The organism is Nocardia sp. NPDC049149, assembly GCF_043197455.1.
Classification (GTDB): Bacteria; Actinomycetota; Actinomycetes; order Mycobacteriales; family Mycobacteriaceae; genus Nocardia.
In genome coordinates, this window is record NZ_JBICTD010000021.1 from 1 (window position 1) to 55,612 (window position 55,612).

Sequence of the window (55,612 nt, forward strand, 5' to 3'; positions counted from 1 at the left end):
CTGGGACCACCACTGTCCGAAGACGTCGAAGCCGTCCTGCGCGAAGCAGTCAGCAATGTCGTCCGCCACGCCTCGGCGACCACGGTCTCCATCAATCTCACGGTCCGCGACGACGTCACCATCGAGATCACCGACGACGGCACCGGCGTCCCCACCGACCTCTCGCGCATGAGCGGGCTGGCGAACCTCTCCGCGCGCGCAGAGCAGTCCGGCGGCAGTTTCGAGATCGAGGGCGGCGCCAAACACGGCACGGTGCTGCGCTGGTCGGCGCCCCTGCCCGAGCAGCCGCCCCGCAAACCCTGACGAACGGCGGCGAGGCACGCAGAGCTGATCAGTTCGGCTCGCTCGCCCGAGCCCGGTTCAGCAAGTGCTCGAAGCGAACGGCAGCCAGCGCGCCAGCGAGTTCGCCGCTGCCGCTTCACCGCTCGCCTTGTGCTCGGCCAATCGGCGATGCACGGCGGCCAATTGCTCGACGGGGTCCGGTGATTCGATCGGCAGCAACGGAAGCGAGCTTTCTCGCTTCGATGGCATCATCCTCCCGCCGCGGCGGCCTGCATCCGGACCCACCGCGACGAACTGCGCAAGTCGGATGTGTGGATGTTCAGCGTCCGCCTCGGCCCGGCGATGGTCGCTCAGTCACTCGGCCTCCCCAAAGCCGACGTCGCAACCGTCCACCCCTGACCGACGACGAACCCCTGATCGATGGCTCCGCGCGACCGCGGGCCCAACGCCGCGGTATGCCGGGGCTTTCGGCCGTAGTGACCGGCAGCCGCACCGGGAGACGCTGGCTATCACGACGATAGCGAGATCAGGGCCGAAATGGGCTACTACGTAGCCGGATTCGGTGAGCTGCGACTCGCCGACGCAGACAAGGCAGGAGGCGAGGGGGTTTCAGGCGGAGCGACTGGCGCCACCGGGATCGGACGTGTCGAGCACATCCGCGAGCGCACGCCGCGGCGTGACCGGCAGCGGTGCCGAGCTGGTCGGCGCCCAGCCGAGCCGGACGACCACCTGCGGATACGCGGTGCTGTCGAGCACTCCTCGGCGCACCATCGCGCGCGTCGCGGGGATCTCGAGCGGCTCGGTGAGGGGGCAGGTGGCCAGACCGACGTTGGTGGCGGTCAGCAGGACCGCGCTCAATGCCTCGCCTGCCTGCAGGCGGGAATGCCGATCATCGGCGGTGGTGCCGACGACGAGCAACTCGGCGCTGTCGGGTTCGTTGGCGTTGTCGGCCAGCTGCGGTGCGGCGAATACCCGGGCGGGCAGCTCGTCGTCGGGCCGTGGCGTCGGAGCGTTCTGCGCGGGCACACCCTCTTCGCTGCTGTGCTTGCCGGTCCAGTTGGCCAGTTCGAAGCGGTATTCGGGGTCCTCGGCGTGCCGGATGACGGCTAGCCGGGTCGCTTCGACCAGCAGTTCGCGGGGCGCATCGGTGGCCTTTCGCACGATCGCGCCGAGGGCGTTCGCACGTTCGGTCGCCAGACTGACATAGCCGGGCGGGATCGGCCACGAGCTGAAATGCCTCCGATCGGACTGTCGGCGCGAAATCGCCGCACTCAACGCGACATCCAGGTCCGTCGGCCGGTGCCGCACCGGCTCGATGGCGGCCAGGTGTCTCGGGTCCGCCGGATTCGGCAGCCGGTGCACAACGGCCGACCAGCCGAGCGCCGCGAGTGCGATCCGCAGATGATGCAGCGCCGCACCGCAACTCAGCAGCAGGTCGCGCTCGTCGGGATCGGTGGCGGGCAATGCCCGCGTCGGATCCAGGTACAGGTGAATCGATCGATCGCCGATCCGCCAGCGCCACGGCTGAATGTTGTGGATCGACGGCGCCCGCACCGCGAGCGCCAATGCTGTCTTGACGATGTTGTAGTCGGGCATTCCGCGCTGCATAACGTCCCTCCGAATGTTTCACTCCACGGTGCCAGCGGCGCCACACCTTCGTTAGGGCATGACGTCCCTTGTCTGAAGGACTTCGGATGATTCCCGCCCGCTGCCGCCGAGCGGCTGAGCTCGAACCGGAAGGCCGCGAGGATCAAGGACCTTCGGCCATTCGGCCTCACCGTTGGTGACCAACGCCAGCAGTCACGCCCGTGCCGAATTCCTACCCTGAGAGCCGACGGAAACACCGAAATCCTAAGGGGCCCGGATCATGACCGCTCACCACACCGGCGACCTACACCAGCTCGCCAACGCTGACATCGTGGTCGGCGCTGATGGCTCCGCAGGCGCCGACCTGGCCGTCCGCTGGGCCGCCGAGACCGCCGCACAGCGCGGTCGCAGGCTGCTCATCGTGTTCGGCCTCGACCTCGCCGCCACGCGCTCGGTGCTCGGCACCTATGACGTGATGGTGCCCTCGGTGACCGAGAAGATGCGTGAACACGGTGCGGATGTCCTCGACAAGGCGCATCTGCTCGCACTTCGGTTCGCTCCCGATCTGACCGTCAAAACTCTACTCTCCGAAAGTAATCCGGCTCAACTGCTGATCAGCCTCTCGGAGAAAGCGCACATGGTGGCGCTCGGTGCGACCTCGGGAGTCGGCGCGCTCGCGCACCTCGGTTCGACGCTGATGGCGGTCACCAGTCACGGCCACGGTTCCATCGTGATCGTGCGCGGGACCGGCGCCGAGCAGGCTGGCGAACAGCGTCCGGTCGTGCTCGGCGCCGACGCAAGCCAGGTCGGCGAAGCCGCGATCGCGGCGGCCTTCGCCGAGGCGGCCGAGCGGAACGCGCCGCTGATCACCGTGCACGCATGGAGCGATCTGTCGTTCGGCGCGTACGCGGGCACGAATTATCCCGACCTCCCGATCACCGCTTTGGAGCAGGCCGAGCATGCCTTGCTGGCCGAACGGCTCGCGGGCTGGCAGACGAAGTACCCGAATGTCGACCTCACCCGCAAGGTGTATTTCGACGGACCACGCACGCAGTTGCAGGAATGGTCCAAGTCCGCCCAGCTGGTCGTCGTCGGCAGTCGCGGTCGCGGCGGATTCAGCGGACTGCTGCTGGGTTCCACCAGCAATTGGCTTGTGCAGCATGCGCATTGCCCCGTCATGGTGGTGCACCCGGAATAGTCGACCGTGTCAGAAATGCGGCACCACGGATGGCCAAAAGTCCTTTGACAAGAGTCGGTTCGGCACTGTGCCGGACGATAGCTCGTCAGTAGCGTCGAACTCCGCACGGTCCAGGATCTGGACCGACATGGATGACCCACCATCAAGGTCACCCCGCAGCGCGCGTCAAATCCGGATCGGAGGAGCCGACGATGTCGTATCGAGTCGCGGTCGTCGAATCGACCACCCAGACCATGCTCGAACTGCGCCGAACCGTGCGCACCGACCGCGCGGGGGACGATGTCAACGCGGGAATGCGGGCGCTCTACGGTCTAGCCGAGCGCACCGGCCTCGCACCCGTCGGACCACCATCGACAACGTATCTCGGTGAGTTCGGTCCAGGTATGTCCACGACAGTCGACTTCGGCCTGCCGGTCGCCGGCGGGCCACTCGACGACGGCACCGACCAAGTCAGGGTGCGACACCTCGAGCCGGCATGGTTCGCGCACACCACCCACCGCGGCGACTACACACGGATCGGTGACGCCTACCGTGCACTCGAAGAGTGGATTCGTGCGTCGAAGTTTCGGCCCGTAGGACCGCTGACCGAGGTGTACCTGATCGCGCCGGAGGAAGCGGTGCATCCGCGTGACCTGGTGACCGAGGTCCGGATACCGGTTGTCGCTGCGACCGAACTCTCGATCAGAGTGCCCGCGCTGTTCGCCAACACCGTGTCCGAGCTGCGGAAGGTGTTGGCAAAACACGGATTCAGAGTCATGACCGAGATCGATATGCGCCAATCGCTGCAGACAAGCCTCGGGGTGCGCATGGGCGAATATCTGATTCTCGGTGCCTGCCACCCGGCCCTCTCGCACCGAGCACTCACCATCGACCCCCGGATGGGCCTGCTCCTCCCCTGCAATGTGGTTGTGCGCAGAGACGGCGACACCACCCTCGTCGAAGCGGTCGACCCAGAACTGCTGCTCGCCAGCTTCCTCCTGCCCAACACCCACCGACCCGAGCTGCATTCGATCGCCCGCGAAGCCCGCGCCGACCTGACAGCGGCCCTGGAAATCGTCGAAAAGCGTTTGTGCGACACGGAATAACCAGACGGAAGGCTCGTTGTGTCGGACCCCTGAATGAGTCTGCGCGGCGGCTGGATTCACCAACTATGGCAATGCCATGGTGATACCGCTGTGGCAGAGTTGATTTCGGCTGTTGTGGGTATCTGTGCGGTTCTGCTCCTGGCAGCACTGCCGTTGCCGATGTGCTGGCGTCGGTGATCGAACTGTGGTGTGGGAGGGTGTTTCAGGGTGAGCCTGGAGCTCGGTCAGGTGTGTAACTACGTGAGCGGCGCTATCAGCAGAAAGCTCGACGCGTATGCCAGGGGGCTGGCTCAGCCCATGCATGACATGATCAGCCATACGCGCAATGTCGGGCCGCATCTGACGGATCGCGACCAACAGTTCGCCCTGCCGATGCGGGAGCCGCTGACCGGAGGCGCTGCCGGAGCCTGGACACCCTTCTCTCGGATCGCCGAACGCACCTGGATATGGGGTCCCGAAGATGTGGTCAAGCGGTGGCCGGGCGCGCTCGCGGTTCGGCCCAAAAATGGTGTGGCCGAGGGTCATCTGATCGTCGTGTCCGATGGGCCACGGGGCGCGTCGGTGGCGCAGCGGGTGGCGTACGCCGCCGAGCTGGCCAAAGACATGGAATCCTGCAACGTGATCGTCACCCGTCGGGGGCTCGGTGCGGATTTCGGGCCGGTCAGCGTCGTGCCACGGAAGTTCGGCGACAAGCAGATACTGGCGTGGACCAAACAACACGAGGGACAACCGTTCAAGCCGCTGAAGATCTTCCCTTGCGGCTTCTGCAAGGTGATCGCGGGCAGCCCCCTGACGACACTGCTGAGAAAATGGTCCGACGGCATCGCGCTCGAGCCGCTGGACCCGGTGCGTCCCGGCGGGCACCGGCTGGTCATCCCGAACGGGTATGTGCCGGGCGCCGACGGCGAGGACATCCATGTCCAAGACGTCTCGGTCGATCCGGCGACGTCCGGCGCGATGATGGCGCACGTGGTCGAACTCACCCGCGACACGCCCAACGTCGACATCATCACCTCACGCGGCGAACCCGCGACCCAAACCGCAGGGCACCTGCACATCCACGCCGTGACGCGTGACGAGAACGACGGCCTGGAAATGATGCTGGACAGGGCGCCGCTGCACGTGCTGGAGTGGCTGATGGACCACCTGGCCCTGAGGTGACCGCCCGCCGACCCTGTTGCTAGCGAAGCTTACGGAAGAACTCCCGGATATCCCCGACCAAGAGTTCGGGCTCCTCCAACGCGGCGAAATGACCGCCCCGATCGGTGACATCCACCCAGTGGGTGATCGTGTTCTCCTGTTCGGCGTAGCGCCGCACCCCGACATCGTGGGCGAACACGATCGCACCGGTCGGCACGCCGGAATCGGCCGGTTTCGCACCCCAGCCCGACGCCTGGGCGTACCCGACATACGCAGCGCTGCCCGCGGTTCCGGTGAACCAGTAGATCGATGCGTTGGTGAGCAGTACGTCTCGGTCCAGCACGGCATCGGGCAGCGCCGTACGCGGATGGGTCCATTCGCGGAACTTGTCCATGATCCACGCGAGTTGACCGACCGGGGAGTCGTTGAGCCCGTAGGCGATCGTCTGCGGGCGGGTCGCCTGAATCACGATGTAGCCGTGTTCCACCTGCATGAACGTTTGGACACGGGCCACCCGGTCCCGCTCGAGTTCGCTGAGTTCGGCGAGCTCCTCTTGGCTCAGCGGCAGCGGTGGCAGCACCGCGGGACCGCCGTTGACGTGCACTCCGGCGACCTGATCGGGCGCAGCCCTGCCTACCGCGGGACTCACCGTGGCCCCGATATCGCCGCCCTGCGCGCCGAAGCGGGTGTAGCCGAGCCGTCGCATCAACTCGACCCATGCGCGGGCGATGCGCGGTCCGTCCCAGCCCGGTTCGCTGGTCGGGCCGGAGAATCCGAAGCCGGGCAGTGCCGGGATGACGACGTCGAACGCGTCGGCAGGGTCGCCGCCGTGCGCGGCGGGATCGGTCAGCGGGCCGATCACCTCGAGGAATTCGACGGTCGAACCGGGCCAGCCGTGCGTCAGGATCAGTGGGAACGCGCCAGGCTCTGGGGAGCGGACATGCAGAAAGTAGATGTTCTGGCCGTCGATCTCGGTGGTGAACTGCGGGAACTGGTTGATCCGTTCCTCGGCCGCCCGCCAGTCGTAGCCGTCGCGCCAGTATTCGGCCAGTTCCTGCAACCAGGCCGTCGGCACGCCGGTGTCCCAGTCGTCACCGGGTAGTGGCTCCGGCCAGCGCGTGCGCGTCAGTCGCTCATGCAGATCGTCGAGCTGCGTCTGCGGGATATCGATGCGAAACGGGACTATTTCCTCGGACATCGACGCAGCATCGCACTCGAGTCGGTGCGGTCCTTCCCGCCAGCGGGAAGGACCGCGGGCCCAGTACCGTCGAGCCCTCATCTCGGCTCATGCGGCCGGTGGAAGCCGCGGCAGCGAAGCAAACCGTTGTACCGCACGAACATCCGCGGCAGCCTGACGAACTCCAGCGCGATGCGGGTGTACGGCTCTGCGAGTACCGCCGCCCAATCTCCCATGCTCGGCGACCGCATGTCGCCGCAAACCGATCAGCGAAGCTCGGCCAGTACTGCGGCGAGTTCGCCTACTGCCCAAGTCAATTCGTTCTCCTCGATGACCAAGGGCGGTGACAGGCGGATGGTCGAGCCGTGGGTGTCCTTGGCGAGGACACCGCGTTCGGCCAGGCGTTCGCAGATCTCGCGTCCCGTAGCGAGTGTGGGATCGACGTCGACGCCGGCCCACAGGCCTACGACGCGAACCTGATCGACGCCGTGCCCGCGCAGCGGTGCGAGGTGTTCGGCCAGCACAGTTCCCAGCCGTTCGGCACGTCGCTGGTAATGGCCGTCCGCGAGCAGCTCGACCACGGCAAGGCCGACCGCGCAGGCCAGTGGGTTGCCGCCGAACGTCGAGCCGTGCTGGCCGGGTCGCAATACGCCGAGCACCTCGCGGCTGCCTACCACGGCAGACACTGGGACGATGCCACCACCGAGGGCCTTGCCGAGGACGACGAGGTCCGGGGTGACATCGACGCGGTCGACCGCGAGCGTAGTTCCGGTGCGACCGAGGCCGGACTGGACTTCGTCGGCGATGAACAGGGTGTTGCGCTCAGTGCACAGCGCACGCACTCGCGGCAGGTAGTCGTCGGGCGGAATGATCACCCCGGCCTCGCCCTGGATCGGTTCCAGCAGGACGGCCGCGGTGTTGTCCGACATGGCGCGCTCGATGGCGTCGGCGTCGGCGTAGGGGACGAGGATGAAACCCGGTGCGTACGGCCCGAATCCGTCGTGCGCGCCCGGATCGTCGGAGAAGCCGACGATGGTGGTGGTGCGGCCGTGGAAGTTGCCTGCCGCCACAATGATTTCCGCTCGGTCGCGCGGAACGCCTTTGACCTCGTATGCCCATTTGCGAGCGACCTTGATCGCGGTCTCGACCGCCTCCGCACCGGTGTTCATCGGGATCATCATCTCGGCACCGACCAGCTCGGTGAGACGCTCGGCGAAGAGCTCGAGGAGGTTGTGGTCGAAAGCTCGACTGACGAGCGTCATGCGCTGCAGCTGGTCCTGGGCCGCCGCCACCAGAGCCGGGTGGCCGTGGCCGAAGTTCATGGCCGAGTAGGCGCTGAGCATGTCGAGATGGCGGCGACCGTCCGTGTCGGTGATCCACACACCGTCGGCGTGTTCAGCGATGATGGGCAGCGGGTTGTAGTTGCGCGCGACTCGTCCGGCGGGGATGGCCGTCGTCATCGGTGGACCTCCAAGGTGCAGCACTTTGATGTTCTTCGCGATGTGGTTTGACGTGCCGTAACGACAGTATGTTGCGTAAGGAAAACATCAAAGAGCAATTCATTGCACAGACGGCGCAAAAAACATCGAATCATTAACCATCCCCCAATGTCCTGCCCCCAGCACGGCCTGACGGACCCCAGCACGGCCTGACGGAACAGCGCTTGATGGCACGTGCCAGGGCAAGGGCGTCTGGGGCGGAGGTCATCTCAGGCAGACTCCCGCGTATGAGTCATGAGGACCTAGACGTGGCATCCCTGCTCGACAACCTGTGCGTCGATCTGGGTTTCTGTCTGCCATTGGATGAAAAGAGCAGGTTGTGCACGTCGCCGCCTAAGGACGTCGACTCGTTCACCGATGCTGTCTTCGTTGCCGAGGGCATGGATCCGAGTGGGGACAAACGTCTTCGCGAGTTGGTCCGCCAGAAGGTGATGCACGCGTTCCATCATCCGCGTCCTGATGCCGGTGATTGTGTTCCGCGGCAGTCGTTTTGACCTGTCGCCGGCGCGGTCCCGGTGATCCGAGTCACATGCGCATTCGGCGGCCGCGGCTCTGCGAGATCGATTGTATTGTTTCCACTCGGAATCAGGGGGCGAGGAGCGCGTTGCCATCACGCTTGTTCGAGGCGTTCTCGCCGTATGCGTGCGAGGTGTGCCGATGACCCAAACCCTGCGCCAGGTACCCGGTTTCGGCAGGTTGATGCTCGGGCGCACGCTGTCGTTCCTGGCGACCGCACTGGTGCCGATGGCGCTCACCCTCGCGGTGATCGATGCCACCGGCCAGGCCGGCGACCTGGGCATCGTCCTCGCCGCGGAGTTGCTGCCACAGTTGGTGTTGCTGCCGATCGGCGGAGTGCTGGCTGACCGATTCCCGCCGCAGAAGGTGGCGTTCGCCGCGGACCTGACGCGCGGGCTCGCGCAGCTCGGGATCGGCCTCGAATTGCTCAGCGGCGTAGTGCGAATCACCGATCTGGCGGTTCTCTCGGCGATCACCGGCATCGGCGTCGCCTTCGGCACCCCGACCATGTCACCGCTGATCTTCGCGACGGTCCCGCAGGCACATCGGTTGCGGGCCAACAGCTATCTCGGCGTGGTGCGCGGCGTGACCTTGGTCGCCGGACCGGGCGTCGCCGGCGTGCTCGCGGTAACGGTCGGCCCCGGTTGGACATTCATCGTCACCGCCGCGGTATTCACGGTGGCGGCCTGCACCCTAGGCGGGCTCCGGGTGGCGCCGCGTGCGGTGGTCGAGCATCCGGTCTCGTTCCTCCGGCAGCTGGCCGAAGGCTGGTTCGAGGTACGCAGCCGCCCGTGGTTCTGGTCCAACCTGATCGGGCACGGCGTCTCGAATCTCGCTGCGGGCATACTCATGACGCTCGGCCCGCTCATCGCGGTGCGATCGCTCGGCGGCGAGATGTCCTGGGTACTGATCTATCAGGCAGGCATGGCCGGGGTGGTCCTCGGCGCGCTGATCGCACCCCGGCTGCGAGTGCAGCGCCCGCTCGTCCTGACATCGGTATGCGCCACCCTGTTCGCCCTGCCGATGATCAGCTTCGCGACGCTGGCACCGGTGTGGGTCGACGCCATCACCTATGGTGCCGCGATGCTCGGCGTCGGGCTCCTGAACACGGTGTGGCAGACCACAATACAACGCGAGTTCCCGCCCGAGGCGCTAGCTCGCGCCGATTCCTACGACGTCCTACTGTCACTCGCCGCCCGCCCGCTCGGCACGGCCTTCGCCGCACCCATCGCCACCATGACCGGCAACACCGCCCCACTCCTGACCATGGCGGTCCTAGTCGTGGTCGTAAACCTCGCGATCCTCGCCCTCCCCGATGTCCGGTCGATAACCACCGAGAAAGCAACCACACGCCAGTAGCCTGCCCGGACTAGCCGAGGCAAAGACGGACGAGTCTGTCGGGCCGAGAACCAAAGTCAGTTCGCCGGCCAGGAAGAATCAAGACGGAGTCGACTGACGCTGACGGTAGGCGCGCTGCTGACAGGCCCTCGAGCAGTAGTCCCGTCGCCGTCCCCGCGCTGCCTCGTCCAACGGCTTCCCGCACATTACGCACTTCGCCCCTTCACTTTCGTCACGCATTACATCACGATTCCGACTTTCGATGAGCACTTGGACACCGTCGAGCGTGCGTTGCAGCCCGAACTCGAACGGGTCGAGTGGCTCGTCCATCCCGCCGCTCTCCCACAGCCTGCTCAAGGCCGGATAGGCGTCCAATCGCTCGAACAGAGACTCACGTTCGCTCCACCAGCGCTCATGGGAGATCCCGGTGCGCCGCTGAACCTCCGCGGTCTCCCCCACCTGCCGCGCGACCGACTCGACGAACCCACCCACGAGATTCACGACCGCGAACACCTGAGCGGGCGCCAGGCCGCCGCGTGCCGCGACGTCGAGCGCGTGGTCATACCCGGCCATGATGTTCGGCCCGGGCAGGCGGCGGCTGCCCGCGCTGTCGACCAGCCAAGGATGCCGCTGGTAGATCCCCCACGCCCGGCGCGCCCAGCGTTCGAGGCCAGCGCGCCAGCCCAGCCCGTCCGCGGGCGCCAGCGGCGCCTCCCCGTAGACGGCGTCCCGCATCAGTTCCACCAGTTCCGCCCGGCCGGGAACGTAGCGGTAGAGCGACATCGTCGTGGTGCCGAACCGTTCCGCGACCTTGCGCATGGACAGTGCGCCGAGCCCCTCGGCGTCCGCGACCTCGATCGCCGCCGCGACGATCCGGCCGAGGCTCAACCCTGGCCGGTCCGGTTCGCGCGCGCCCCACAGCAGCTCGATCGCACGTTCCGGATCCGGCTGTGTGTCGTCTTCAGCCACCCGCTACTCCCTTGACGCTTCTCACTCGATCGTGTTTAACTAATAAACCTCAGTATATCCTATAAACCCTCTCGTAGGAGCGCCTCGCCATGCCCGAAAACAGGTTGTACGTGTCCCCCGACGGCCAGGACGGCTGGCCAGGCACCCTCGACCGGCCGTTCGCCACCCCGCACGCGGCCCAGCGAGCCGTCCGCGCGCTCACCGCCGAGATGACCAGCGACATCGTCGTCGCCTTCCGAGCCGGTGTCTACCACCTCGAAGAACCGCTCACCTTCGACGACACGCAGGCCGACTCCGGAACAAACGGCTTCCGAGTGGTCTACCAGGCCAACGGCTACGGAACAGCCGACCAGGAGAAGGTCGTACTCAGCGGCGGCCGCGAGGTCACCGGCTGGTCCGCGGGCGCCGACGGCGTATGGACCGCCCCGATCGGCGACCTGGAACCACGACGGCTCTCCGTCGACGACCGCCCGGCTGCCCGGGCGGCCCGCACCACCGGACTTCCGGGAATCGTGACGAAAACAGCAACCGGTTACGTCACGGACAGCGCGGAGCCTCAGTCGTGGCCGGACCCCTCAGGACTGGAGTTCGTCTACCCAGGCGTCTATCCGTGGTCCGAAGCCCGCCTGGCGGTCGCCGCCATCTCCGGAGACGCCTCCTCGACCACCATCACCATGGCCCAACCCGCCTTCGACAACGCCAAATCCCTCTACGACTCGAAGTGGTACGGCGCAGGGGATGACGGGGCCTGGGACGGCCTCGCCGCACCGTCGGTGCTCGAGAACAACGTGGCCTTCCTCGGCGAGCCGGGCACCTTCGCCGTCGACCGCTCCGACCCGGGCGGACACGTCCTGCACTACCACCCGCGCCCCGGCGAGGAGATCGGCAAGACCACCGTGATCGTGCCCGTTCTCGAAACACTTGTCAGCGCGAAGAACGTGCAGGACATCGCGCTGCGCGGTCTCACCTTCGCCGAGACAAACTGGTCTGGTCCCAACCGCACCGGCGGTTACCTGCACTATCACGGCAACAGCCGCCACGAGCACGGCGAATTCCAGAAGATCGACATGGGTGCCGATGTGGGCTATGTCCACGTTCCGGCGACACCGACCCAGTTGCCTGCCAACGTCATCCTCGACTCGGTCAGCCGAATAGTGCTGGAGGGCAACCACTTCACTCGCCTCGGCGCCGGTGGGCTGGCTATCGACGGCGGTAGCGACGTCGAGGTCAGGGGGAACGTCTTCGACGAGATCTCGGGCAGCGGGATCGCCGTCCATGGCTCCACTCGCGTCACTGTCGAGGACAATCTCATCCACCACATCGGCACCGAGTACCGCGGTTCGCCCGCCGTCCTGGTCTTCATCTCCGCAGAAACCACCGTGGCGCACAACGAGATCCACGATGTGCCGCACAACGGCATCGTGATCACCGGCGGCGACCGGGCCAACGGCACCCAGGTGATCGGGAACCTCGTCGAACGGAGCATGAGCGTGTTGATGGACGGCGGCGGGATCTACCTGTCCGCACCGCAGGGCTCGTCGTTCGCCAGCGGGGCGGTGGTCAGGGGCAACGTGATCCGAGATGTCCTGACGTCGTACAACTTCGGGCTCTACGCCGACTATGGCGCCGCGTGGATCACCGTCATCGGGAACATCGTGTGCCGGGCCGACACGCCGATCGTGCTGCAGGTGGGTCCGCCGCTGGAGCACGTCGCCTTCCTCGGCAACTTCTGGGACGTCCTGCCCGCAGGCTACGACGACCCGCCCAAGACAGTGACCGTAGCCGGGAACACCGTGCTGCCCAAGGAAACTTTCGACGAAGCGATCAAGGCCGACCCGGCGGCGGCCGACATCCTCGCGCGGGCGGGACGCCGCGTCTGAAACGATGATCGGGACCCTGCCGGGCGTACAACTCGTACGCCCGGCAGACTCTTGGTGATTCACGCGTAGAGATAAAGTCCAGTGGGTGAGTTTCAGGATCGCGGCGTATGGCGTTTGCTTGGAGCTGGGCCGGGTGCTGCTTGCTCGGCATGTGGCCGAAACCGGCGAAACGACGTGGACTTTGCCGGGTGGCGGGGTCGAGCACACCGAAGATCCCTTCGATGCGGTGACTCGTGAGCTGCGCGAGGAGACCGGCTACGAAGGGATCGTCGAACGGCTCCTCGGCGTGGACTCGAGAGTGATTCCCGCAGCGGTTGCCCGGGCAGGCGTCGAGCATCAGAACGTTGGCATCTTTTATCGTGTCCGCGTCATCGGCGGCCGGCTCAGAGGCGAATTGAACGGCGCCACTGTCGAACCGACCTGGACGCTGCTCGCCGAGGTGCCTACTTTGCGCCGATCATCGCTTGTCGATACCGGTCTCGCTCTGGCACAGACCCTCCCGGCGACTGGTCACGTCAGCTCGACTCCGGTCGGCGGACTGATCCAGCACTGAAGGTGGTACGAGATGCGTTCGGCTGATACGGAGTTGGCGTTCTGCAAGTCCTTCGCACAGCCCCTACCGGAGGTCGGGCGGTGTTCCACCAAGGAGGAAGCCGAGTTCAGTGTTCGAACTGCGCGCGTTTGTAGTCGCCGTACGGCTCGTCGCGTTCGCGCACGGCTTCACGGAAACCGACAGTGGCGGAACGCAATTGGAACGCGTATCCCTCGCGGGTGTGGCGGGAGATGCCGTCGAAGACGGTGCTGATCATGCCCGAGTTGGCCACGCCTTGGGACAGCAGCGCCGAGTTGAGTGCCAGCTTCGCCATCATCAACTGGTTGACCGGCATTCTGGCGATCCGGTTCACCAGCTCTTCGGTGCGTGCGTCGAGTTCCTCGGCGGGGCATGACTCCACCGCCAGGCCCCATTCCTCGGCTTGTTTGCCGCTGAGGCTGTCACCGGTGAACAGCAGGCGTTTGGCGCGGGCGTCGCCGAGGCGGTGTGCCCACATTCCTGCCGCGGGGATGCCCCAGGTCCGGGTCGGCGGATAGCCGATCTTGGTGTCGTCGGCGCAGATGATCTGGTCGGCGTACAACGCGATGTCGGTGCCGCCGGCGATCGCAAATCCGTGCAGTTTCGCGACGGTGGGTTTGTTGGCGTGCAGCAGGCTGGCGAAACCACGGTTGCAGCGGCTCATCATCGCGTAGTCGATCATCGGATCCCAAGTGCCCCAAGGATTGTGGTTCGCGGCGTTGACCACAGGGTCGAGCACGGTGCCGGTGACGTCGTCGGGGTTGCCCTCGGTGGCGAACGCGCGCTCGGCGAACATGTCCAGGTCGTAGCCGCCACAGAACCCTTTGCCTCGCCCGCTGACCAGGATCACATGCACCCGCGGGTCCAGATCTGCGCGCTCGACGGCATGGGCGAGATCCAGCGGGGTCGCGGGGGTGATCGAATTGCCCTTCTCCGGCCTGTTGAACGTGATCCGGGCGATCCGGCCGTCTCGTTCGTAGGTCAGTGTCGAGTACTGACGCTCACCGCTGGGCTCAGGACGTTCGTGCCACGGCGAATCGGGCACCTCGGTCCAGTTCTCATACCAGGCCGCCGGGCGAGTACCGGAATGAGATTGCTTGTCAGACAATGGCTTTCCCTTCGAACAAGTGAGCAGCGAGGCCGGTCGTCGAGGCCTTCGCCGCTCGGAGCATCGAGTGGAGCTTGACTCGAGGACCCATTGACAGTCAATAGTGACTGTGAAATTCTCGACCCGACGCCGGACCGACGAAACGGAGAGCCCCCGCGGTGACCACACGCGCTGAGCAGAAGCAGGCGACCCGCGCACGAATCTTGGACGTCGCAACGAACCTGCTGGTAGAGCGCGGATACTCGGCCCTGACAACGGTCGCCGTCCAGCGCGCGGCCGACCTGAGCCGGGGCGCGCTGCTGCACCACTTCCCGACCATGCGTGAGCTGACCGAAGCACTCGTCGCCAACCTCGTCGAGTTGAACGAGGCCACGACACAGGCGACAGCCGAGCGGATCGGCGACACCACCGACCCGATCCACCGCGCCCTGACCGCGCTGTACGAGAGCATGACCCGCCCGCCCGCTCAGGCCGAGTTCGAACTATGGGCAGCCGCACGCACCGACCCCGAACTCGCCGCCGTCCTCCGGGTCGCCGAACGTCGAGCAGGCCGCGACCTGCACCGCGTCATCGACACCCTCTTCGGTCCGACCCTGGTCGCGCACGCGCGATATCCAGCAGCCCGGGAACTCGCCGTCGCCGCGCTGCGCGGCGTGGCGGTGTCTCGATCGCTACGTTCCTCCGAACGCGCCGACCGAGCGACGGTCGAGTATTTGGCAGACGCCATTCGAACGATGCTGTCCACCGACCCCGGCGACTGAGTGCCACAGGGGCTCACCGCGCGGCGCACCGAGTGCGCACAGCTACTAGGCCGCTATCATTACTTGCTCGCATCATCGATCGGCTCAGTACGGATTTGGCACTCATCGGGTGACACCAGGAGGCCGTTCATGGACAACCGAGAGATGGTGGGCTCTTGGTGGCACGATCGTGACCACTACCCCATGCTGATGAAAGCCCTGGTCGACCATTCCGCGGTCGGCTGGATGAAAGCTGTCGCCGGGGCAGCGGGGGCAGTCCTGAGCATTGTCCTGATCTTCGCCGCACTGTCGTCGGGCGGTCCGAGCAATACGGTGGACCGCACCCTGGTGATCGTCAGCGCTGCCGCGGCGGCGCTGTGGGCACTGCGCTGGTGGGCACTGCCGCTACCGACGGCCACGCAGTCGTTAGCGCTGTTCACCGTCGCGGACGCGGCCATCACCGCGGTGTGCGTGAAGGGCGACTATTTCCTCGGCAGGTCGGCCGGGATCATTCTCCTGCTCGCCATCGGCCTCTATTTCATGATCTTCCACACCGCCAGAGCCCTTGTCGCACACGCACTCTGGAGCGTGGCCACCGTTCTGGTGCTGTGGGTTCCCTTGCTGGCGGGAGACACCGCCATCGCTGCCTTCGCGACGATCGCGGCAGCAGTGTCGATCAATATCGGCGCTCTGCCTGCGCTCCACTTCGGTCTATGGCTGGTGTGGGAGGACAAACTGTCGGATGCCCTCACCGGCCTGCTGAGCAGGCGCGGACTGGAGTTTCGGGCACCCCACGTGATCGAACAGGACAGTCCGTCAACGCTCTGTGCGATCGTGATCGACCTCGATCGCTTCAAGAGCATCAACGACAAATTCGGCCATCACATCGGCGACACTGTGCTGGCGCATACGGCAGGGCTCCTTCGCACCATCGCCCCACCCAGCGCGCTGGTGGCCCGCACCGGCGGTGAAGAGTTCGCCATCCTCACCCGAGTGCCGATGACGGCCGCGTGCGCCACCGCCGCCAGACTCCGCGACGCCATCGCCGGACCAACCGGCCCAGCCCCCGTCACCGCCAGCATCGGCCTCGCCGTCCTCGACACCGACAACGCCGGCCACGATCCGGCCGACGAGTCGGTCACCGAGCTTCTCCACCGCGCCGACACCGCGATGTACCGGGCTAAACAACAGGGCGGCAATGCTGTCGTGCTGGACGATCACACCGCAACGCCGACAGCCGAGATCGCCCCGCCACCGAACCCCAACCACCATCTCCTCTAACGCAATTGCCACACCCGAGCCTCGGCCGAACACACCGACGCTTCCGCATCACCGACTCACCTGTGCGTCGTAACATATTGGCACCCAACAATTTAAGCACTTCGACAACTGTATCAATCGCTGTAGCATCACGAATCTCGTTGACCCGCACGGCCTATCGCCATTCCTCTGGAAAATACATCGGGTACGAGGCAATACCGGGTGCCCTACCCCGCGGTCCGGTATCGTCTTAGAGCTATGAGCCCCGACAAGATCGAGTGGGAATCGGGAGTCGCCGACGCCCTTCGTCGGAGCCTCGATCACCTGCTGGGGTTGCAGTCGCCACAAGGCTGGTGGTGCCAGCCGCTGGCGACCTGCGCCATCAACGAAGCCGGGGACCTGTTCCTACGGGAGTTTCTGGGCATCCGAGACGAGACCAAGGCCGTCGAATTGGCGCGCTGGCTGCGCTCGCAGCAGCGCTCCGACGGCACCTGGGCGAAATACCACGCCGGGCCCGGCGACCTGTCCACGACCTTGACAGTTTATGTCGCGCTCCGAATCTGCGGTGACAACGCGGACGAACCACATCTCCTCCGGACAGCCAATTGGATTCGGGAAAACGGCGGCGTGGCCCAAGCCAGTGTTATCACCCGATTCTGGCTAGCGATGTTGGGCCTGTGGTCCTGGGATGACATTCCGGTCCTGCCGCCCGAACTGACCTTGCTGCCGACGTGGGCACCGCTGAACATTTATTCCTGGGCCAATTGGACGCGCCATATTGTCGTACCGCTCGCGGTGATCGCCCATTTCCGACCGGTGCGCTCGGTGGGATTCACCCTCACCGACCTGGCAGGCGATGTCTCGACGCGGCCACGCCCCACCGACTTGCTGAGCCGCGCGTTCTACGGCGCGGACTACCTGTTGCAGGCCTATCAGCGGCTGCCGGTGAAACCCTTGCGCCAGACGGCATTACGACGTGCCGAACAGTGGATCATCGAGCGGCAGGACTCCGATGGGAGCTGGGCGGGCGTACAGCAACTGAACCTGTACTCGATTGCCGCGCTGTCTGCGCTCGGCCTGCCGGTGGATCATCCGGTGCTGGCCGCCGGGCTGCGCAACCTCGACACCTTCGTGGTGCACGAAGAAACCCCGGACGGCCCCGCGCAATGGATCCAGATGATGCAGGGGCCGGTGTGGGACACGGCGCTGTCGTTGCTCGCGCTCACCGACGCGGGCGTGGACACTGATCACCCCGCCCTCAAACGGGCCGCTGACTGGTTGTTGACCCAGGAGGTCAGGACCGTAGGCGATTGGGCCAAGCGCCGTCCCGGACTGAGTCCCGGTGGCTGGTCTTTCGAGTTCGTCAATATCTACTACCCCGACCTGGATGACACGTCCATGGTGGTCAGGGCGCTGACCCGGCTCCATGGTTCCGATTCGGCGGTGCAACGCGGTGTGGCGTGGGGCGCGGGCATGCAGTCGCGCGACGGCGGCTGGGCCGCTTTCGACGCCGACAACACCGAGACGCTGGTCAAGCGGCTGCCGTTCAACGAGTTCGCCGACGTCACCGATCCGCCCTCGGCCGACGTGACCGCGCACATGGTCGAGATGCTGGCCGAGCACGGCGAACGGTACGCCGACCAGGTCGAACACGGGGTGCGCTGGCTGCTGGATCATCAGGAGGCCGACGGATCGTGGTTCGGCCGGTGGGGTGTCAACTATGTGTACGGCACGGGCGCCGTGGTGCCCGCGTTGATCGGCGCGGGCCTGCCCGCGAAGCACCACGCCATCCGGCGAGCCGTGCGCTGGCTGGAGGAGCACCAGAACTCCGACGGCGGCTGGGGCGAGGACCCGCTGTCCTATGTCGACCCGAAGTGGATCGGTTCCGGGACCTCCACCGCATCACAGACGGCGTGGGCGCTGCTCGCCCTGATAGCCGCATCAGGCCGATCCCCGGCTGTGGACCGTGGCATCGACTGGCTGATCCAGACGCAACGCCCCGACGGAGGGTGGGACGAACCTCAGTTCACCGGAACCGGACTCCCCGATGGCGTCTACATCCACTACAGCTCCTACAGCATCGTCTTCCCGCTGAGCGCACTCGGCCGGTATCAGGCACTGAGCGCCGCAACCGAAGCCGGCGACTCCGCAGAACGAGAGAGGTAGTGAGCCGTGGTCTCACAACAGGACGGCACCGATGCGGTCGGTCCGCCGCCCTGGGTACCGATGATCGACGAGCTATGGCAGGAATACACCGATCAACTGATCATCGAATTGCGGCTGTGCTCAGCGGGTTTGGATGACCGGCTGAGCGAGGTGTGCAGCTATGCGCTGCTCCCTCCCGGGAAACTCCTTCGGCCGCTGCTCTGCATGGAGTCCGCAACGGCCCTTGGCGCCGACCCCAGAATCGTGATTCGCGCCGCGGCAGGCCTCGAGCTGGCGCACGTGGGCAGTCTCGTCCAGGACGACGTGATCGACAGCGACTTGATGCGCCGCGGGCGCGCTTCGGTGTTCGACAAGTACGGAGTCAACGCGGCCATCGTTTCCGGCGACGCCATGATCAGCTCGCTGTTCGACGCGTTGACCTACAGCAGCCAGCTCGGCGTTCCCGAGAAGTACGCGGTTCGTGCGATTCAGCATGCCTCCCAAGCGATCTGCGCCATGTGCCTCGGACAGCTCCTGGAAGATCGACTGAGTGGCCGTAGCGAGTGTGATCTCGACAGCTACCTGGAGATGATCCGCAACAAGACCGCCGCGGCGTTCCGGGGATCCTGTGAGATCGGCGCGATTTTGGCCGGGGGAACCGCGGACGAGGTGGCCGTGCTCGGCGATTACGGTGAGCAACTCGGGATAGCGTTCCAAATCAGGGACGATCTCTTGCCTTTCACGGAATCCGAGCACGAGGTGGGCAAGCCGATCACCAGCGATCTGGAGAACAGCAGACCCACCTTGCCGATCATCTTGGCGAGCCGCGCCTTGGAGATCCCGAGATCCGTTGTCGTCGATCGCTATCGGAACGAATCATTCGAATCCGTGGTGATCCTCCTCGAGAATGCGGGTGCGCTGGAGCGTTCTTGGGAAATGGCGCGCGAATACGTGTCGTCTGCGGTGCAACGGCTGTTTTCGATCCCTGATTCGCCTAGCCGGGGCAGGCTCATGAAAGTCGCGCACTACGCCATGGAGCGAACGCTGTAGCCCTGTCGTTCCAGCCGAACAGTGAGGTATCGATGGACGCCGAGATCGAAACTGGTGACACACTCACCCGTACCGAGGCCCCACGCTCGGTACGGCTGAAGGCATTCGTCCGGCTCGGCCGTCCTCGGTTCCTCCTGCAGAGCGCGGCGGCGCTCGGCTTGGGCATGCTCGCGGCGGACCACGACGGTCATCCACTGAGTCTGGGGTGGTACGCCGTCGGTATCGCACTCGCGTGGACCAGCCATCTCATGGTGCACTACTGCAACGAGTACTTCGATCTGCCTGCGGATCGCGCCAATTCCTCGCATACCGAGTGGACCGGCGGAAGTCGTGTTCTCGTTGAGGGATTGGTGAAGCCGGAAACCAGCCTGAGCTCAGCTTTCGTCCTGGTGTTCGCGGCGTTCTTCATCATTTCCGCGGTTCCCGATGTCGTTGTCCGCGAGTTCGTTGTGCTGCTGTTGGCGCTGGCCTGGTTCTACACCGCCCCACCATTCCGGCTCAACTACCACGGACTCGGCGAGCTGACATCCGGCATCTGCCTCTACGGGCTGGTTCCCATCCTCAGCTACTACTTCTACGCGGGATCCGTCTCCGCCCTCGTGCTCAGCATCGTGATACCCATTTTGTGCGTCCAGGTGCTTCGCCAGTTCATCATGAACTTGTCCGATATCGAAGGCGACCGTAAGACCAACAAGCGGACGGCAGCAGTTGTGTTGGGGCCCAACAGGATTGTGCGGCTCTACACGGGCGGGCAGGTGCTGTGTTACCTCGGCCTGGCGGTGCTCGGGATCGTCGGCACCCTCCCCCTGCCGGTCACCGTGGCGATGCTGCTCACCGCGGCACTACCGGTGTGGGTGAGCTGGAAGCTGCTCACCGGCGGCATGGAAAAGCCAAGCGTCGCAAACCGAATCACCTTCCTTGCCTCGATACAGCTACCGAGCATGGTGTGCGCGGCCATGACCGGATTGGTGATCCACACACTGCTCGACGAGCAACAACCGGTCTGGAACAACGGGCTGACCGTCTATGCCATCACCATGGCGATCTACCTGATCTGGGTATCCGGGCTGATTTTCGGCGCAAGCCCGGCTGCCGGAGCAACAAAGGATGAGCAGGCATCATGACGACACTCGGACTCGGATAGCAGGCAGACGAATGGGCTCGAGCACCGCCACGGACACGACAGATGCTGGGGCATACGACGATTCGGCCGACCCGTTCCCCGTTATCGGCATCGACCATGTGCGATTCCATGTCGGCAATGCCAGGCAGGCCGCCTACTACTATTCGGCGGCGTTCGGCATGACCCTGGTTGCCTACCGGGGGCCGGAAACCGGCTGCCCGGACATCGCCGAATACGTTCTGGCCTCCGGTGAGACCCGATTTGTCCTTACCGGCGAGGTGCGGGCAGGAACGGCGGTTGGCGAATCGGTGGCGCGGCACGGTGACGGCGTCGCCGACCTGGCGATCCAGGTGCCCGACGTGGATAAGGCGATCAATTACGCGCGGACTCGCGGCGCCACCGTGTTGCGCCCGCCGGAGGAACTCCACGATGGACACGGCACCGTCCGCGTCGCGACGCTCGCGACCTACGGCGATACGCAGCACACGTTGGTGGATCGTTCCCGCTACGACGGCTCGTTTCTGCCCGGGTTCGTCGAGGCGACACCGCTCTTTCCCGCCAAACCCGCGCATCATCCGGATCGGTACTTCCAGTCGATCGACCACTGCGTCGGCAACGTCGAGCGGATGGACGAATGGGTGGACTTCTACCGCCGCGTCATGGGATTCACCAACATGGCCGAATTCATCGGCGACGACATCGCCACCGAATACTCGGCGCTGATGTCCAAAGTCGTGGCCAGCGGCAACCGCCGCGTCAAGTTCCCGATCAACGAACCCGCCTCGGGCACAAGGAAATCCCAGATCGAGGAATACCTCGAATACTACGGTGGACCCGGTGTGCAGCACATTGCCCTTGCTACCGACGACATCGTGGCGAGTGTGCGGGCGATGCGCGAGATGGGCGTGGAATTCCTGGCTACCCCGGATTCGTACTATGACACCCTCGCCGAACGAGTCGGTGCGATCCGGGCGCCGCTTCAGCAACTGCGCGACCTGCAGATCCTGGCGGACCGGGACGAAAACGGTTACCTTCTGCAGATTTTCACCAAGCCGGTGCAGGACCGCCCGACCGTGTTTTTCGAGCTGATCGAACGCCGCGGCTCACTCGGCTTCGGCAAGGGCAATTTCAAGGCGCTGTTCGAGGCGATAGAGCGCGAGCAAGCCAAACGCGGCACCTGGTAAGCAGCCGAGCGGGACGGTCCGCCGAACCGGCGGGCCGTCCCAATTGCGTTGCGCTACATCACGATCAATCGTCGTGCCGCACTCGGGTCATGACCTTTCGAAAGCGATCAGCAAGTCGATGGTGGTGTTGGAGATGCTGCCCAACGGGTTGCTGCTGATCGGTGGTTGGATGCTGAAATCGGACGGTTCGACAGGGATGCTGGTCTTGAACGCCAGTCGCTGACCGACCTCGGTGGTTTCGAAATTGAAGGTCACCGTGCGGGTGACGCCATGGACGGTGAACCGGCCCGTGGCGGGGACGCTGACCGTCTGGCCAGCGGTCGGAACCGACGGGAAGACAATGGGACTCGTCAACACGAACGACGACGTCGGGAATTTGTCCGTCTCCAGCATCTGATGGTAGGCGGGATCGTGCATGCAGTCGCAGTTCGCGGTTTGCATATTGACCGTCATGTTCGCAGAAGTGATGGTCAGGCCATCGACCTGGATCGTTCCCGACACATCGTAGGTCCGTCCGATCACTCGGGACGTCTGCCCCACGACCGTGTCGTCGGTGGCCCACCGAGCCTCTGTGCCAGAACCGACGGTCCATGTACCCGCGATCGGACTACTGGGCGCAGGAGGTGGCGGTGGCGGAGCGACCGGCGGTGGCGGCGGCGCCGGAGCCGCTGGTGGCGGCGGCGCCGGGGACTCGGGTGGCGGTGGGGCCGGGGATTCTGCCGGGGGCAGCGCGGCGACGGACGGCGTCACACTCGCCGGGTCGGGCGTCGGCACCGGCGGCATCACCGTCGTCCGCGGTGGCCCGCTGGTCGAGGTCGCCAGATCATTGAAGCTCAATGGGTCCGGGTTGTTCGCGCTGACCATTCGAAGATAGATAAAGGGGCCGCCGACAGCGAGTGCGGCCACTACCACCACTACCACAATCCAAGTAATTGGATTGCGTAGCGCGGACCGAATCCTTCCGGAGCTTCTTTGATTCATCATGTGATATTTCCTCATTCCATCATCGGACGTCTTGATGGACGCAGGCGGCGGACAGCACCGGCACATATACGGCAACCGGCACCGGGGAAGGGCAAGGGACACCAGATTCCCGCAGGCTCGCTCGTTTCAGTGGGACTACGCTCTCAGCCATTCCCAAGCCTGCTCTCGGTCGCCCCCCGTGAGAGATACGAGGCACGCAGCCGTTCGGTTCAATCCAATTAATAGTAGAGGACTCGGCGTGGAAAGGAGGGACTCTCGCCGGGGTCCCCACTTACCCCCATACCCTCCTCACCAGCACCAACGCTGCCGACCTCGCCACAACACGACCCGCCCCCTACCGAACCGAACCAGGCGAGCAACCAATGACTGGCACCCGCAAAATGGACGTCACTCGACAATTGGTCAATGTGTTTGCGTAATGCGGACAGACCTGTGCAGCGAACCAAACGCAATCGATGCACTGCGCGGCACTATCGACATGGACGGGTACGGCGGGTTCACCTGCCCCAACAGCAACTACACGGCGACGGTCAAGGGCTGAAAGCCGCCTTGTGATGCTCGGCGACCGCGACGACACTGATGCCGTCCCTCACACCGGTATCGGCGGAAACGTCACCGACAGCGCCGCCAACGCCCGGTGGAACGGGCCCGGGCGCCAGACCAAATCTGTTGCGGGGACTGCCAATCGGAGATCGGGCAGCACATCGAGCAGGTGGTCCACCGCCTCCTGCGCGACCAAGTAGGCCGCCGAGCTCGCGGGGCACGCGTGCGGACCGGCGCTCCACGCCAGATGCGATCGATTGCCGGTGCGGTCGTCGGTACGGATCGCCGGGTCATTGTTGCAGGCGGCCATGCTGATCACCACCGGCTGATGCGCGGGCAACCACATGTCGTCGACGAGCACCGGCTGACGCGGATAGCTGATGCAGAAGTTCGCCATGGGCGGATCGGTGAACAGCACCTCATCGAGCGCGTCCCTGGTCGACAGGCTGCCGCCGAGCAGGTCGCCACCGAATCGTTCGTCTTCGAGAATCAGGAGCAACGTGTTGAGGACGAGGTTCTGCAGCGGTTCGATTCCGGCCCCGTAGAGCACGACGAGTTGATGGACCAGCTCTTGGTCGCTCAAGCCGAGTTGATGCGTCAGTAGTCGCGTGGCGATGTCGTCTCCCGGTGTGGCGCGCTTGTGTGCGACGAGGTCCATCAGTGCCTGCGTGAGCAGCTCGTTGCCCGCCGCGGCATCCGCGCCCTCGAAGATCGCGGCCATCCCCCGCGCGATCCGCTCGCCGATCTCCGGCGGGCAGCCGAGCATCTCGTTGACGACGCCGAACGCCAGCGGTCCCGCGTACTCACGCACCAGATCCGCGCTGCCGGTCCCGCCGAACCGCTCGATCAACGTGTCCGCCAAAGTCCCTACCGTGGCGCGCAATTCGCGCAGATCCGTGGCGCTGATCGCCGCGGTGTTCACCAACCGGTATCGCGCGTGCTCGAATCCGGCGCTGCGCAAGGCATTCGGCCGCCACTCCAGCATGGGCAGCACGGGACTGTCAGCGGGCACCGATTGTTGCCAGCCACGTGGATCGGCCGGAAAACGCTCGGGGTCATGCAGAATCCGCAACGCGATGCGATAGTCGATCACCAGCGTCGCAGGCACCTCCGGCGCCAGTTCCACCGGCACCAGCCCGCCGTACTCGGCGCGCATCTTCGCGTAGGCCCGATGGGGATGGGCGGCGAATTCCGGGCGATACAGCGCAACCCGATCGGTGGCGGGACCGACCGGCGAGCCGTGGTGCGGCAGCGTGCTCGTTGACAGGGCAGGATTCGACGACGAGTGGGTCACTGGCGGAGCCTTCCGGCATGGGACGTTGGCAGCAGCGGCCCCTCGGCTCGCGCCGATCAGCACCACAGCCCCTGCGACCTTGCCTCGAACCGCGCACGCCGGCATCGGCATGGGATCGGTATATGCCTACGTGCGCCATACGGTGGCGCAACACCGCGAACCGCGCTCCGGCCTGACTTCGGTGTCTGGCGGCGCGCCTGATACGTCCCTGTTGTGCTGCGCCCCAAGTGATTGCCGCGGCCCGCGCCGCCGAACGCCGAGCCGCACTGCGGGCGAAGCGCACGGCGACCAGGTCGGAGTGATGCAGGACACAGTGTCCGCATAGGATGCTCAGAGTATCGTCGCCATACCTCTCATTACTCTCTTCTGCTTCACGTGTGCATGCGGTTGGCGTCTCCTGTCCTGCGGTTGTAGGTGCTCGTTGTCCACTTGAAAGTGGTGACTCGATGGCCGATACCCGATTTCTGCTGTTTGCCTGGTGGCGAGACCGGGTCGACTACCGCGCGATAGTCGCCGCATTCGAATCCCACGCCGCCCTCGGCCTGACGAGGTTCATGATCGGCATCGGCGGTGCGGTGCTGCTGGCGATGAGCCTGTGCATGTCGGCATCGCCCGGCGGCTTCCACGGGCCGGTCGGGAAAACGGTTGCCACGATCACCGCGGTCGTTGCGGTGTATTGGACGTTGCGCTGGTGGTTGTTTTCGTGGCCGAGCGAAACCGAATCGCTGGTGCTGATCGCGTGCGCTGATCTGGTCATCACCGTCTCTGCGCTGACCGTGCACAACCATGTGTACGGAGCGATCGCGACGGCAACGTTGATCATCCCCGGCGGATATCTGCTTTTCCTCGGGCCGCGCGCGCTGATCCTGCACGTCTGCTGGTCGGTGGCGTCGGTATTGGCCGTGACCGCAATGATGGTGACCGACGAGTCGACCCGATCCGGCGGCGCCGCAGGCGATTACGCCTTCGGCGCCGCACTGATCCTCGGCATGGTCGCCGCCACCGTTGTCGCGCTGCCTGTCTCGCATTTCGGCCATTGGCTGCTGCGCCGTGATTCCCTGTCCGATCCCTTGACCAAACTCTGGAACCGGCGGGCCCTCGACACCTTCCTCCCCCGGTACTTCGACGCACACCACCGCGGCCCGGTGTACGTAGCGACCCTGGACATGGACCGGTTCAAACACATCAACGACGAGTTCGGTCACGCGGCAGGCGACGAGGTCCTGATCCGGATCGCGAACCGTGTCCGCGCCGCCGCCGACCCCGACGCTCTGGTCGCACGCGCGGGTGGCGAGGAGTTCGTCGTCGCGGGGTATCTCCGCGACGACCCGGCATCGGTGCTGGCGGAACGGCTGCGCTACGCCGTGGAAACCACACCCGACCTGCCCGTCCCGGTCACCGCCAGCGTCGGGATCACGGTATTCCTGATTCCCCCATCGGCCGACCCGCACCCGAGCCATTACGCCTTACGGTGTTCCGATATCGCGATGTACGAGGCCAAACGCCGCGGCGGCAATACCGTAGCGGTCACCCAACCGGATACCGCACCTCAACTGCCCCGCCTGACCACCGACGCATGAAGTATCACCTGCTCCGGCGGGCGCCGAGATGCGAGGATGCGATTCGTGGATGGATCCGACATCGGTAGGGACACTGCGGGATCGGGCGCGTTATTGCTCGGTATCGACATCGGCACCACGGCGGTCAAGGTCGCCGTGTTCACGGCGGACGGGCAACCGCTCGCCGAGCACTCCACGCCGTATCCGATCAGCAGGCCGCGGCCAGGCTGGGCAGAGCAGGATCCGTGGGACTGGTGGCGCGGCTGCGTCGACGGTATGCGCGCGGTCATGTCCGCAGTGCCTGCGGAGTCGGTGCGGGCGATCGGGCTGACCAGTCAGGTGAATACCCACGTTTTCACCGACGACCAGTTGCAGCCGCTCGGGCCCGCGATCGTCTGGCAGGACCAGCGCTGCGCCGACGTTGCCGCCGAGCTCGATGCGCGCTTCACCGCCGAGGACAAGCTCCGCATCTGGGGCTCCCCCATCACCCTAGACGCCTCGTTCGTCGGAGCTCGGGCGCAATGGTTTGCCACGGCGAATCCGTCCGCCTGGGCCGACACGCGGTGGGTGCTCGGCCCCAAAGACTTCATCGCAGCGCAACTGACCGGCCGCGTCGCAACCGATCTGCTCTCCGGCGTGCGGGTGGCAGGCCCGCAGGGTTACCTTCCCGACGCGGTAGGCCTCGTCGACGGCCTCGCGGACCGACTGCCGGAGATCCTGGAACCAGAAACGCGTCTCGGCCGAGTCGATTCGGCCGAGGTCGTGGTCGGCACCATGGACGCCTACAGCGCCGTATTCGGCAGCCACGCCACCGAACCCCGTCGCGGGATGATCTCGTGTGGGACATCGCTTGTCGTCGCGGGCGCCTCGGAGCGAGCGCACCCCGCGCCCGGCATCGTGACTTTTCCGCCGCGGCACGGCTATTACGTGCACGCCGGGCCGACCCAGGCCGGCGGCGACGCGGTGCGCTGGTGGAGCCGGGTCACCGGGTTGCGCATCGAGGACGTTTTCGACTCGGCGGCGGCAGGCAGCCCAGGCGTGCTCTTCACTCCGCATCTCTCCGGCGAGCGAGCGCCGCTGTGGGACGCCGACATTCGGGCAAGTTTCCTCGGCATGAGCTCGGCGACCACCACGGCGGACCTGTCGCTGGCGGTGCTGCACGGCGTGGCGATGTCGGGCAGGCACGTGCTCGAAGGTGTCGAAACTGCCTGCGGGCGTTCGGTGCCCAGTGTGACGTTCTCGGGCGGCGGGGCACGCAGCGCGTTGTGGGCGCAAATCCATGCCGACGCGCTGGAGCGTCCGATCGAGAGCCTGCGGGTGCGCGACAGCGCCGTGTTGGGCGCGGCGTTGCTCGGCGCGGTGGGCATCGGAATCTATCCCGACATCGAATCCGCCGCTGCCGCAACGGTTCACGTCGCACGCACGTTCGTGCCTGCGGAGCGGGCCGATCGGCTGCGCCCGCTCTACGGGATGTACCGCGCTACCCACAGCGCCTTGGCCACGCTCCACGCGGATCTCGCCGCCTGGCGCCAGTCCGCAGCGGACCCGCCCATTCCCGAGGCGTGATCGCACTGGCCGAATGACCCGAACCGCGCCCGCCGCAGCGAATTCCGCGGAAGCCCCCTCGACAGAATTATTGCTTCTGCGCCGTAAAGTGATATTTTACCTTCTAGGGCCGACTCGACCTGTTACTTGTCGCGCATCTAGGGAGATTCCGTGTTCATGGCTGTGAAGGTTGCCGTCGCGCGGGTTTGCGGAGGAATTCTCGGGGTTGTTCTGTGCGTAAGCTGGTTCGGCGTCGCACATGCACAAGACGCGCCAGGACCGGCGATGGTCGACGGCAGCGCATATTTCGCCCTTGGCGGGTGGAACTGCTCGATCGCCGCGAACGGCGCCGTTGGCTGCGACCTCGCGACGCCCGCCGCGTCCATGAATGTGCTTTACGCCGGAATGCAGGTGGCGCTGCCGAATGTGCCTGCCATCGTCATCGATTCCGCGATGGCGCCCGCACACCCCCAATGGAACTCCAACGGCAGTCACACCCTGCCGGGCGGAAACCCGCCGTTGGCACGCATCAATCAGGTGAACTATCACGACCCGCAGTACTCGGTCACCCATGCAGGAGCGAACTGCCAAATCACCTTCAACGGCACTGCGGTATGCACGTCGATGGGTCACGGGTTCAGCCAATGGGGACCAGTGCCACACGGCTACTGATCCCCATCAATCATCGGCTACCGGTACCAGACACCGGAATCCCAAGCGCCGTAATCCCATACGTTGAAATCGTAGCGACCATGCGCTCCCCCGAACAGATACCCCCACCAACCAGCCGAAGTGTCACAGATCTGGTCGTCGTGGTTGCATACCGTCAGCACCGGGAAGGGGCCGAACCAATCGTCGACACCCGCCAGCGGATAACCGAGAATCCCGCTACCGGGAGTGGACGACAATCCACCCCAGCCGGGCCCCGGCGCCCGCTTGGGATCCGAAAGGAGAATGGCATTCGCATTGTCGACGCCCTGGTGCGCGGTGACCCAGGCGTGGACGATCGCCGCGCCTTCACTGTGCCCGATCAACCTGATGTGATCGCCTGGGCACTGGTTACGATGCCACCAGAACAGCCGGTCGAGCTCGTTCAACCCCGACATCGCATCGGCGGAGTTGTAGCCGACAGGCTGATTCACGAACGGAACGAACACCGACGACGTGTTGTCACCTAGTCCGCCGACACCGATGGCCCAGTCGCCTAGGCAATCATCGGCCTGCGCCCGCGGACTCGTCGGGTATGCAAGGGAAAAGAGAACAGCCAACAATAATGTGGCGAAGAGCGCCGTTGCTCTACGCATGATCGTACTTTCTGGATGTGTGTTGCCTCCGGGTCCGGCCCGGCTCGAGCAAGATATACCCAGCAATTGCTGGCGTTCTTGATTGTTGGCGAAACAGTTACCTCGACCACGAACTCGGCGACCATAATGCAATGTCGGAGCCCATCTTCGGCGATATCTCATCGGCTTGCCGATCATTCACCCGGTTGGTTCATACCACTGAATCACGAAACACGGTGCACTGGTACAGCATTCACCGCTCATGTCGCAATCGGCGTCACGAGACCGGATTTCGCTCGAGCACGGACAGGTCACGTTCTGCGTACAGGCGATGCTCCCACTCCTCGTTGAGAACGATGCGAAGGCATTCCTGCACCGGAAACCCTTCCGCCTGCGGCCAGCCCGGTTCGGTTCGCGTCACGTCAGCGCCGAGTTGCTCGTCGGTGAGCGACTCCATGACACGGCGCACCATCGCCTGACGTTCGCTGCGCACAACGAGCACCTCGTCGAGCGAAGGTCGCGCCGCACGATCCCACGGAATGCCCTCCCACCCGGGTGCCTCGTCCCACGGTAAGTCCAGCCGATGCCAGGGCGTCGGGTTGCCGAGGACCATCCGGCCAACCCACGCCGCGGCGGCAAAGTTGAGGTGCCGCAACGTCTGTATGAACGACCACTCGTCGTCGACGCTGCGGTGCAACTCGCTCTCCGGCAGCGCACGCGCCTGCGCCACCGTGCCCTCCCACAGCCGTTCCAGGATGTCCCACGCCGCACGGAATCCGGCGCTGTCGTCGGGCCGCATCTTCGCCCGCTCGGGCATTCGACGGTTCAGTTCGGCGTCGACGAGCGGCGCGATGTCGACACCGTTCACCACGACGTTCTGTAGCTCACCATTGATCTCGACGTCGACCAGCTCTACGCCGCGCATCCGACTTCCCCTCAGCATGGCTCCGCGGAATCGCGCTCCGGTCAAATCCACATCGTGAAACCCGGCGTTTCGAAGCTTGACGCGTTCGAACTGGGCTCCGGTCAGATCACGCTCGCGGAACTGGGTCATGGCCAGCACGCTAGCTGATGAAGTCGCCGGCGTGGGGCGAAGTCCACCGAGATCGCCACGGCGACAACGACTCACCGTGTCGCGGACTAGCGGGCGCCCGCTTCGGTGGGCACGTCCGAGTTCGCGACATCAATCGCCTTGGTCAGCAACGTGATGCGCTGGGCCGAGACGTCCCATGACGTTCCCTTTGGTTCGAGGCTCAGCACAACGACGATCCTGGCATCGTTGACGCCGACGGTTCGGTCGTGTGCATGGCTCGTTTGGTGAGGTCGATCGGCGGCGCAGTGGGTGCGGATCGTTGCCTGGACGGCGCTGTCTCGCGGATTCCGTCTGGGCCCAAGACGATTGGGCCATCGGCGGCGGCCCTGATCAGGTCGAGAGGGATACGCGGTTTCGGGTTCCCCGGCAGGCACTCCTTGCCCGGCTCGGGCGCGGCGCCGAACCCGGACCACCCCTGCTTGACGGCCCAAGGCCGGGCCAGTGCGCGCGGAATTCCGAAGGACGACTGGTCGAACCCGTCCTGCGCGCATTTCGTCGACGCGTGCAGGTTGCTCATCATGAATTGCCGCGCTACCGGATTCGCGGTTTCGAGGATATGCCGGTAGATCGTCACCACGTCGGCCGCGCTGATCGCGGTGTAACCCCACATCCCGCGATCCGCGGGCGGCGCGGTGTCGGTCAGCTTCAGCTTCGTCACCATCCACTCGACGATCTTCTCCCACCCGTTCTCGACCCACAGGTAGCTCGCGGCATCGTCGTCGCTGGACCGCAACATCGCCTGGAGCCGAGCCAGATCGTCGGCGGGGATGGATTTCGGGTCGTGCGAGTCCAGATAGTCGAGGGCAATCAGCAGTTTGACCACCGACGCGGACCGGTACTGCTTGTGCGCATTGAGTTGCACACGCGCGTCGCCGGTCGTGCGATCGAAGACCACGAAACTCGCCTCCGCACCGGCAGGCACGGCAATCGAGGCAGGATCGGCAACGGCGGGTTGCGCGGCAATTCCCGTCAGCACGGTGCCCGCGAATACCGCCGTGGCAAGCCTGGTCAGCGGTGCTGTTCCTTGCCGAGATCGGGAAGATCCCAAGTAGCGCAACATATTTCCCCCTAGGTCGGATCGACGGCTCATTTTGACGATGCAGGACGCTATCGATGTGCGATCACCCGCGCCAGATCAGTTGTGCAACTGGGAATCACGTTCGTCGATGCCGTCGAGCACTGGACCAGCAGCGACTGATCGAGCCCGCCGCTGCCGCCGTTCGACTGGGTAGCGGTTGCCGGTTCGCTCATCGGACCGACGAATGACCGACAGCCCGGAGCAGCGATACCGTCGTGCTATGTTTCGCCAAATTGTCGCGGTCGCAACGCTTCTGGTCGGCTGCGCCTTCGCTGCTCCCACCTCGGCATCCGCGGATGCCACGTCATCGCTGACACTGAGCGCAATCAACGCGGGAACAAGTGAACAGGTGATTCTGCAGTTCACCGGACCGCTGCCGACAAAAACTCTGAACATCAGCGACAACAACACCGTTCCGGTCGATATCGGCGCCGACAAGCCGCGCCCGATCGGCGACAGCAAGCACTACATTCATCTCGGCTGCCTGCAAGTCTGTTGGTCCGGCCGCATCACCAACAACGTGCCGTTCAAGCAGCTCCCCCTCGTCCGGGGCGCGTTCGACCAAGTCTACGAAGGCGAGCTGGCACTACACATCGGCCTGGCAACTCCCGCCGCCTATACAGTTTCGGGTCAGGGCACCAGCCACATCGTCATCACCGTCCAGCACTAGCCGGCAGGCCCGACCGCTCGCGCGAACCCGGTCGAACAGATCTATCGACTGCGGCGCCTGCTGATGGACTTCGAACAAGCAACTGCCCCACTGGTCGACGAACCCTCGAACGCCTGGTCCGCCGCCTCCCCGCATGGATCGCCGACGACCCGTACAGCGCCGACATCGGCGAGCAGGCACTACACGAAATCGACCGCCACTTCCGCCACATCGTGGCTCTGAGAGCGCTCCAACCGTCTAGCGCCCAGGGAGTGGACACCGGACGCGGAGGGGCGCGCCGCTTCCTCGATGCGCACGGGCTTCGCGGATCTCCCGTCCCCGGAAGTCGTCCGGCTCGCCATCGTGCAGGAGCGTAACCACAGCCAGCACCGCAGATCCGAAGATCACCCAACTGATCATGAGTCACCCTTTCCTTGAGGCAGTGAGACAAACAACGTCATTATGGCCCATAGCATAGCAAGATGTGAAGCGACGATGCCCCACACCGACCGCCGAGCGCTGGTTTCCCACGTACCTCAACGCGCGGGGAATCGGACGATTCGGTCGTCGCCGGTGCGAACCGTGCCGCGACCGTCGGTGTTGGAGGTGCTGACCCACAGCGAGCCATCGGCCGCCACCACGGCGGTGCGCAGCCTGCCGTACCGGTTACGCAGTTGGGCAACGGGAGTACCGAGCGTGCCGTCGCTGCGCTGCGGGACGGTCCACAGCCGCTCGCCACGCAGGGCCGCGACATACAACGTGTTCGCAGTGATCGCGAGCCCGGACGGCGACGCTTCGCCGGTGGTCCAGGTGACCAGCGGGTTGGTGAAGCGGCCGTTCTGGGTGTCGCCCTTGCCTTCGACAGTCGGCCAGCCGTAGTTGCGTTTCGGTTCGATCAGATTGACCTCGTCGAATCGGTCCTGACCGAATTCGGTCGCGTACATCCGGCCGGTCTGATCCCACGCCAGGCCTTGCACATTGCGGTGGCCGAGGGTGTAGACGGGGGAATTCGGGGTGGGGTTGCCCGGCGCCGGGCGACCGTCGAGCGCCAGCCGGAGAATCTTACCGTTCGGGCTCGCCGGATCCTGCGCGCGGCTCTTCTGCCCCGCATCGCCGGTTCCGGCATACAGCATGCCGTCGGGCCCGAATGCGATGCGGCCGCCGTTGTGGATGCTGGCTTTCGCGATTCCCTTGAAGATCACTTCAGGCTGTCCGTCGAGGCGGAAACGCACGATGCGATTGTCGGCGCTACTGGTGAAATATGCGTAGACATAACCATCTTCGGCATATTTCGGCGAGACCGCTACGCCGAGCAGCCCGCCCTCACCGCTTGCCACCACGCCAGGCACCCGATACACCTGCTTGGGTTTGGCGCCAGGCGCGACCCGCACGATGGTGCCGGTATTACGCTGCGCGACCAGCGCGGCACCGTCCGGTAGGAACACTAGGCCCCACGGCGTCCCGATGTCGCGAGCGACCTCCTCGGGAGCATTGAGATCCGGCGTACCGGCTGCGATGATTTGTTCTGCGAAGGAATTCGGTATGGCGACTAAAACCGTTGCCGCTAAAGCGATCACGGCGGTTCCGGTGTAACGTGCCATACCTCGAAGTGTCGTAGCCATGTCCAAGTAGAACATCCATGCGGCGTGTTCGACTGGAGACAACTGGGGATGCGAAAGACGTAGCGCGCCTTATGATTAGGTAGCACTTCCCTTTCCCGAGCAGCGATCGGAGATATTCGCATGCAAACAATCAAGAAGACTTGGCAGCGACCGGATTTCGACTTCTTCGACACCGCATTGGAAATCACCGCCTACGCGGGCCGCGGCTGACCCGACGACAGCGCGAAGGACGGACGATGTCGGGGCGACACGACAGCGAAACCCCCTGGAGCGCGGACACTTTCCGGGACGCACTCTATGCACTCGAGCCGTCGTATTGGGCCCGACACCCATTTCATGAACGGCTGCACAGCGGACGGCTGGACAAACACGAGTTGCAGCTGTGGGTGGCCAATCGCTGGTACTACCAGCGCTGCCTGCCACAGAAGGATGCCGCGATCATCGCCAATTGCCCACTGCCGCAAGTGCGCCGTCAATGGCTGTCACGGATCGTGTACCACGACGGAACCGAGGATCGGGCGGGCGGCGCGGAGAAGTGGCTGCGCCTGGCCGAGGCCGTCGGCCTGGCGCGGGCCGAGGTAGTCACGGAGCGCCACGTCCTGCCCGGAGTGCGTTTCGCCGTGGACGCCTACGTCGACTTCGCCCGGCGCCGCCCATGGCTGGATGCGGCGGCATCCGGGCTCACCGAGCTCTTCTCCCCCGGCCTGCTCGCCTATCGGCTCGGCCGGATGCGCGAGCACTATCCCTGGATCGCCGAGGACGGTTTCGCCTACTTCACCGCGCGGATCGATGTCGTTGCGGCAGAAGGCCGTTCGCTGCTCGATCTGGTGGTCGAGCACGCCGTCACCCGCGCGCAACAACAGGCTTGTGTCGCCGCCCTCGCCTTCAAATGCGAAGTGCTGCACGGCGTGCTCGACGCCATCGACTATCACTCGGCCGCGAGAGGACCCACCGATGCGCCCCGATGATCGGCAACGACCGCGCCTGCGCCACGGAGTCCGGTTGACCAACGACCCGGCGCGTGGCGAACTGGCCCTGCTGCCGGAGGGCGTGGTCGTGCTCAACGACACCGCCGCTGCGATACTCGCGCTGTGTGACGGCGCCTCGAGCATCGACCACATCGTGCGCAGGCTCGGCGCGGAATACGAGGGCGTGCGCGCCGAGGACGTCGCCGAGCTCCTCGACCGGCTCGCGCAGCGGCGAGTGGTGGTCCTCGATGACTGAACCGCAGGTCGCGGCGCCGCTCGGCATGCTGGTCGAGCTGACCCACCGTTGCCCGCTGCACTGTCCCTACTGCTCCAACCCGGTCGAGCTCGTCCAGCGTGCCGGGGAGCTGACCTACGACCAGTGGGCAGGCGTGCTCACTCAGGCGCGTGAGCTCGGCGTGGTGCAGATGCACCTTTCCGGCGGTGAGCCGCTGGCCCGTGCCGATCTGCCCGAGCTGGTTGCGCATGCCAGGCAGCTCGGCGCCTACGTCAACCTGGTCACCAGCGGTGTCGGGTTGACCGCCGAGCGGGCCAGGCAGCTCGCGCAGTGCGGGGTCGACCACGTTCAGCTCTCCATCCAGGACGCGGATCCGCGGGCCGCCGACCTGATCGCAGGCGCCCGCGTACACGCCGTCAAACTCCGTGCCGCCAAAGCGATTACGTCCGCGGGGCTGCCGCTCACCGTCAACGTTGTGCTGCACAGGGCGAATATCGACAGGGTGGAGCAGCTCGTCGATCTCGCCGTCGATCTCGGCGCGGAGCGCATCGAGCTGGCCAACACCCAGTACTACGGCTGGGGGCTGCGCAACAGGGCCGCGCTGCTGCCCACCGCGGCGCAGCTCGACGCCGCGCAGCAGGCCATGCGGCGGGCACGGGCGAAGCATGCGGGCGGTCCCGAGCTGATCTACGTGGTTGCCGACTATTTCGCGGATCGACCCAAGCCGTGCATGGACGGTTGGGGCCGGATCCAGCTGACCGTTACCCCCGGCGGCGATGTGCTGCCGTGTCCGGGGGCGTCGGCCATCACCACCCTCCCGGTGGAAAACGTACTGCGCCGCCCACTGGCCGAGATCTGGTACTCCTCAACGGCATTCAATGCCTTCCGGGGCACCGACTGGATGCGCGAACCGTGCCGTTCCTGCCCGGAGCGGTTCCGTGATTTCGGCGGATGCCGTTGCCAGGCTTTCCAACTCACCGGCAACGCTGCGGCCACCGACCCGGTCTGCGCGCTCTCCCCGCACCGGCCACTGGTGGACGCGGTGCTGCGCGAATCCACCGAACCCGTGGCACGCGGATTCACGATGCGAATGAACACCGTGCCGTGAAGGTGATTCTGCTCGGCACCGCGGCGGGTGGCGGTTTCCCGCAATGGAATTGCGCGTGCGCATTGTGCCAGGCCGCCCACCGTCGAACGTTGATGTCGCGAACCCAGGAATGCGTTGCCGTGAGCGGCAATTCACGAGACTGGTGGTTGCTCAACGCCTCCCCGGACATCCGCGCGCAACTGCTCGCCACCGCCGACCTCCACCCCGGTCCTGGCCCGCGGGACACACCGGTGCGCGGTGTGTTGCTCACCGATGCCGAGCTGGATCACACGCTGGGACTGACCATTCTGCGTGGGGCAAGCGATCTCACGCTGTATGCCGCGGCGCCCGTGCTCGACGCCCTCACCACGGGCCTGCCACTACACGGCTTGCTCGACCGCTACGAACCGTGGTCATGGCAGCTCAGCACCCGTCCAGGCGGATTCGACCTGACCGGCGGACTCCGTGCCAGCGCGCACCCGATCAGCGCGAAGGCACCGAAGTACGTCACCGCCGCATCGCCCGACGCACATTGGGTGACCGCCCTGCGCATCGAGGACCAAAACACCGGCGGCACACTGATATACGCCCCGTGCCTGGCGGACTGGCCGCCCGGCTTCGATGAACTGCTCGCCACGGCCACCCATGCGCTTGTCGACGGCACCTTCTTCAGCGCACGCGAGCTCGGCGCGGCCGTTGTCTCGGCGAATCCGGATGCGGGCCAATCCCGCATGGGCCATCTGCCGGTCGACGGACCCACCGGCACCATGGTCGCCCTTGCCCGCCACCCATCGCTACGCCGAATCTATACGCACCTCAACAACACCAACCCGCTGCTGGATCCGGCTTCCACCCCGAGCGCGCTGATTGCCCGAGCGGGCATCGAGGTCCTGCCCGACGGCGCCGAATTCACCGTTTAATAGGCGTTGTGCATCACCCGATCGTCCGCGCATTGTTCGCCGCGACGAACGGACCCGCGCTGATCGGCGAGTTATAGCAACTTTGAGGGGTTGACAAAGCGCTTGCGACGGGCCACCTTTAGCCGATGGTAACGTTACCAGAGGGCGAGCGAGACGCTCCGGCACCGGGCGAGCGGCGTCGGTGGCCGACGATGGCGGACGTGGCTCGTCGCTCCGGCGCCTCGCTGATGACCGTGTCGCGGGTGGTGAACGGTGAGCCAGGCGTCCGGGAGGAAACCGCGCAACGGGTGCGGTCGGCCATCGATGAACTGGGTTTTCGCCGCAACGACGGCGCGCGAATTCTCCGCCAGGGCAACGCCACCGCGAGCATCGGCCTGGTGATGGAGGATCTGACCGGCCCTCTCTACAGCACCATCATGGCCGCCGTCGAGCAGGTGGCACGGGACCGAAACTACTTGCTGCTGGCCGGATCCGCGCAGGGTGATTCCGCGCGCGCGGCGAAACTCACCAGCGCGTTCCTCGACCGCCGGGTCGACGGGCTGATCGTCGCCGCCAGTCTCGCGGGCGAGGTGCAGCTCGAATCCGAGCTGGCGCCGGAAACCAAGTGCGTCTTCGTCGACCGACCGAGTTCGAATGCGACGTTCGACTCGGTCGTCGCCGACAACGAAGGCGGCGTGCGTCATGCCGTTGACCATCTCGTCGCATTGGGCCACCGTCGGATCGGCTACCTCGGCGACGACGAGCATTTCTGGACGGCAGGCCGTCGTCGCGACGGTTTTCTCGCCGCGATTCGAGCACACGGCCTGGACGCGACGGGCCTCGTCGGGATGGGTTTACACGAGCCGAGCAGTCAGGCCGAGATCTGGCAACGGTGGACCAGTGGGCCCGAGCCGGTCACCGCGGTGGTCACCGGAAACATCCGCGCCACCCTCGCGCTCCTCCGTCATCTGCGTTCTGCTCCCGAATTGTCGGTCGCCTACGTCGGATTCGACGATTTCGACCTCGCCGATCTGCTGAGCCCGGCCGTCACCACGGTCACCCAGGACGCCGAGCAGATGGGCGCGCGCGCCGCCGAGATGCTCTTCGACCGGATCGGCGGGCGGACCGACAGTCCGCGACACGTCGTGGTTCCGACTCGTCTGATCGTCAGGGAGTCCGGGCTCAGCAAGCGATGAGTCGCCAGACTCGGCGCGAAATCCCTACCGGCATCGTCGAACACAGATCAAAGGAGATCCCGTGACCCACTCAACGGCGCGCTTGCGCCGCAACGCAACACTTCTGGTGCTGGCAGGCGCCCTACTGGTCACCGGATGCCGCGGTGGCGAATCCACCGCAGGCTCGGCCGGTGCCGGATCGGCCATCCCGGACACCGCCGCGATCGTGAACGCCGTGCAGAGCGATCCGGCGCTGGCCGGCGAGGTGCCTGCGGCGATCAAGGGCAAGGGCACGCTGTCGGTCGGCTCGAATGTGCAATCGCCGCCGAACAACTTCTATGGCGCGGACGGCAAGAAGGCCGTCGGGTTCGAGGTCGATCTCATCACGGCCGCCGCGAAGAAGCTCGGCCTCGGAATCGCCTACAGCGACATGTCTTTCGACTCGCTCATCACCAGCCTGCAGACCGGACGCATCGACGCGACCATCGCGGGCATGAACGATACGAAGGAACGCCAGCAGAAGATCGACTTCGTCGACTACTTCACCTCGGGCATCACCATGATGGTGGGCAAGGGCAACCCCGAGAAGATCCACACCGTAAACGACTTGTGTGGCAAGGCCATTGCGGTGGTGACCGGAACCAGCCAACAGGAATTCGCCAAGGCACAGAGTGCGCAGTGCACGGCAGCGGGCAAACCGGCCCTCGCCATCACCGACACGAGCAGCGATTCACAGAACCAGCAACAGTTGCGTTCCGGCCGGATCGCGGTGATCCTCAACGATCTGCCTTCCGCGGTGTACATCTCCCGAACCGCCGGTGACGGAAAGTTTTTCGAGACGGTCGATCAACCGCCGCTCAACGGCGGTCCGTACGGGATCGGCCTGTCCAAGGAAAACAAGGCGCTGACACAAGCATTGCAGAAGGCGCTGCAGTCCCTCGTCGACGACGGGACCTATACCAAGATCCTCGATGCCTGGCAGATCACCTCGGGCGCGCTGCAGCAGGTCACCGTCAATGCCGGCTGAGGTCCATCCGGTTCAGGACGAAATGTCCACTGTCGCACTGTTACCCAAGGTCCCCCTGCGACACTGGGGCCGATGGATATCCGGCGTGCTGATCCTGGTGCTGCTCGGCGCACTCGGATACGCGATGTCGCAAGGTCAGATCGACTACGCGTCCATACCCGAGCTGCTCACCGAGCCGATCATCCTCGAGGGTCTGGTCAACACCATCGTCCTGGCCGTCGCCGCGCAGGCGGGAGCCATCGTGCTCGGCGTGCTCATCGCGCTGATGCGCGCCTCCCGCAATCCGGTCGCGCGCTGGTTTGCCAGCGGCTACATCTGGCTGTTCCGCGGGTTGCCTGTCTTGCTGCAGATCCTGCTCTGGTTCAATCTCGCGTTCATCTTTCCGCGCATCACGCTCATGATCCCGTTCGTCGACGTCACCGTGCTCGACCAGTCGGCCAATGTGCTGATGACGGTGTTCGTCGCCGCGCTGCTCGGGCTCGGGTTGAACGAGAGCGCCTACATGGCCGAGATCGTGCGTGCGGGGCTGACCAGTGTCGACAAGGGGCAGGTCGAAGCCGCGCAGTCGATAGGCATGCCGCCGAACATGGTGCTGCGCAGGGTGATTCTGCCGCAGGCGATGCGCGTGATCATCCCGCCGACCGGCAACGACTTCATCAACATGCTCAAGGGCACCTCGATGGCATCGGTGATCGGCTACGTGGAGTTGATCAAGGCCTCGCAGAACCTGACCTCGCACAGCTTGAATCCGATGGAGACGCTGTTCACGGTCGCGATCTGGTACATGGTCGTGGTCAGCGTGGCCAGCGTCGGGCAGTACTTCCTCGAACGCAAATACTCGGCTTCGGATCGAACGAGCGGAACACCGTGGCGGCGGATCGGGCGATCTCTCGGCACCCCTCCGATGGTCAGGAGTAATCCATGAGCACAAGCGATCCCGATGTTTTGGTCAGAGCCGTGTCGGTGCACAAGCGGTTCGGCGCCACCGACGTGCTCAAGGGTATCGATCTCACCGTCCGTCGCGGTCAGGTTGTTGTGCTGCTCGGTCCTTCGGGCGCAGGCAAGAGCACGTTTCTGCGCTGCATCAACCATCTGGAATCGGTGGATTCCGGGGAGATCTGGGTCGACGACGAGCCGATCGGGTTCCGGTTGCGCGGCGGCAAGCTGCACCAGCTCCGCGAACGTGAGATCGCCAAGCAACGCGCCCAGATCGCGATGGTGTTCCAGCGATTCAACCTGTTCCCCAATCGCACGGCGCTGGAGAACGTGATCGAGGGGCCTGTCAAGGTGAAGGGCACGTCGCAGGCGCAGGCGCGGCAGCAAGGGAAGGAACTGCTCGACCGCGTGGGACTCGCCGACAAGGTCGACGAATACCCCGGCCGCTTGTCCGGCGGACAACAACAGCGGGTGGCGATTGCCAGAGCATTGGCCATGCAGCCCAAGCTGATTCTCTTCGACGAGCCGACGAGCGCGCTCGATCCGGAACTCGTCGGCGAGGTGCTCAGCGTGATGACCGAGCTCGCCCGTGCGGGCATGACCATGATCGTGGTGACCCACGAGATGTCCTTCGCCAAGGAGGTGGCGGACGAGGTGGTGTTCATCGACCAAGGGGTCGTCGTCGAGCAGGGCCCGCCGGAGCAGGTCATCGGCAGTCCGACGCACAGCCGTACCCGTCAATTCTTGGCGAGGGTGCACGCATGACCCCATCGGACCCGCAAGCCGCGTATCTGGCCCAATTCTCCGAGACGACAGGCTATCTCGACTTCGCGCGATACGGTCCGCCGTCACAGGCGGTGGTTGCCGCGAGCGCCGCGGCGATGCAGTCGGGCGCGACGGCAGGTCCGGGAACGGTCGACGATCTGATGGACGCGACCGACCGGGCAACCCGTGCGGCGGCGCGACTGTCCGGCTTCGCGACCTCGTCGGTGACGCTGATCCCGAACACCTCGACCGGGTTGTTCCAGGCCGCCTTCGCCATCCCACCTGGACCTGCGGTCGGAGAGGTCCTGGTGAGCGGCGGCGACTTCCCTGCCAACCACTACCCGTTGGCGCGCGCCGCTCAGTCCGGCCGGATCCGGCTGCGCGTGCTCGCACCGCCCGGCGGCCGGATGACGCCGGACGTGATCGCCGCGGAACTGCGCCCCGACACCACGGCGGTGTCGGTCAGCGCCGTCGACTTCGCCACCGGCTATCGAGCCGACCTCGCCGGTATCCGAGATGTCCTCGGCGAGCGGCTGCTGATCGTCGACGGTATCCAGGGATTCGGGGTGACGACCCAACCGTGGGAGGTGTGCGACATTCTCGTGGTCGGTGGACAGAAATGGCTGCGCGCCGGATGGGGGACCGGGTTTCTCGCGCTGTCGGATCGAGCGCTGGAACAAGTCGATCCGCTGCTTTCGGGATGGACCGGCGCGGTCGATCCCACCCACTATGACGGTCTGATCCACCCGCAGGCGGGTGGTGCCGCGCGATTTTCGCTCACCAATCTCAGTCCGGTCGATCATGCCGCGTTCGCCGCCGCGCTCGAGCTGGTCGAGTCCGTCGGCCCGGCCTGGATCGAGCAGCGGATCGGCGAACGCCTCGACGCGCTGCACGAAGCGCTACTCCCCCTCGGCCCGACGATCCGCTCCTCGCTCGACCCCGCGCACCGTGCCGGGATCCTGTCCTTCGCGCTGCCCGATCACCAGCCTGCGCAGTTGGGCAAGCGTCTGGCTGCCGGGGGTGTCACCGCGACCGTGCATGCCAGCGCGGTACGCCTGTCCGTTCATGCGACAACCACCGACGCTGCCATCGACGCGGTCACCGCTACGATAAGGGGCACGTGGTGACCGTAATTTACTGCGGCGCAACGCCGTTCAGTTGCCCATACTGAGCGGCGGTCAGCAGTTCGCCTGCGGCGGAGGGCAGCACGGCGAACAGCCAGCCTTGGTCGTAGGGATCGGACGTGATCAGCGTCGGGTCGTCGACCACCGCCTGGTTCACCAGTGTTACCCGCCCGCTGACCGGCGGGAAGAGCTCGGAAACGGCCTTGGTGGATTCCACCTCGCCACAGGCCGATCCGACGGTGATGGTGGAACCGACCGCAGGCAGATCGACGAAAACGAGGTCGCCGAGGGAATCGACGGCGATCGCGGTGATGCCGACCCGCACCGGCGCGTCGGGAAGGTCGGCGCCGGGGGCGAGCACCACCCATTCGTGGTCGCGGGTGTAGCTACGGTCGACGGGAATCGCGGGCATGGCAGCTTCAGCAAGCACGAGGTGTCTCCAGTTTCGCGCGCGTCCGGATCGCCCGGACGTCGAACAAGGGCACCTCCCCGCTCTGTCCTGAAACCTGAGAGTTTGGGCGTGCCACTGCGAGCGCGCTGTTCACCTTCGGTAAGCACCGGCTCGACGCCGGTCCTGTTCTCCAGAGTTGCCTCGGCGCTGCGGTACTGGTGCCTGAGAGATTCCCGGGGAGGATGTTGCTCCTACGGCGCCTCCCGAACGGAGGTTCTCCCGCTGCGCGTCAACGGCGTCTTCAGTTGTGTCGGCTGACAGTACACCGCAGCCGCACGTTTGTCGCCCGCGACCGACATCGGACGGCGCACGCGCCGTCCGGCAGTAGGTGGGTGACAGTCGGTCATCAGTAGGCGTCTATGACGTGGGCGATTCGGGTGGCGTAGCGGTCGAACCAGCGTGAGCGGCCCAGGTCTTTGGCGCGTTCGTGGCGGGTGTGGTTGCGCCACACGTCGATTGCTTCCAGTGAGCTCCAGTAGGAGACGGCGATCGAGAATCCGGGGCGGTAGCAGGTCTCGATGCCGTAGAACCCGTCGATCTCGGACGCGGCACGCATCACCGTTTGCGCCAGTTCCGGGTAGCCCGCGACGTCAGGGCGCAGATCGGCTGGTGCGACGACGGCGTAGTACGGGGGTTCAGGCAATGCGGCGATACCCGACATTGGCACTCCTTCGGTCACGCCGATCGCTGTTCGTCGGCTACGGGATGACCGTACGACGGTTCGCTATAAGCCAGAACCCGGTATCTTCCGTTGAGGGTATAAGTATTGTCTATGATCGCGGGATGGAGCATCTGCAGCGACTCAGGGTGCTGCGCGCGGTGGCCAAGCACGGTTCGTTCACGGCAGCGGGCGCCGCGCTCACCATGTCGCAACCCGCTGTCTCCCAACAAGTCACGGCGCTCGAACGCGACATGGGCGCACGCCTGGTCGAACGCACCACGCTCGGCGCGCGGCTGACTCCGGAAGGTGAGATCGTCCTGCGGCACGGGCTGCGCATGCTGTCCTCCTCCGACGACGCGCGCCGCGAGCTCGATCAGATCCGCTCCGGCGACCTGGCAACCGTGCGCATAGCCGCCTACCCCACCGCCTGCGCTCACCTGCTGCCCCGCGCCGCCGCGTTGTGGCATCGCCGTTATCCCGCACTGCCTTTCGAGTTCACCGAATGCGATGCCGACCAAGCACTGGACCTGACCAGACACGGCGCAACCGACCTCGCGCTCACCTACGACTACGCCGCGCACCCCATCGACCTAAGCCACCTCACCGCACAACCGCTCCCCGACGACCCACTCCTGCTCGCACTCCCCGCAAGCCATCCCCTTGCCGCGACACCCGTCGTCGACGTCGCCGCACTCGCCGAACAGGCCTGGATCAGCGGCACTTCGTTCGCCTGCGCGGAATCACTGCGCGCGATCTGCGGTGTCGCCGGGTTCACTCCGATCGTCGCCCTGGACTCCAACCGCTACCCCACCACCCTCGCCATGGTGGCCGCCGGACACGGCATCGCCCTCATACCTGCTGCCGCACTGAGCAATCCACCCGCCGACGTCGCGATCCGCCCGCTCCGGCCGGTGCCACCACCCCGCCGAATCTGGATGGTCACCCAAGGGCAACCCCATGCCACGGTGATCCACCTGATGGATTGTCTGGTAGCCACCGCAGCACTGAACCAGCCGCCCAATCCAGGCCGGTAGTCCCTGCCCGGTCCTTGAACAGTGTGTTGTCAGGATCGGCGGGACAGATGCGCCTCGTGCTGTGCGGTGACTTGACGCCACAGCCGATCTCGTTCTGTGGGAGTGAAGAGCGTTGGAGAGATGCCGAAGACCTCGTCGAGTGCACCGAACCATTCCTCGGCAGTGGTGAAAACCCTTGTGCTGGAGCGAGTGCCGTCCAGTCTGGTCAGCGTGCGAGCCCGCAGGGTGTCGCATCCGCCTGCGTGGCGGCGCTGCACGACGCACACCCGGACGAAGCCGGATGCCGGATCGGTGGAGAGATATTCGTGCCGGGCCGCGAAGTCGGCCATGGTTGCCGGGGCCGGATCGAAATCCATGCCGAGGAAGCTGCCGTGCGGGTCGTGGTCGAAATGCCAACCGCCGGGCGCGATCGCGGACGGCCGCAAGCCGAAGGTGAACGGCCCCTGCGGATAACGTCCGGTGCGTAGCGGAAGCGGCGAGAACAGTGCGTCACCGAGGCCGACATCGACCAACCAGGTCGTGCCGGGATCGTCGGGCAGTCCGGACACCGTCAGCGCCAGATGGTTTCGGCTGATCTCCGCAGGCGACCCCGCATTCTGTACACCGGCGCGATGCAGCGTGACCCGGTAGCCGAGTGCGCGCAGCAAGCCCGCGAAGGCGCCATTGAGGTGGTAGCAGTAGCCACCGCGTCGCTGCCCGATGATGCGATCGGCGGAATCGAGCGGATCGAGCGTGGTCCGCCGCCCCAGCTGAATCTCCAAGGCCTCGTACGGCACCCGCTCCACGAACGCTTCGTGCAACCTGGTCAATGCCGCCACACTCGGCTCCTCCGCACCTGGCACGGCCAACCGTCGCAGAAACCCGGGCACATCAATCGCACGCACGTCAGGGACATTAGCCATCACACCCGCGCCGATGCGCGATCTTTTTCCCAGCGGCGGCACGGAACCCCGCGGACAGAGCCACTTCTGCGCGGACAGAGCCACTTCGGACGGCCCACACCCTGCGGCACGAGAGAGAGCTCCGGGCGTTCAAGTGGGAAGTGACTGCACCAGACCGACATTGTCCCGCGCCGCCAACGGCGATACGCTGCGGCTATGGACGAACGCCTGTTCCGCCGTGGACGCTTACGACGGTTTGCGCTTTCCGCCGTGGCAATCGGCGCATTGATCTTGGTGTCGGCGGCGTGCCGCATCGGCGAAACCGGTTCCGCCGCACCGCCGCCCGAGGCAACGAGCATCGAGGTGAACCAGACCGGCGGCTTCGCAGGGGCCGAGGTGCGCTACACAGTCGACAGCACGACCGACAACCAGCGCCGCAGCGAACTGTTGAACACGGTCAGCAGCCCGCAGTTCCAGGCCTTGCAGGACAGCTACACCGAACCGAACTGCCGTGACGCCTACTCCTACGACGTGACCGCGACCTACCGCGACGGCACCAGCAAGCACATCGTCGCGGACGAATGCGGCCAACTCCCCCAACTGCTGACCGATGTCATCGCAGGCGCCAAAGAGATCGGCCACCGGCACAACGGCTCGTGACCCTTGGGTATCGCGGCTAGCCGAGGGCTTCCTCCCCACCGCGCCTACGAACAACGAGTCGCCCGCTACGTCCACTGACCATGCTCGGCCTCGGAGCACAGCCTTCGGCCGCTCACTTCATGCCCTATCGGACGTTCAGCGGATAGACACTGCACGTCCACGCTGCGAAACTCGTGAGGCCTGAAGGAAGAGGTCAGCGTCGATGCCGGCAGAGATATGGGTAGCCCTGATGGCAGGCGCATTCACGGTACTCGGCGTGTGGGCGCACGAGCAGGTCGACAAAACACGACGCGCAGACAAGCGTGACAGGTTGGAGAAAGACCTGACCCTGCTCGAAAAGTACACTGCGACAAGCACACCTGGATCAGACCTTGCGGAAGATCACCGTGCCGCCGAGAAACACACGAAGCGCCGCGAATCGATCGAAAAGCGGCTGACTGCCCTCATCGATGAAGATGAGAGCGACGGCATGTCATGGTTCATGAAGATCGGTACCGCTATTGCCGTGGCCGCGGTGGCCGGGTTCTTCGTTGCTCCCGTCGTGCTGAGCCTCTTGCATTGGCGCTCCGTGGCCGATGTCCAACATCCCGGCTATTCTTCGCCGCAAAAATGGTCCGTCGCAGTCAAGCACACCCTCGACAACCTTGGTGACGACCCGCCGTGCGGCGTCAAGCCCGAGCCCGAACGTTCGCCACGTGGCGCACTCCTCGAGAAGATCGGCAATGCTTCAGGGCCACTGCTGATGGGAGAATGCGACCCACTGTTCAGCTTCGCTCTCAACAAGATCTCGGCAATCGAGTCGTGCCGACCGGAGTCACCCGACGAAACGCCGACAACGCGGAACGGACGGTTACTCCGACTCGACTTCACGGTCAGAGTCGGCAGCGAAGCCCTCCTACCGGACGAAGTGTTGCTGGCCAGCAAGGATTTCTACGCGGTCGACGAAGCGGGGAGAATCGTCCAGGATGTCCAATTCGATATCGCCAGGTGCATCCAGGACGGCGCGTCCACTGGGCTTTCCGATCCGATCAGGAGGCAGAACTACAACGTTGCCATCGTCGTCGATGTCCCAATAGGTAAGGGATACATCGGCTACCGATGGAAAAGCCGAGGGTGGGACGGATCGTGGGAGACCCCGTACTGATGACGACACCGCGGGCGGTGCCGCCCCGGTTTATCGGCCTGCCCAGGCTTCGATGGTGGTGGTTTTGCTGGACCTGTCGATGAAAATTCGAAGGGCTTCGCCGCTGCGGTATGCGACGGGGTCTACGTGGTGCCGGTCGCCGTTGCAGTTGTGGGTCTTGCTGTGGACCTGCCCGGTGTTGAGGTTCTTGATCGATACCTTCGCGTCGCCGCCGCCGGTGCATTTGAATACCGCGCGGCCCTGGTTCGAACCGCCGGGCAAACTGAAGTTCTGCGACTGCCATTTGTTGCCGTGGGCGACCAGGTAGTCCCTGTCGATGGTCGACTGCCATTGCTTGGACCAGCTCGTCTCGATCTCGACGTCAGGCTCGGCAGTGGCCGTTCCCGCGAACCCCGCGGACAACAGCGCGGCGGCCGCAGTGAGCGTAATGATCCTGTCCAGCTTCATGATTGATCCATCCTTCGTTGCCGTGATATCGAGGGCAGGGTGGAGTCATCGGCCAGTCTGTTCCCTCCCCGACCGAGCGTGCGGCGCTGCAACATGAAACATGTTGCACCCCACCGCTTCCTGCGCGCCCATCGTAGCTTCGAGCGAAAGCCGCTGGGAATACGTTCAACTGGGCAAAATTGGTAGGGGTTGCACGCGCCAGCTCACCACAAAGACGTGCGGCGAGATTGCTTACAGCGTCAGCTTTCCGGCGAGTCTGTGGCTTGCGTCGAGGGAGGTAGCCGGCCCGCGGCCGCTCATCGGGCGCGGCGTTGGCGAAGGGTTCCTCGGTCATCATGGCCTAGTGTCGGCGGACACGGTTCGATCCGCTCGTACAGACCGTTAGGTCTGATCGAGAGCCGACATGGCTCGTTACCCGCTCCACATAATTTTTCGATCATCCGCCGCCATCACGCTGCGAACCGATAGACCGGCACCAATTACCGAGCGACGCCGACCGACACCATCTCCGCCGATACCGCTGGACGCGCGTGGACCTGCTCGACGGCCCGGCGGCGCAGCTGTTCACGGTCTTGTTTTCCGTTGCGGGTCAACGGCATTCGCCGGGTCCGGACGAAACGGCTCGGAACTGCCGCCGTGGGCAACTGGGCACAGAGACCGGCACGCAGCCGACGGAACAAACCCTCGGGCTCGCAGTCGGGGTTCGCGGGCTGGATCCAGGCGACCACGGTGGTGTCGTCGTCGACGTCAACCGCGACGACCACCGCGGCCGCGACTTCGGGATCGGCGAGCAGTCGGCACTCGATGTCCGCGGGCTCGATCCGCTCGCCGCGGATCGTCACCTGGTCGTCGATGCGACCCAGGTACGCCAGCTCGCCGTCGACCAGCCGCACCCGGTCCCCCGTGCGATACAGCGTGCGCACCGACAACCCTTCCGGTGCGGTGACGAACGCCCGCTCGGTCAGGTCGGGCCGGTTCAGATATCCCGCCGCCACCGAGATGCCGCCGATGTGCAGCTCACCCTCGTGCCCTGGCGGCACCGGCATGCCGTCCGCGCCGAGCACGCACAGCACGCAGTTGTCGATCGGGCGGCCGATGAACACCTGACCGATGTCGGACGGACTGCTCGGACAGGTCCACGCCGTCACGTCGATCCCGGCCTCGGCGGGCCCGTACAGATTGTGCAGGGCGGCGGGCAATGTCGCCACGAACTCCCGCGCCACCGGTACCGGAAGCGGCTCACCGCTGCAGAACACGTGCCGCAGCGACGTGCACTGCGCCGCGTCCGGCCAGCGCAGGAACTCCCGCAGCATGGAGGGAACGAAATGACAGAGGGTGATCTGCTGCCGCACGATCGCCTGGGCGATCGCCACCGGATCCCGATGCTCCCCCGGCGCCAGGAAGACGCAGCGCGCCCCGGAGATCAACGGCAGCAACAGTTCCCAGCCGGACACGTCGACATTCACCGGATTCTTCTGCAAGATCCGGTCATCGGCGCCGACTCCGTAGGTGTCCCGCATCCACTCCAGGCGATTGCCCAGCGCGGGACCACCGACCGCGACTCCCTTGGGGATACCGGTCGATCCGGAGGTGAACAGCACACACGCCGGTTGATCGGCGGGCACTTCCCGTAGCGGGTCGAGCTCATCGGTGTCGGACTCGCGGGGCATGTCCACCGCACGCAACCCGCACTCGACGACCAACTGCCGACCGGGCCCGGCCACCACAGCCACCTCGCAATCGGCGATCTCGGTGACCTGCCGCATCCGTGCCGAGGATTCACCGGGATCGACCAGCAGATAGGGCAGGCCTGCCTTCAGCACCCCGAGCATCGCGACGGGCAAGGCGAGGCCCCGCGGCACCGCGACGGCGACCGTGCGCCCGCGCGGCGCGGTGGCACGCAACAGCCGCGCGACGCGATCCGAACGCAACTCCAGCTCCCGATAGGTCAGCTCGCCCGATCCGTCGGCCACCGCGATCGCTCCCGGGGTTTCCCTGGTCACCGCGCGGATCAGACCTGGAACGCCCTGCCCGAAGCTCCGCGATACGGTTCGGCCACGTAACTCCACGTCCGCGATCGAGTTTTGCTGGTGCACCAGACCTCCACACTCCAACTCATCCTGCTAGCCACGCTAGAAGGCGATGACCTGCACAGGAACGGCCCTAACGCAACATTTACGAGCGGGAGACGTGGCTCACGTCTGCGGTGGCACGACCACAATGCGGCGCGCACTCATCGCACGGTCACCGAGGGGTGGCAGATCACGGCGGCACGCCGACCAGCGCGGCGACCTGCGTGTCCGCCTGTGTTCACCAGATTTGCTGCATTCCACAGTGTTTCGAAAACTACGCTCACCGCATCGGCGGTCGGAGCCGCCGACGCAATATCGCCGACGCGTTCGGCGAGAAAGGTTTCACGATGACAATCGGCGTGGTTCTCGACTTCTCCGGAGCGACACTCGACCAGTACGATTTGATGCTGCAGAAACTGGACTTCAAACCCCTGGGACCGGGGTCGCCCGGCGGTCTGTTTCATTGGGTGACCGCCACCGACACCGGCATCCGGGTCACCGACGTGTGGGAGTCGCAGGAAGCCTTCGAACGGTTCACCGCGGAGAAAGTTGGCCCGGCGGCGGCCGAGATCGGGCTACCCAATCCGCCGGAAGTCACGATCTATCCGGTGCATAACTATCTGACTGCGGGCTGACCGCCCCGACGCTGGCAGCGCGTATGCACGACGCGCTGCCCGCGCTCGAAACCACAAGTCCTGAAACACAATTCACTATTGCGCGCTCGCGCGGTGGCGCTGCCAGTTGCGAGCGACCATGCGGAAGAACGCCGGGTTGATGACGAACCGGCGGAAGGGGCGGATAGCCGCCATATAGAGACGGCCGATCAAGCCTGCGGGGCGGACGAGGATCGTCATTTCACCGCGGTAGTCGGCGGCTTTGCCGGGAACCGGGACCCAGCCGACGTGCATGAGCGCGTGCACGGTCCGGCCCGCGTATTCGCCGACCCATTCGCGGTCGGTGCGATAGACGGAGATCCACGGCGCCGCGCGCTGGTCCGGGCCGCGCTCGCTGAAGATCGCGTCTTTCGGCAGCCGATCGCGCAGGGACGCCACCCGCGCGCCGAGCCCGGCTTCCGGACGATCCCAGCCGAACAACTTGCCGATCAGCTGGCGGACAACGAACAGCAGGATGACCAGTCGCTCCCCTTCGTACGCCCCCTCTCCTTCGGCGATCTGATGTACCAGCTCCCGGAACTCCTGGCGTTCGCCCTGGGCGGGTAACACCCACACGTCTTCGACGGAGAAGTCGGGCGCGATCTCGGCCAACCGCCATGACCGTGCGTCGTACGTGGAATTGGGCAGCCTCATGGGTCCTGACCTCCGTCGTGTCCTTGCGGGAGACCGGACTCCCGGCGTGTGCTCGATCCGGCATGCGTCGAATGCCGTTGCCAGACAACAGGACAGACCGCGAAAACCGGAGTACAGATACAGCTCAGCTGGGGGTAGCGGTGGCGAGCCAGCAGGCGGGCAGTGGTCCGACGGCGCGGCCGAGCCCGATGGCTGGATCGTCGCCTGCGTGCACCGCACCGATCCAGCCGTGCCGTGCGAGCCACTGCGGTACGTCATCACGAGCCGACAACCACTGTGCGCCTTGTGATTCCACACGCTCTCTGGCATAGCGGCCGAACTCACCGAGCATCGGCGCCTGCAACTGCTCGAGCAACAGCAGGCTGCCCGGCGCGGTCACCTGGCGCACCCCGGCGAGCAACGCATCGCCGTCCGCATCGGACAGATACATCAGCAAGCCCTCGATCAGCCACACGGTCGGCCGGGTCGGATCGAACCCGGCCTCGATCAGCGTCTGCTGCCATTCGCCGGTGAGGTCGGCCGCGACCGGCTGCCACCGGCAGCGCGGGCGTAAACCGGACAGCTGCGCGACGGACTGTTTGAACCGGCGCATGGTCGGCAGATCGATCTCGTACCAGTCGGCGTCCGGCGGGCAGGTCAGCCGGAACGGCCTGCCGTCCAATCCCCCTGCCAGAGTGACGATCTGGCGCGCGCCGCCGCGCAGCGCTGCCTCGATACGATCATCGAAATACCGGGTCCGCACCGAGAAGTAGTCCGAATAGGTCGGCTCGTCGCTGGACACCTCCCGCACTAGCTGGGTGCACGCCCGCATGTCGGGGTGATCGGCGAGGGTGCCGGTCAGCCAGGTGGCGAGCGGATCGTGGAACAGCGCGTCAGGACGGCTGCTCTCACGCTGCCGCTGCCAGGCGATGAACAGGGCGGTCTGTCCGACGCCGTCGGGGACATCGAGGTCGGCGAAGGAATGCGGGGCTGCGCTCATGGCGACTCCAAAGGTGTTGGGGGCGATCAGGGTTGGAGCCGAGTCCACTGCCACTTGCCGTGGGCACGGCGATAGACGAGCCTGCGGTGCAAGCGATCCGGGTCCGAGCACCAGAATTCGATCTCGTCGAGTGCGCACCGGTATCCGACGAAGCGCGCCGGACGCGGTAGTGGCGCAGCATGATCGGCCAGCGCGGCGGCCCGCCGGGCGAGCTGCGCGGGCTCCGGCAACTCGTGACTCTGCTCGGAGGCCACCGACATCGGGTGCAGCGCCCGCGGTCTGGCCCGCCACAGAACGTCGGACTCGTCGGGGCGCATCGGGGCGACCGAGCCGGACAGCACGATCTGCTGGCCGGTCTCCCGCCAGTACAGCACCCCGCTGGCCTGCCGGTTGACGGCGAGGTCCCGGCCTTTCCGGCTGGTCGTGTGGCTGGCGAAGACCAGCGCGTTGGGTTCCACGCCGATGATCGACACCATCCTGGTCGACGGGCGACCGGTCGCGTCGGCTGTTGCCAAGGCCAGCGCCAGCGGCTCACGCACCCCGTACTTGCGCGCCGCAGCCAGCCACGCGTGCAGGATCGCCGCGGGGTCGGCAGGCGGATCGAAGTACTCCGGAAAGGCGTGTTCGACTGCGGCAGTGAGTGTCTCATGGTCGGCCGGGCGCATCACTGGCATCCCTTCGGTAGCAGCACGGTTCGGGTCACACCAGCAGCGTGCCGCGCGCGACGGTCACCGCGTCACCACTGACGGCCACCGACTCGACGCCAGTGCTGGAGCCTTGCGCCGTCGCGATCATGTCCGACGGACGACCCAGCTCGACGCCCTGGCGGATCCGGACCTGATCGCCGAAGCCGGCCCGCCCGTGGCTGGCCAGATGGATCGCGAGCGGCCCGGCCGCCGAGCCGGTCGCCGCGTCCTCGACAACGCCGTAGGCGGGCGAGAACATCCGCATGCGCCAGTGGTCGCCCGCCTCGGCGAAACAGATCGCCGCCATGTCCTCGTGCTCGGCCAGCCTGCGGTGATCGGGACTGAGCGTGGACAGTTCCGCCAGCGTGCCGAGCCCGACGAGCACGTGCCGAGGACCGTTGCGGTACTCCGACACCGGCAAGGCGGGCGCTTCGACACCGAGCGCGGCGAGCAGTTCGACGGAACGCCGATACGGCGCGGAGACCGGGATGGGCTGCGACATGCGGACCCGGCCACGCAGATCGCCGCGCGGCTCGACCTCGATGTGCACGATCCCCATCGCCGTTTCCAGCTCGAGCGCCCAGGCATTGTTGCGCTGCGCAACGGCCAGCGCGGTGCCGAGAATCGGATGGCCCGCGAACGGCAACTCGTTCACCGGGGTGAAGATCCGCACCCGCGCATCGCCGCCCGCGCTCGGGCGCAGCACGAATGTTGTTTCGGACAGGTGCATTTCATTGGCGATGCGCTGCATCGTGCTGACGTCGAGGTGGTCGGCGTCGAAACAGACCGCGACCGGATTTCCCGACAACGGCTCGCTGGTGAACGCGTCGACGACGGTGTAAGGCAGCATGCGAGGTACCTCTCTGAACAGGTCGCGCCTGCGGCAACGACGGGTAAGCGAACCTGGTGCACAGCGAAACGCTCAGCGCCGCATCACCTCATCGATCAATGTCGCGGTGATCCTCGGCCCGTCGACGGTGAGCAGCGACTCCGGATGGAACTGCAACGACGCGAAGCGGTCCGCGCGGGTCGCGTGCACCTGTCCGCTCTCGGGGTCGCGGCAGAGTTCGACGATGCCGACGCCGTCGATCTCGATCTTGTCGTCGTCGTTGCGCGCGGCGAAGGTGTTGTAGAACCCGACCGTCTCCGGCCTGCCGAACAGGTCGATCCGGCGCTGCACGCCCTGATTGGGCACCGTACGCCGCTCGACCGGCAAACCCAGACGGCGGCAAAGGATCTGGTGACTCAGGCAGATGGCCAGGAACGGGCGCCGCGCGGCGAGCAGCTCGTTGACGCCCGCACGCAACCGGTCGATCCTCGCGTCGGCGCGCGAGCGCGGATCGCCTGGCCCCGGCCCGAACACGACCAGATCCTGGCGATCGGCGCGCCATTCCTGGTCGGTGCGCCGCACCTGCACCGCCGCTCCGAGGGCGCGCAGCTGATGCGCAAGCATTGCGGTGAAGGTGTCTTCGGCGTCGATGATCAGCACCCGCATGCCGTCGACCCGCGTGCCAGCACCGCTCGCCTCCTCGCCGAGCCAGAAGCCGGAGATCGAATCATTACGCCTGGCAAGCATTTCGACGATCTGCGGATGGTCCTGCCAGGACGTCGCCGGACTGCGCGTCATCGCGTCGAGCAGCCCGGCCGCCTTGGCCCTGGTCTCACGCGCCTCCGCCAGCGGATCGGAATGCCGGACGATGGTGGCGCCCACATCGATACGCACGGTGCCTGCCGCATCGATGTCGGCGGCCCGGATGGTGATCGCGGAATCCAGGGTGACACCAGAACCGTCGTGGCCGATGCGACCGACCACACCGCTGTAGTACCCGCGACCCTCCGGCTCATGGCGGTGGATCACCTCGGTGGCCCGCTGCACCGGGCTGCCGGTCACCGTCGGCGCGAACATCGTCTCGCGCAACAGATCCGGCACCGCGCCCGCCGTGCGACCCTCGACGACATACTCGGTGTGCGCCAGGTGCGACATCAGCTTCAGGTAGGGACCGCGCACCCGGATGTCGGCGTCGCAGATGCCCGCCATCATCTTCAGTTCCTCGTCGACGACCATGAACAGCTCGTCGGTCTCCTTGCGGTCGTGCAGGAAGTCGGTGATCCCGGCCAGCGTCGGACCGCCTTCCGGATAGCGGTAGGTGCCGCTGATCGGGTTCATCACCGCCCATCCGCCCTGCACGCTGAGATGGCGCTCCGGCGAGGCGCCCACCAGGGTTCGCTCGCCGGTGTGCAGCACGAAGGTCCAGTACGAGGACGGCTCGGCGGCGAGCAGCCGCGCAAACACCACCAGCGCGTCCAGCGGCCGGTAGTCGGGGACGGTGGCGCGAAAAGTGCGCTTGAGCACGAAGTTCGCGCCGTCGCCCGCGCCGATGGCCTCGTGGATGATCCGGGCCGCGCGGGCCGCGTAGGCCTCGTCGTCGAGGTCGAAGCCCGCGTTCTGCAGCCGGGTCTGCCTGTCGGGGACGAGGGCAGTGAACTCGTCGACCCGTACGGTCTCCTCCCGCTGTACCCGTAGCGCCAGCAACGGCGCGCCGTCGTCGTGGCAGGGGTACCCGCGTTCCGCGAGCTGTCGATACGGTACGGCGACAACGAGATCCGCGCCGGTCGCACCGGGCCTACGCAGGTGCGCACCCAGCTCGGCGAGCCGCTCGAGGTGCACGATGTCGCCAGTGAGCACCTCGACCACGCCGGCACCGCCCGGACCGCTGCGCCGGTAGAGCAGGGCGAACGGCGGCGGATCATCCTGCAGAATCTCCTGCAGGACAGTGCCGTTCATCGCGAAACCTCGGCGCTGACCAGGACGACACCGCAGCGTCGAGCGACATAGCGCAGCGCATCGGCATGCTCGGCCGCCGTGAAATCGGCTGTCGCATCGGCGACTACGAAGGGCTGGATATCGTGGCTGAACGCGTCGATCGCCGTCGCGAGTATCCCGACATGGGCGTAGACACCGCAGATGAGCAGCTGATCCCGCCCGGCGGCGCGCAACCTGGCCAGCAGGTCGGTGTGATGGAACGCGCTGTAGCGCCACTTGGTGATCGACCAATCCGCCTCGCCGGGAGCGAGTTCCGGCACGATCCGCCGATCCGCCGAGGTGGTCCGCATCCCCGGTCCCCAGAAATCGGCGAGCAGGCCGCGCTGCTCCGGCGTCATCCGGCCTGGCTGTGCGGTGAACGCGACCGGAGCGTGCACACTTTCACACCACTCCCGGACGGCGACGGTGTTGCCGACCAGCCGATCGCGCATCGCGTCCGGGAGTGCCCGCAGAAAATACTCCTGCATGTCGTGCACGAGCAGTGCGACGCGCGCAGGGTCGAGTGCCCATGTGGTGCTGCTCGCCGGAAACGGCGGTGGCAGCACGTATGTCTCGATGCTTGGCAGCCCCGGCGGGGCGGCCGCCGGTTCGTGCAGGTCCGTGGCGTCGACCGCCATCGGCTACTCCTTCCAAAGAGGGCTCGACCGGTGCGGGGCTAGGCAGTGTTTCGAAGTGGTGAGGGCGGGCCGGTTGGCCCGCCCTCATTGGTGTCGTAGCCATTGGTTGATTGCGGCGATGTGGATGGTGG

General features: G+C 65.7%; 55 protein-coding genes and 1 riboswitch. Of the genes, 32 read left to right on the plus strand and 23 right to left on the minus strand.

The window, feature by feature from the left end; genetic code table 11:
• On the plus strand, nucleotides 1-303 hold a 303-nt coding region (locus ACGFNJ_RS43315), incomplete at its 5' end, for a sensor histidine kinase (protein ID WP_393462375.1).
• Between the two features lie 57 nt (nucleotides 304-360).
• On the opposite strand, the gene ACGFNJ_RS43320 is transcribed toward ACGFNJ_RS43315, so the two are convergent.
• Nucleotides 361-531, minus strand: coding sequence for a hypothetical protein (locus tag ACGFNJ_RS43320; protein WP_393462377.1), 171 nt, complete (start codon nucleotides 529-531; stop codon nucleotides 361-363).
• A gap of 360 nt (nucleotides 532-891) precedes the next feature.
• Nucleotides 892-1,890: an Acg family FMN-binding oxidoreductase gene (locus tag ACGFNJ_RS43325; protein WP_393462379.1), complete on the minus strand. Its 999-nt coding sequence runs from the start codon at nucleotides 1,888-1,890 to the stop codon at nucleotides 892-894.
• Between the two features lie 259 nt (nucleotides 1,891-2,149).
• On the opposite strand from ACGFNJ_RS43325, the gene ACGFNJ_RS43330 reads away from it, so the two are divergent.
• From ACGFNJ_RS43330 to ACGFNJ_RS43340, 3 genes are all read left to right on the plus strand, one after another.
• A complete protein-coding gene (locus ACGFNJ_RS43330) occupies nucleotides 2,150-3,067 on the plus strand; it encodes a universal stress protein (RefSeq protein WP_393462381.1) in 918 nt (305 codons plus the stop codon).
• Between the two features lie 191 nt (nucleotides 3,068-3,258).
• The gene (locus tag ACGFNJ_RS43335; protein ID WP_393462383.1) at nucleotides 3,259-4,152 is read left to right on the plus strand and encodes a DUF302 domain-containing protein; all 894 of its coding nucleotides are present in this window, start codon (nucleotides 3,259-3,261) and stop codon (nucleotides 4,150-4,152) included.
• A gap of 207 nt (nucleotides 4,153-4,359) precedes the next feature.
• Nucleotides 4,360-5,313, plus strand: a complete 954-nt coding sequence (locus ACGFNJ_RS43340) for an HIT family protein (RefSeq protein ID WP_393462385.1) — start codon at nucleotides 4,360-4,362, stop codon at nucleotides 5,311-5,313.
• Between the two features lie 19 nt (nucleotides 5,314-5,332).
• On the opposite strand, the gene ACGFNJ_RS43345 is transcribed toward ACGFNJ_RS43340, so the two are convergent.
• Both ACGFNJ_RS43345 and rocD read right to left on the minus strand, forming a co-directional pair.
• Nucleotides 5,333-6,490 carry an epoxide hydrolase family protein gene (locus ACGFNJ_RS43345; protein WP_393462387.1) on the minus strand — a complete coding sequence of 386 codons (1,158 nt, stop codon included), beginning with the start codon at nucleotides 6,488-6,490 and terminating at the stop codon, nucleotides 5,333-5,335.
• 245 nt (nucleotides 6,491-6,735) lie between these two features.
• Nucleotides 6,736-7,929 carry an ornithine--oxo-acid transaminase gene (rocD, locus tag ACGFNJ_RS43350; protein WP_393462389.1) on the minus strand — a complete coding sequence of 398 codons (1,194 nt, stop codon included), beginning with the start codon at nucleotides 7,927-7,929 and terminating at the stop codon, nucleotides 6,736-6,738.
• A gap of 287 nt (nucleotides 7,930-8,216) precedes the next feature.
• Here rocD and ACGFNJ_RS43355 point away from each other — a divergent pair, with 287 nt between their 5' ends.
• Both ACGFNJ_RS43355 and ACGFNJ_RS43360 read left to right on the plus strand, forming a co-directional pair.
• Entirely contained in the window at nucleotides 8,217-8,462 is a 246-nt protein-coding gene (locus tag ACGFNJ_RS43355) for a hypothetical protein (RefSeq protein WP_393462391.1), read from the plus strand.
• Nucleotides 8,463-8,625: 163 nt separating this feature from the next.
• Nucleotides 8,626-9,843, plus strand: coding sequence for an MFS transporter (locus tag ACGFNJ_RS43360; protein ID WP_393462393.1), 1,218 nt, complete (start codon nucleotides 8,626-8,628; stop codon nucleotides 9,841-9,843).
• 78 nt (nucleotides 9,844-9,921) lie between these two features.
• Here the strand turns inward: ACGFNJ_RS43360 and ACGFNJ_RS43365 are convergent, their stop codons facing one another.
• Nucleotides 9,922-10,791, minus strand: coding sequence for a TetR/AcrR family transcriptional regulator (locus ACGFNJ_RS43365; protein WP_393462395.1), 870 nt, complete (start codon nucleotides 10,789-10,791; stop codon nucleotides 9,922-9,924).
• Between the two features lie 89 nt (nucleotides 10,792-10,880).
• Here ACGFNJ_RS43365 and ACGFNJ_RS43370 point away from each other — a divergent pair, with 89 nt between their 5' ends.
• Both ACGFNJ_RS43370 and ACGFNJ_RS43375 read left to right on the plus strand, forming a co-directional pair.
• Nucleotides 10,881-12,671 carry a right-handed parallel beta-helix repeat-containing protein gene (locus ACGFNJ_RS43370; RefSeq protein WP_393462397.1) on the plus strand — a complete coding sequence of 597 codons (1,791 nt, stop codon included), beginning with the start codon at nucleotides 10,881-10,883 and terminating at the stop codon, nucleotides 12,669-12,671.
• A gap of 85 nt (nucleotides 12,672-12,756) precedes the next feature.
• On the plus strand, nucleotides 12,757-13,224 hold the full coding sequence (locus ACGFNJ_RS43375) for an NUDIX hydrolase (protein ID WP_393462399.1): 468 nt from the start codon (nucleotides 12,757-12,759) through the stop codon (nucleotides 13,222-13,224).
• A gap of 106 nt (nucleotides 13,225-13,330) precedes the next feature.
• Here ACGFNJ_RS43375 and ACGFNJ_RS43380 read toward each other — a convergent pair whose 3' ends face one another.
• The gene (locus tag ACGFNJ_RS43380; protein WP_393462401.1) at nucleotides 13,331-14,350 is read right to left on the minus strand and encodes a crotonase/enoyl-CoA hydratase family protein; all 1,020 of its coding nucleotides are present in this window, start codon (nucleotides 14,348-14,350) and stop codon (nucleotides 13,331-13,333) included.
• A 158-nt stretch (nucleotides 14,351-14,508) separates the two neighbouring features.
• On the opposite strand from ACGFNJ_RS43380, the gene ACGFNJ_RS43385 reads away from it, so the two are divergent.
• The 6 genes from ACGFNJ_RS43385 to hppD all read left to right on the plus strand — a co-directional run bounded on the left by ACGFNJ_RS43385 (nucleotide 14,509) and on the right by hppD (nucleotide 21,852).
• Nucleotides 14,509-15,111, plus strand: coding sequence for a TetR/AcrR family transcriptional regulator (locus ACGFNJ_RS43385; protein WP_393462403.1), 603 nt, complete (start codon nucleotides 14,509-14,511; stop codon nucleotides 15,109-15,111).
• Between the two features lie 129 nt (nucleotides 15,112-15,240).
• The gene (locus tag ACGFNJ_RS43390) at nucleotides 15,241-16,371 is read left to right on the plus strand and encodes a diguanylate cyclase (protein ID WP_393462405.1); all 1,131 of its coding nucleotides are present in this window, start codon (nucleotides 15,241-15,243) and stop codon (nucleotides 16,369-16,371) included.
• 237 nt (nucleotides 16,372-16,608) lie between these two features.
• On the plus strand, nucleotides 16,609-18,516 hold the full coding sequence (shc, locus tag ACGFNJ_RS43395; RefSeq protein ID WP_393462407.1) for a squalene--hopene cyclase: 1,908 nt from the start codon (nucleotides 16,609-16,611) through the stop codon (nucleotides 18,514-18,516).
• A gap of 6 nt (nucleotides 18,517-18,522) precedes the next feature.
• Nucleotides 18,523-19,545, plus strand: a complete 1,023-nt coding sequence (locus tag ACGFNJ_RS43400) for a polyprenyl synthetase family protein (RefSeq protein ID WP_393462409.1) — start codon at nucleotides 18,523-18,525, stop codon at nucleotides 19,543-19,545.
• Between the two features lie 32 nt (nucleotides 19,546-19,577).
• Complete coding sequence (locus tag ACGFNJ_RS43405; RefSeq protein WP_393462411.1) at nucleotides 19,578-20,669, plus strand: prenyltransferase; 1,092 nt, start codon at nucleotides 19,578-19,580, stop codon at nucleotides 20,667-20,669.
• Nucleotides 20,670-20,700: 31 nt separating this feature from the next.
• Nucleotides 20,701-21,852 (plus strand): 4-hydroxyphenylpyruvate dioxygenase, encoded by a 1,152-nt coding sequence (hppD, locus tag ACGFNJ_RS43410; RefSeq protein ID WP_393462413.1) that lies wholly within the window; start codon nucleotides 20,701-20,703, stop codon nucleotides 21,850-21,852.
• Between the two features lie 87 nt (nucleotides 21,853-21,939).
• On the opposite strand, the gene ACGFNJ_RS43415 is transcribed toward hppD, so the two are convergent.
• Nucleotides 21,940-22,374, minus strand: coding sequence for a YceI family protein (locus ACGFNJ_RS43415; RefSeq protein ID WP_393462415.1), 435 nt, complete (start codon nucleotides 22,372-22,374; stop codon nucleotides 21,940-21,942).
• A gap of 49 nt (nucleotides 22,375-22,423) precedes the next feature.
• On the opposite strand from ACGFNJ_RS43415, the gene ACGFNJ_RS43420 reads away from it, so the two are divergent.
• On the plus strand, nucleotides 22,424-22,726 hold the full coding sequence (locus tag ACGFNJ_RS43420) for a hypothetical protein (RefSeq protein ID WP_393462417.1): 303 nt from the start codon (nucleotides 22,424-22,426) through the stop codon (nucleotides 22,724-22,726).
• Between the two features lie 699 nt (nucleotides 22,727-23,425).
• Here the strand turns inward: ACGFNJ_RS43420 and ACGFNJ_RS43425 are convergent.
• Entirely contained in the window at nucleotides 23,426-24,673 is a 1,248-nt protein-coding gene (locus tag ACGFNJ_RS43425; protein WP_393462419.1) for a cytochrome P450, read from the minus strand.
• Between the two features lie 446 nt (nucleotides 24,674-25,119).
• Between ACGFNJ_RS43425 and ACGFNJ_RS43430 the strand changes: the two genes are divergently transcribed.
• From ACGFNJ_RS43430 to ACGFNJ_RS43440, 3 genes are all read left to right on the plus strand, one after another.
• Nucleotides 25,120-26,253: a diguanylate cyclase domain-containing protein gene (locus ACGFNJ_RS43430; RefSeq protein WP_393462421.1), complete on the plus strand. Its 1,134-nt coding sequence runs from the start codon at nucleotides 25,120-25,122 to the stop codon at nucleotides 26,251-26,253.
• Between the two features lie 45 nt (nucleotides 26,254-26,298).
• Complete coding sequence (locus ACGFNJ_RS43435; RefSeq protein ID WP_393462423.1) at nucleotides 26,299-27,798, plus strand: FGGY-family carbohydrate kinase; 1,500 nt, start codon at nucleotides 26,299-26,301, stop codon at nucleotides 27,796-27,798.
• Nucleotides 27,799-28,062: 264 nt separating this feature from the next.
• On the plus strand, nucleotides 28,063-28,449 hold the full coding sequence (locus tag ACGFNJ_RS43440; protein ID WP_393462425.1) for a hypothetical protein: 387 nt from the start codon (nucleotides 28,063-28,065) through the stop codon (nucleotides 28,447-28,449).
• 17 nt (nucleotides 28,450-28,466) lie between these two features.
• On the opposite strand, the gene ACGFNJ_RS43445 is transcribed toward ACGFNJ_RS43440, so the two are convergent.
• The 3 genes from ACGFNJ_RS43445 to ACGFNJ_RS43455 all read right to left on the minus strand — a co-directional run bounded on the left by ACGFNJ_RS43445 (nucleotide 28,467) and on the right by ACGFNJ_RS43455 (nucleotide 31,201).
• Entirely contained in the window at nucleotides 28,467-28,919 is a 453-nt protein-coding gene (locus tag ACGFNJ_RS43445; RefSeq protein ID WP_393462427.1) for a cutinase family protein, read from the minus strand.
• A 418-nt stretch (nucleotides 28,920-29,337) separates the two neighbouring features.
• Nucleotides 29,338-30,114, minus strand: a complete 777-nt coding sequence (locus ACGFNJ_RS43450) for a DinB family protein (RefSeq protein WP_393462429.1) — start codon at nucleotides 30,112-30,114, stop codon at nucleotides 29,338-29,340.
• 199 nt (nucleotides 30,115-30,313) lie between these two features.
• Nucleotides 30,314-31,201: a hypothetical protein gene (locus ACGFNJ_RS43455; RefSeq protein WP_393462431.1), complete on the minus strand. Its 888-nt coding sequence runs from the start codon at nucleotides 31,199-31,201 to the stop codon at nucleotides 30,314-30,316.
• Between the two features lie 214 nt (nucleotides 31,202-31,415).
• Here ACGFNJ_RS43455 and ACGFNJ_RS43460 point away from each other — a divergent pair, with 214 nt between their 5' ends.
• Nucleotides 31,416-31,901 carry a hypothetical protein gene (locus ACGFNJ_RS43460; protein WP_393462433.1) on the plus strand — a complete coding sequence of 162 codons (486 nt, stop codon included), beginning with the start codon at nucleotides 31,416-31,418 and terminating at the stop codon, nucleotides 31,899-31,901.
• A 515-nt stretch (nucleotides 31,902-32,416) separates the two neighbouring features.
• On the opposite strand, the gene ACGFNJ_RS43465 is transcribed toward ACGFNJ_RS43460, so the two are convergent.
• Nucleotides 32,417-33,481 (minus strand): PQQ-dependent sugar dehydrogenase, encoded by a 1,065-nt coding sequence (locus ACGFNJ_RS43465; RefSeq protein ID WP_393462435.1) that lies wholly within the window; start codon nucleotides 33,479-33,481, stop codon nucleotides 32,417-32,419.
• 257 nt (nucleotides 33,482-33,738) lie between these two features.
• Here ACGFNJ_RS43465 and pqqC point away from each other — a divergent pair, with 257 nt between their 5' ends.
• The 9 genes from pqqC (at nucleotide 33,739) to ACGFNJ_RS43510 (ending at nucleotide 41,721) form a co-directional block, all read left to right on the plus strand.
• Nucleotides 33,739-34,470: a pyrroloquinoline-quinone synthase PqqC gene (gene pqqC / locus ACGFNJ_RS43470; protein WP_393462437.1), complete on the plus strand. Its 732-nt coding sequence runs from the start codon at nucleotides 33,739-33,741 to the stop codon at nucleotides 34,468-34,470.
• Entirely contained in the window at nucleotides 34,457-34,726 is a 270-nt protein-coding gene (pqqD, locus tag ACGFNJ_RS43475; protein ID WP_393462439.1) for a pyrroloquinoline quinone biosynthesis peptide chaperone PqqD, read from the plus strand. The genes pqqC and pqqD overlap by 14 nt, the downstream gene beginning before the upstream one ends.
• Complete coding sequence (gene pqqE, locus ACGFNJ_RS43480) at nucleotides 34,719-35,813, plus strand: pyrroloquinoline quinone biosynthesis protein PqqE (RefSeq protein WP_393462441.1); 1,095 nt, start codon at nucleotides 34,719-34,721, stop codon at nucleotides 35,811-35,813. The genes pqqD and pqqE overlap by 8 nt, the downstream gene beginning before the upstream one ends.
• A gap of 2 nt (nucleotides 35,814-35,815) precedes the next feature.
• Nucleotides 35,816-36,712: a pyrroloquinoline quinone biosynthesis protein PqqB gene (gene pqqB, locus ACGFNJ_RS43485; RefSeq protein WP_393462481.1), complete on the plus strand. Its 897-nt coding sequence runs from the start codon at nucleotides 35,816-35,818 to the stop codon at nucleotides 36,710-36,712.
• A gap of 200 nt (nucleotides 36,713-36,912) precedes the next feature.
• Nucleotides 36,913-37,887 (plus strand): LacI family DNA-binding transcriptional regulator, encoded by a 975-nt coding sequence (locus tag ACGFNJ_RS43490; RefSeq protein ID WP_393462443.1) that lies wholly within the window; start codon nucleotides 36,913-36,915, stop codon nucleotides 37,885-37,887.
• Between the two features lie 61 nt (nucleotides 37,888-37,948).
• Complete coding sequence (locus tag ACGFNJ_RS43495) at nucleotides 37,949-38,893, plus strand: ABC transporter substrate-binding protein (RefSeq protein WP_393462445.1); 945 nt, start codon at nucleotides 37,949-37,951, stop codon at nucleotides 38,891-38,893.
• Nucleotides 38,894-38,915: 22 nt separating this feature from the next.
• A complete protein-coding gene (locus ACGFNJ_RS43500) occupies nucleotides 38,916-39,818 on the plus strand; it encodes an amino acid ABC transporter permease (protein ID WP_393462447.1) in 903 nt (300 codons plus the stop codon).
• Nucleotides 39,815-40,594 (plus strand): amino acid ABC transporter ATP-binding protein, encoded by a 780-nt coding sequence (locus ACGFNJ_RS43505; protein ID WP_393462449.1) that lies wholly within the window; start codon nucleotides 39,815-39,817, stop codon nucleotides 40,592-40,594. Before ACGFNJ_RS43500 ends, ACGFNJ_RS43505 begins: the two co-directional genes overlap by 4 nt.
• On the plus strand, nucleotides 40,591-41,721 hold the full coding sequence (locus ACGFNJ_RS43510) for an aminotransferase class V-fold PLP-dependent enzyme (protein WP_393462451.1): 1,131 nt from the start codon (nucleotides 40,591-40,593) through the stop codon (nucleotides 41,719-41,721). Before ACGFNJ_RS43505 ends, ACGFNJ_RS43510 begins: the two co-directional genes overlap by 4 nt.
• A 7-nt stretch (nucleotides 41,722-41,728) precedes the next feature.
• Here the strand turns inward: ACGFNJ_RS43510 and ACGFNJ_RS43515 are convergent, their stop codons facing one another.
• Nucleotides 41,729-42,130: a glycine cleavage system protein H gene (locus ACGFNJ_RS43515; RefSeq protein ID WP_393462483.1), complete on the minus strand. Its 402-nt coding sequence runs from the start codon at nucleotides 42,128-42,130 to the stop codon at nucleotides 41,729-41,731.
• A 179-nt stretch (nucleotides 42,131-42,309) separates the two neighbouring features.
• Nucleotides 42,310-42,401: riboswitch (glycine riboswitch) on the minus strand.
• Between the two features lie 114 nt (nucleotides 42,402-42,515).
• Nucleotides 42,516-42,830, minus strand: coding sequence for an antibiotic biosynthesis monooxygenase family protein (locus tag ACGFNJ_RS43520; RefSeq protein WP_393462453.1), 315 nt, complete (start codon nucleotides 42,828-42,830; stop codon nucleotides 42,516-42,518).
• Nucleotides 42,831-42,952: 122 nt separating this feature from the next.
• Here ACGFNJ_RS43520 and ACGFNJ_RS43525 point away from each other — a divergent pair, with 122 nt between their 5' ends.
• Nucleotides 42,953-43,864, plus strand: coding sequence for a LysR family transcriptional regulator (locus ACGFNJ_RS43525; RefSeq protein WP_393462455.1), 912 nt, complete (start codon nucleotides 42,953-42,955; stop codon nucleotides 43,862-43,864).
• Between the two features lie 29 nt (nucleotides 43,865-43,893).
• Here the strand turns inward: ACGFNJ_RS43525 and ACGFNJ_RS43530 are convergent, their stop codons facing one another.
• Nucleotides 43,894-44,748 carry an arylamine N-acetyltransferase gene (locus tag ACGFNJ_RS43530; protein WP_393462457.1) on the minus strand — a complete coding sequence of 285 codons (855 nt, stop codon included), beginning with the start codon at nucleotides 44,746-44,748 and terminating at the stop codon, nucleotides 43,894-43,896.
• Between the two features lie 213 nt (nucleotides 44,749-44,961).
• Between ACGFNJ_RS43530 and ACGFNJ_RS43535 the strand changes: the two genes are divergently transcribed.
• On the plus strand, nucleotides 44,962-45,405 hold the full coding sequence (locus ACGFNJ_RS43535) for a protealysin inhibitor emfourin (protein ID WP_393462459.1): 444 nt from the start codon (nucleotides 44,962-44,964) through the stop codon (nucleotides 45,403-45,405).
• Between the two features lie 229 nt (nucleotides 45,406-45,634).
• Nucleotides 45,635-46,549, plus strand: coding sequence for a hypothetical protein (locus tag ACGFNJ_RS43540; protein WP_393462461.1), 915 nt, complete (start codon nucleotides 45,635-45,637; stop codon nucleotides 46,547-46,549).
• Nucleotides 46,550-46,579: 30 nt separating this feature from the next.
• Here the strand turns inward: ACGFNJ_RS43540 and ACGFNJ_RS43545 are convergent, their stop codons facing one another.
• Nucleotides 46,580-46,996 carry a hypothetical protein gene (locus ACGFNJ_RS43545; RefSeq protein WP_393462463.1) on the minus strand — a complete coding sequence of 139 codons (417 nt, stop codon included), beginning with the start codon at nucleotides 46,994-46,996 and terminating at the stop codon, nucleotides 46,580-46,582.
• A gap of 479 nt (nucleotides 46,997-47,475) precedes the next feature.
• Nucleotides 47,476-49,092 (minus strand): amino acid adenylation domain-containing protein, encoded by a 1,617-nt coding sequence (locus ACGFNJ_RS43550; protein WP_393462465.1) that lies wholly within the window; start codon nucleotides 49,090-49,092, stop codon nucleotides 47,476-47,478.
• A 158-nt stretch (nucleotides 49,093-49,250) separates the two neighbouring features.
• On the opposite strand from ACGFNJ_RS43550, the gene ACGFNJ_RS43555 reads away from it, so the two are divergent.
• Entirely contained in the window at nucleotides 49,251-49,703 is a 453-nt protein-coding gene (locus ACGFNJ_RS43555) for a hypothetical protein (RefSeq protein WP_393462467.1), read from the plus strand.
• 75 nt (nucleotides 49,704-49,778) lie between these two features.
• Here the strand turns inward: ACGFNJ_RS43555 and ACGFNJ_RS43560 are convergent, their stop codons facing one another.
• From ACGFNJ_RS43560 to ACGFNJ_RS43585, 6 genes are all read right to left on the minus strand, one after another.
• Nucleotides 49,779-50,375, minus strand: a complete 597-nt coding sequence (locus ACGFNJ_RS43560; protein ID WP_393462469.1) for a DUF2867 domain-containing protein — start codon at nucleotides 50,373-50,375, stop codon at nucleotides 49,779-49,781.
• A 124-nt stretch (nucleotides 50,376-50,499) separates the two neighbouring features.
• Nucleotides 50,500-51,354, minus strand: a complete 855-nt coding sequence (locus ACGFNJ_RS43565; RefSeq protein WP_393462471.1) for a class I SAM-dependent methyltransferase — start codon at nucleotides 51,352-51,354, stop codon at nucleotides 50,500-50,502.
• Nucleotides 51,355-51,380: 26 nt separating this feature from the next.
• Nucleotides 51,381-52,019, minus strand: a complete 639-nt coding sequence (gene phzG, locus ACGFNJ_RS43570; RefSeq protein WP_393462473.1) for a phenazine biosynthesis FMN-dependent oxidase PhzG — start codon at nucleotides 52,017-52,019, stop codon at nucleotides 51,381-51,383.
• Nucleotides 52,020-52,053: 34 nt separating this feature from the next.
• Nucleotides 52,054-52,890 carry a PhzF family phenazine biosynthesis protein gene (locus ACGFNJ_RS43575; RefSeq protein ID WP_393462475.1) on the minus strand — a complete coding sequence of 279 codons (837 nt, stop codon included), beginning with the start codon at nucleotides 52,888-52,890 and terminating at the stop codon, nucleotides 52,054-52,056.
• A 72-nt stretch (nucleotides 52,891-52,962) separates the two neighbouring features.
• Nucleotides 52,963-54,825, minus strand: coding sequence for an anthranilate synthase family protein (locus ACGFNJ_RS43580; RefSeq protein ID WP_393462477.1), 1,863 nt, complete (start codon nucleotides 54,823-54,825; stop codon nucleotides 52,963-52,965).
• Nucleotides 54,822-55,481: an isochorismatase family protein gene (locus ACGFNJ_RS43585; protein WP_393462479.1), complete on the minus strand. Its 660-nt coding sequence runs from the start codon at nucleotides 55,479-55,481 to the stop codon at nucleotides 54,822-54,824. The genes ACGFNJ_RS43580 and ACGFNJ_RS43585 overlap by 4 nt, the downstream gene beginning before the upstream one ends.
• Nucleotides 55,482-55,612: the final 131 nt, after the last annotated feature.

Bases quoted from the DNA above. Each gene is read 5' to 3' on its own strand.
- ACGFNJ_RS43320 (WP_393462377.1), bottom strand. From the start codon at position 531: ATGCCATCGAAGCGAGAAAGCTCGCTTCCGTTGCTGCCGATCGAATCA.
- ACGFNJ_RS43325 (WP_393462379.1), bottom strand. From the start codon at position 1,890: ATGCAGCGCGGAATGCCCGACTACAACATCGTCAAGACAGCATTGGCG.
- ACGFNJ_RS43330 (WP_393462381.1), top strand. From the start codon at position 2,150: ATGACCGCTCACCACACCGGCGACCTACACCAGCTCGCCAACGCTGAC.
- ACGFNJ_RS43335 (WP_393462383.1), top strand. From the start codon at position 3,259: ATGTCGTATCGAGTCGCGGTCGTCGAATCGACCACCCAGACCATGCTC.
- ACGFNJ_RS43345 (WP_393462387.1), bottom strand. From the start codon at position 6,490: ATGTCCGAGGAAATAGTCCCGTTTCGCATCGATATCCCGCAGACGCAG.
- rocD (WP_393462389.1), bottom strand. From the start codon at position 7,929: ATGACGACGGCCATCCCCGCCGGACGAGTCGCGCGCAACTACAACCCG.
- ACGFNJ_RS43360 (WP_393462393.1), top strand. From the start codon at position 8,626: ATGACCCAAACCCTGCGCCAGGTACCCGGTTTCGGCAGGTTGATGCTC.
- ACGFNJ_RS43370 (WP_393462397.1), top strand. From the start codon at position 10,881: ATGCCCGAAAACAGGTTGTACGTGTCCCCCGACGGCCAGGACGGCTGG.
- ACGFNJ_RS43390 (WP_393462405.1), top strand. From the start codon at position 15,241: ATGGACAACCGAGAGATGGTGGGCTCTTGGTGGCACGATCGTGACCAC.
- shc (WP_393462407.1), top strand. From the start codon at position 16,609: ATGAGCCCCGACAAGATCGAGTGGGAATCGGGAGTCGCCGACGCCCTT.
- ACGFNJ_RS43405 (WP_393462411.1), top strand. From the start codon at position 19,578: ATGGACGCCGAGATCGAAACTGGTGACACACTCACCCGTACCGAGGCC.
- hppD (WP_393462413.1), top strand. From the start codon at position 20,701: ATGGGCTCGAGCACCGCCACGGACACGACAGATGCTGGGGCATACGAC.
- ACGFNJ_RS43430 (WP_393462421.1), top strand. From the start codon at position 25,120: ATGGCCGATACCCGATTTCTGCTGTTTGCCTGGTGGCGAGACCGGGTC.
- ACGFNJ_RS43440 (WP_393462425.1), top strand. From the start codon at position 28,063: ATGGTCGACGGCAGCGCATATTTCGCCCTTGGCGGGTGGAACTGCTCG.
- ACGFNJ_RS43450 (WP_393462429.1), bottom strand. From the start codon at position 30,114: ATGACCCAGTTCCGCGAGCGTGATCTGACCGGAGCCCAGTTCGAACGC.
- ACGFNJ_RS43460 (WP_393462433.1), top strand. From the start codon at position 31,416: ATGACCGACAGCCCGGAGCAGCGATACCGTCGTGCTATGTTTCGCCAA.
- ACGFNJ_RS43465 (WP_393462435.1), bottom strand. From the start codon at position 33,481: ATGGCACGTTACACCGGAACCGCCGTGATCGCTTTAGCGGCAACGGTT.
- pqqC (WP_393462437.1), top strand. From the start codon at position 33,739: ATGTCGGGGCGACACGACAGCGAAACCCCCTGGAGCGCGGACACTTTC.
- pqqD (WP_393462439.1), top strand. From the start codon at position 34,457: ATGCGCCCCGATGATCGGCAACGACCGCGCCTGCGCCACGGAGTCCGG.
- pqqE (WP_393462441.1), top strand. From the start codon at position 34,719: ATGACTGAACCGCAGGTCGCGGCGCCGCTCGGCATGCTGGTCGAGCTG.
- ACGFNJ_RS43500 (WP_393462447.1), top strand. From the start codon at position 38,916: ATGTCCACTGTCGCACTGTTACCCAAGGTCCCCCTGCGACACTGGGGC.
- ACGFNJ_RS43505 (WP_393462449.1), top strand. From the start codon at position 39,815: ATGAGCACAAGCGATCCCGATGTTTTGGTCAGAGCCGTGTCGGTGCAC.
- ACGFNJ_RS43510 (WP_393462451.1), top strand. From the start codon at position 40,591: ATGACCCCATCGGACCCGCAAGCCGCGTATCTGGCCCAATTCTCCGAG.
- ACGFNJ_RS43515 (WP_393462483.1), bottom strand. From the start codon at position 42,130: ATGCCCGCGATTCCCGTCGACCGTAGCTACACCCGCGACCACGAATGG.
- ACGFNJ_RS43520 (WP_393462453.1), bottom strand. From the start codon at position 42,830: ATGTCGGGTATCGCCGCATTGCCTGAACCCCCGTACTACGCCGTCGTC.
- ACGFNJ_RS43525 (WP_393462455.1), top strand. From the start codon at position 42,953: ATGGAGCATCTGCAGCGACTCAGGGTGCTGCGCGCGGTGGCCAAGCAC.
- ACGFNJ_RS43535 (WP_393462459.1), top strand. From the start codon at position 44,962: ATGGACGAACGCCTGTTCCGCCGTGGACGCTTACGACGGTTTGCGCTT.
- ACGFNJ_RS43540 (WP_393462461.1), top strand. From the start codon at position 45,635: ATGGCAGGCGCATTCACGGTACTCGGCGTGTGGGCGCACGAGCAGGTC.
- ACGFNJ_RS43545 (WP_393462463.1), bottom strand. From the start codon at position 46,996: ATGAAGCTGGACAGGATCATTACGCTCACTGCGGCCGCCGCGCTGTTG.
- ACGFNJ_RS43560 (WP_393462469.1), bottom strand. From the start codon at position 50,375: ATGAGGCTGCCCAATTCCACGTACGACGCACGGTCATGGCGGTTGGCC.
- ACGFNJ_RS43565 (WP_393462471.1), bottom strand. From the start codon at position 51,354: ATGAGCGCAGCCCCGCATTCCTTCGCCGACCTCGATGTCCCCGACGGC.
- phzG (WP_393462473.1), bottom strand. From the start codon at position 52,019: ATGCGCCCGGCCGACCATGAGACACTCACTGCCGCAGTCGAACACGCC.
- ACGFNJ_RS43575 (WP_393462475.1), bottom strand. From the start codon at position 52,890: ATGCTGCCTTACACCGTCGTCGACGCGTTCACCAGCGAGCCGTTGTCG.
- ACGFNJ_RS43580 (WP_393462477.1), bottom strand. From the start codon at position 54,825: ATGAACGGCACTGTCCTGCAGGAGATTCTGCAGGATGATCCGCCGCCG.
- ACGFNJ_RS43585 (WP_393462479.1), bottom strand. From the start codon at position 55,481: ATGGCGGTCGACGCCACGGACCTGCACGAACCGGCGGCCGCCCCGCCG.